This window comes from Geobacter sp. PheSNFMC, from assembly GCF_059620965.1.
The window spans coordinates 1-46,477 of the sequence record NZ_JCAMRN010000018.1; the positions used below are offsets into that span (position 1 = coordinate 1).

The 46,477-nt window shown below is 62.4% G+C and carries 37 protein-coding genes and 1 tRNA gene; 25 read left to right on the forward strand and 13 right to left on the reverse strand.

What is annotated here, in order from left to right; genetic code table 11:
• Positions 1–65 precede the first annotated feature (65 nt).
• The 3 genes from AC6CDK_RS05740 (at position 66) to AC6CDK_RS05750 (ending at position 5,565) form a co-directional block, all read left to right on the forward strand.
• Entirely contained in the window at positions 66–428 is a 363-nt protein-coding gene (locus tag AC6CDK_RS05740; protein ID WP_192905231.1) for a helix-turn-helix domain-containing protein, read from the forward strand.
• Positions 425–1,315 carry an IS3 family transposase gene (locus tag AC6CDK_RS05745; protein WP_045667514.1) on the forward strand — a complete coding sequence of 297 codons (891 nt, stop codon included), beginning with the start codon at positions 425–427 and terminating at the stop codon, positions 1,313–1,315. The genes AC6CDK_RS05740 and AC6CDK_RS05745 overlap by 4 nt, the downstream gene beginning before the upstream one ends.
• A 2,030-nt stretch (positions 1,316–3,345) precedes the next feature.
• Positions 3,346–5,565 carry an ATP-dependent helicase gene (locus AC6CDK_RS05750; protein ID WP_192905910.1) on the forward strand — a complete coding sequence of 740 codons (2,220 nt, stop codon included), beginning with the start codon at positions 3,346–3,348 and terminating at the stop codon, positions 5,563–5,565.
• Between the two features lie 248 nt (positions 5,566–5,813).
• Here AC6CDK_RS05750 and AC6CDK_RS05755 read toward each other — a convergent pair whose 3' ends face one another.
• The 4 genes from AC6CDK_RS05755 to AC6CDK_RS05770 form a co-directional block, all read right to left on the reverse strand.
• Complete coding sequence (locus AC6CDK_RS05755; RefSeq protein ID WP_010944021.1) at positions 5,814–6,044, reverse strand: hypothetical protein; 231 nt, start codon at positions 6,042–6,044, stop codon at positions 5,814–5,816.
• A 65-nt stretch (positions 6,045–6,109) separates the two neighbouring features.
• Positions 6,110–6,334 (reverse strand): hypothetical protein, encoded by a 225-nt coding sequence (locus AC6CDK_RS05760; RefSeq protein ID WP_010944020.1) that lies wholly within the window; start codon positions 6,332–6,334, stop codon positions 6,110–6,112.
• A 439-nt stretch (positions 6,335–6,773) separates the two neighbouring features.
• Positions 6,774–7,829, reverse strand: coding sequence for a threonine aldolase family protein (locus AC6CDK_RS05765; RefSeq protein WP_014552180.1), 1,056 nt, complete (start codon positions 7,827–7,829; stop codon positions 6,774–6,776).
• A gap of 43 nt (positions 7,830–7,872) precedes the next feature.
• Entirely contained in the window at positions 7,873–8,751 is an 879-nt protein-coding gene (locus AC6CDK_RS05770) for a DMT family transporter (protein WP_010944018.1), read from the reverse strand.
• Between the two features lie 193 nt (positions 8,752–8,944).
• On the opposite strand from AC6CDK_RS05770, the gene AC6CDK_RS05775 reads away from it, so the two are divergent.
• From AC6CDK_RS05775 to AC6CDK_RS05800, 6 genes are all read left to right on the forward strand, one after another.
• Positions 8,945–9,700, forward strand: coding sequence for a basic amino acid ABC transporter substrate-binding protein (locus AC6CDK_RS05775; protein ID WP_039647584.1), 756 nt, complete (start codon positions 8,945–8,947; stop codon positions 9,698–9,700).
• Complete coding sequence (locus AC6CDK_RS05780) at positions 9,701–10,492, forward strand: amino acid ABC transporter permease (protein ID WP_039647585.1); 792 nt, start codon at positions 9,701–9,703, stop codon at positions 10,490–10,492.
• A gap of 10 nt (positions 10,493–10,502) precedes the next feature.
• Positions 10,503–11,225 (forward strand): amino acid ABC transporter ATP-binding protein, encoded by a 723-nt coding sequence (locus AC6CDK_RS05785; protein WP_039648449.1) that lies wholly within the window; start codon positions 10,503–10,505, stop codon positions 11,223–11,225.
• A gap of 133 nt (positions 11,226–11,358) precedes the next feature.
• Positions 11,359–12,723: a hypothetical protein gene (locus tag AC6CDK_RS05790; protein ID WP_192905909.1), complete on the forward strand. Its 1,365-nt coding sequence runs from the start codon at positions 11,359–11,361 to the stop codon at positions 12,721–12,723.
• 78 nt (positions 12,724–12,801) lie between these two features.
• Positions 12,802–13,086 (forward strand): hypothetical protein, encoded by a 285-nt coding sequence (locus tag AC6CDK_RS05795; RefSeq protein WP_039647592.1) that lies wholly within the window; start codon positions 12,802–12,804, stop codon positions 13,084–13,086.
• 41 nt (positions 13,087–13,127) lie between these two features.
• Positions 13,128–14,315 (forward strand): ABC transporter substrate-binding protein, encoded by a 1,188-nt coding sequence (locus tag AC6CDK_RS05800; RefSeq protein WP_039647593.1) that lies wholly within the window; start codon positions 13,128–13,130, stop codon positions 14,313–14,315.
• 73 nt (positions 14,316–14,388) lie between these two features.
• Here the strand turns inward: AC6CDK_RS05800 and AC6CDK_RS05805 are convergent, their stop codons facing one another.
• Genes AC6CDK_RS05805 through AC6CDK_RS05815 form a run of 3 tightly spaced genes read right to left on the reverse strand, consistent with a single transcriptional unit; the run spans position 14,389 to position 20,531 of the window.
• Positions 14,389–17,463 carry an efflux RND transporter permease subunit gene (locus AC6CDK_RS05805; protein WP_192905908.1) on the reverse strand — a complete coding sequence of 1,025 codons (3,075 nt, stop codon included), beginning with the start codon at positions 17,461–17,463 and terminating at the stop codon, positions 14,389–14,391.
• A 12-nt stretch (positions 17,464–17,475) separates the two neighbouring features.
• Positions 17,476–19,230 (reverse strand): efflux RND transporter periplasmic adaptor subunit, encoded by a 1,755-nt coding sequence (locus AC6CDK_RS05810; RefSeq protein ID WP_066356670.1) that lies wholly within the window; start codon positions 19,228–19,230, stop codon positions 17,476–17,478.
• Positions 19,227–20,531 carry a TolC family protein gene (locus tag AC6CDK_RS05815; RefSeq protein WP_039647599.1) on the reverse strand — a complete coding sequence of 435 codons (1,305 nt, stop codon included), beginning with the start codon at positions 20,529–20,531 and terminating at the stop codon, positions 19,227–19,229. The genes AC6CDK_RS05810 and AC6CDK_RS05815 overlap by 4 nt, the downstream gene beginning before the upstream one ends.
• A 28-nt stretch (positions 20,532–20,559) precedes the next feature.
• Here AC6CDK_RS05815 and AC6CDK_RS05820 point away from each other — a divergent pair, with 28 nt between their 5' ends.
• Positions 20,560–21,012, forward strand: coding sequence for a hypothetical protein (locus AC6CDK_RS05820; protein WP_202593996.1), 453 nt, complete (start codon positions 20,560–20,562; stop codon positions 21,010–21,012).
• A gap of 83 nt (positions 21,013–21,095) precedes the next feature.
• Here AC6CDK_RS05820 and AC6CDK_RS05825 read toward each other — a convergent pair whose 3' ends face one another.
• Positions 21,096–21,812, reverse strand: a complete 717-nt coding sequence (locus AC6CDK_RS05825) for a FadR/GntR family transcriptional regulator (RefSeq protein ID WP_039647600.1) — start codon at positions 21,810–21,812, stop codon at positions 21,096–21,098.
• Positions 21,813–22,100: 288 nt separating this feature from the next.
• Between AC6CDK_RS05825 and pruA the strand changes: the two genes are divergently transcribed.
• The 6 genes from pruA (at position 22,101) to AC6CDK_RS05855 (ending at position 29,657) form a co-directional block, all read left to right on the forward strand.
• Positions 22,101–25,115 carry an L-glutamate gamma-semialdehyde dehydrogenase gene (gene pruA, locus AC6CDK_RS05830; RefSeq protein WP_039647601.1) on the forward strand — a complete coding sequence of 1,005 codons (3,015 nt, stop codon included), beginning with the start codon at positions 22,101–22,103 and terminating at the stop codon, positions 25,113–25,115.
• 292 nt (positions 25,116–25,407) lie between these two features.
• Positions 25,408–26,283: a branched-chain amino acid ABC transporter permease gene (locus AC6CDK_RS05835; RefSeq protein WP_039647602.1), complete on the forward strand. Its 876-nt coding sequence runs from the start codon at positions 25,408–25,410 to the stop codon at positions 26,281–26,283.
• A gap of 7 nt (positions 26,284–26,290) precedes the next feature.
• Entirely contained in the window at positions 26,291–27,214 is a 924-nt protein-coding gene (locus AC6CDK_RS05840) for a branched-chain amino acid ABC transporter permease (protein WP_039647604.1), read from the forward strand.
• An 18-nt stretch (positions 27,215–27,232) separates the two neighbouring features.
• Positions 27,233–28,003, forward strand: a complete 771-nt coding sequence (locus AC6CDK_RS05845; RefSeq protein ID WP_039647606.1) for an ABC transporter ATP-binding protein — start codon at positions 27,233–27,235, stop codon at positions 28,001–28,003.
• Positions 28,004–28,046: 43 nt separating this feature from the next.
• Entirely contained in the window at positions 28,047–28,751 is a 705-nt protein-coding gene (locus AC6CDK_RS05850) for an ABC transporter ATP-binding protein (RefSeq protein ID WP_039647608.1), read from the forward strand.
• Between the two features lie 9 nt (positions 28,752–28,760).
• A complete protein-coding gene (locus AC6CDK_RS05855; RefSeq protein ID WP_039647609.1) occupies positions 28,761–29,657 on the forward strand; it encodes a DMT family transporter in 897 nt (298 codons plus the stop codon).
• A gap of 134 nt (positions 29,658–29,791) precedes the next feature.
• Here the strand turns inward: AC6CDK_RS05855 and AC6CDK_RS05860 are convergent, their stop codons facing one another.
• Positions 29,792–30,757 carry a DMT family transporter gene (locus tag AC6CDK_RS05860; protein WP_039647611.1) on the reverse strand — a complete coding sequence of 322 codons (966 nt, stop codon included), beginning with the start codon at positions 30,755–30,757 and terminating at the stop codon, positions 29,792–29,794.
• A gap of 330 nt (positions 30,758–31,087) precedes the next feature.
• Positions 31,088–31,163, reverse strand: a tRNA-Asn gene (locus AC6CDK_RS05865).
• Between the two features lie 326 nt (positions 31,164–31,489).
• Between AC6CDK_RS05865 and AC6CDK_RS05870 the strand changes: the two genes are divergently transcribed.
• A complete protein-coding gene (locus AC6CDK_RS05870) occupies positions 31,490–32,587 on the forward strand; it encodes a hypothetical protein (RefSeq protein WP_192905906.1) in 1,098 nt (365 codons plus the stop codon).
• A 166-nt stretch (positions 32,588–32,753) separates the two neighbouring features.
• Here AC6CDK_RS05870 and AC6CDK_RS05875 read toward each other — a convergent pair whose 3' ends face one another.
• A complete protein-coding gene (locus AC6CDK_RS05875) occupies positions 32,754–34,610 on the reverse strand; it encodes a phosphoenolpyruvate carboxykinase (GTP) (protein WP_039647613.1) in 1,857 nt (618 codons plus the stop codon).
• Positions 34,611–34,986: 376 nt separating this feature from the next.
• Between AC6CDK_RS05875 and AC6CDK_RS05880 the strand changes: the two genes are divergently transcribed.
• From AC6CDK_RS05880 to AC6CDK_RS05915, 8 genes are all read left to right on the forward strand, one after another.
• Complete coding sequence (locus AC6CDK_RS05880) at positions 34,987–36,327, forward strand: alpha/beta hydrolase (RefSeq protein WP_192905905.1); 1,341 nt, start codon at positions 34,987–34,989, stop codon at positions 36,325–36,327.
• Between the two features lie 175 nt (positions 36,328–36,502).
• Positions 36,503–36,790, forward strand: a complete 288-nt coding sequence (gatC, locus tag AC6CDK_RS05885; RefSeq protein ID WP_039647617.1) for an Asp-tRNA(Asn)/Glu-tRNA(Gln) amidotransferase subunit GatC — start codon at positions 36,503–36,505, stop codon at positions 36,788–36,790.
• A complete protein-coding gene (locus AC6CDK_RS05890; protein WP_066356678.1) occupies positions 36,768–37,112 on the forward strand; it encodes a hypothetical protein in 345 nt (114 codons plus the stop codon). The genes gatC and AC6CDK_RS05890 overlap by 23 nt, the downstream gene beginning before the upstream one ends.
• Positions 37,113–37,157: 45 nt before the next feature.
• Positions 37,158–38,615, forward strand: a complete 1,458-nt coding sequence (gene gatA, locus AC6CDK_RS05895; RefSeq protein WP_039647621.1) for an Asp-tRNA(Asn)/Glu-tRNA(Gln) amidotransferase subunit GatA — start codon at positions 37,158–37,160, stop codon at positions 38,613–38,615.
• A 17-nt stretch (positions 38,616–38,632) separates the two neighbouring features.
• Positions 38,633–40,072, forward strand: a complete 1,440-nt coding sequence (gatB, locus tag AC6CDK_RS05900; RefSeq protein WP_039647623.1) for an Asp-tRNA(Asn)/Glu-tRNA(Gln) amidotransferase subunit GatB — start codon at positions 38,633–38,635, stop codon at positions 40,070–40,072.
• Positions 40,073–40,088: 16 nt separating this feature from the next.
• On the forward strand, positions 40,089–41,129 hold the full coding sequence (gene mtnA, locus AC6CDK_RS05905) for an S-methyl-5-thioribose-1-phosphate isomerase (protein ID WP_039647625.1): 1,041 nt from the start codon (positions 40,089–40,091) through the stop codon (positions 41,127–41,129).
• Positions 41,126–44,311, forward strand: coding sequence for a bifunctional [glutamate--ammonia ligase]-adenylyl-L-tyrosine phosphorylase/[glutamate--ammonia-ligase] adenylyltransferase (gene glnE / locus AC6CDK_RS05910; protein ID WP_192905904.1), 3,186 nt, complete (start codon positions 41,126–41,128; stop codon positions 44,309–44,311). Before mtnA ends, glnE begins: the two co-directional genes overlap by 4 nt.
• Before the next feature lie 4 nt (positions 44,312–44,315).
• Positions 44,316–44,969 (forward strand): endonuclease III domain-containing protein, encoded by a 654-nt coding sequence (locus AC6CDK_RS05915; RefSeq protein WP_318556185.1) that lies wholly within the window; start codon positions 44,316–44,318, stop codon positions 44,967–44,969.
• Here AC6CDK_RS05915 and AC6CDK_RS05920 read toward each other — a convergent pair.
• Both AC6CDK_RS05920 and AC6CDK_RS05925 read right to left on the reverse strand, forming a co-directional pair.
• Positions 44,955–45,881, reverse strand: a complete 927-nt coding sequence (locus tag AC6CDK_RS05920; protein WP_039647630.1) for a diguanylate cyclase — start codon at positions 45,879–45,881, stop codon at positions 44,955–44,957. The genes AC6CDK_RS05915 and AC6CDK_RS05920 overlap by 15 nt on opposite strands.
• A gap of 55 nt (positions 45,882–45,936) precedes the next feature.
• Positions 45,937–46,477, reverse strand: a 541-nt coding sequence (locus AC6CDK_RS05925; RefSeq protein WP_496639771.1) for an NUDIX hydrolase, incomplete at its 5' end; no start/stop codon positions are given.

A 46,477-nucleotide genomic window follows, 5' to 3' on the forward strand; every position in this document is an offset into this window, starting at 1 on the left:
TATGGCGGCCCCGGTTTTCTTGGACACGAAAATGAGGTAAATCTACGTGTTCAAGGAGGTCGTCAATGGAAAAGGATGGTAATCGTCCCGGTGCAGCGGAAGGAGAGCGTAGCTCGACTGGAGCGGCACCGGAAGTCAAACGTTGGAGCGCCAACCGCAAGAAGGAAGTTGTCCTGCGGTTGATGCGGGGTGAACCTGTCGATGTTCTTTCCCGCGAGTTGGGCATCGAGATCTATCGCCTGGAGCAATGGCACCAGAAGGCTCTCCAAGGGATTGAATCCGCCCTCAAGGCTCGTGAAGGCGATCCGCTCCTGGCCGAACTCGATGCCGCCTTCAAACGCATCGGCGAGATCACCATGGAGAATGAGCTTCTCCGAGAGAAAGCGAGACGTGCCCACCCTTTGGCCCCGAGGAGATCGAAAAAATGAGCGCTGCGATCTCCCCTACTACTGGTAAAGCCTACGGTGTGCAGCGCGTCTGTTGCGCCTGGGAAATGCCCCGCTCGTCGTTCTATGGTCGCGTCGCCAGGAAAGCAGTGCCGTTGACACTGCTGAAGCGTGGTCCGAAAACACCGCTCACTGACGATGAGGTGCTGGCCCTCATCCAGACCGATCTGGAAACGTCCTCCTTCATCGGCGAGGGGCACCGCAAGGTCTGGGGGCGCCTGCGGTTCGTCAAAGGGATCAAGGTCGGCCGCAAGCGGGTGTTGCGTCTCATGCGGGAGAACAACCTGCTTTCTCCTCACCGGGTTGTCCAGGGACAGCCCAAAAAGCACGACGGCAAGATCATCACAGCGGCTCCCAACGTCATGTGGGGCACCGATGGCACCAAGGTCTTCACCTCGGAAGAAGGCTGGTGCTGGCTGTTTACCGCCGTCGAGCACTGGAATGCCGAATGCGTCGGCTGGCATGTCACCAAGAATGGCGATCGGTTCGCCGCACTCCAGCCACTGTCTATGGCAATCAAGGCCCGTTTCGGCTCGGTCGGTGCCGCTGCTGCCAGAGGGCTGGTACTGCGGATGGATCACGGCACTCAGTATCTCTCGGAGCATTTCCAGAACCAGATCAAGTTCTGGGGAATCACCCCCAGCTTTGCGTTTGTTGCCGAACCCCAGACCAACGGGGTCACCGAACGGTTCAATAGGACTATCAAAGAGCAGGTCATCTATGGCCGCCATTACCGCACCATCGAAGAAGTTCGGGCGGCAGTTGCTGACTTCATGGGTCGTTACAACCAGAAGTGGCTGGTCGAAAAACTCGGGTTCAGAAGCCCACGACAGGCCTTCGAGGAGTATCAACTCCAGATGGCTGCGTGACTCTTATCTTGTGTCCAGGGTACCGGGAGCGCTACACCGGGCACCCTTCCTTGTCAGTGCCGAACAGGCAGTCATGCTCAATGCCGAACCCTTCAGGGAGTTCATACTCCCCATCCCAAAAGTCCATCAGATCCTCCTTGTTGTTGATCGGCGGGAAAGTTCGCCGAGTATATGAGTTGTCAGTGTTGGTGCTGTCCGCGTAACGGTACTTGATGGACTGGCTCTGGCACGCCGAGTCGTCTTCATGGGGCCTCCTATCTTTCCGTTAAGTAGTGTCAAGCTTTGAGCGCGATTCTGCCGCACCAGAAAGCGCATACTAAGTTTGTTCGTTATTCCCTTGAGGCCTATGAATGCCCATGGATTGGGCTTCTGTCGAGTTGACACCCAAACGTACTGGCGTCGATTCGGTAGGGCTAAAGCATGGGACCTGGATCAGCTGTGACATCGTTCATGGTGATTGGTACTGAGTGGGGTTCCGGGTACAGCCACTTAACACAAGGCGTTCGCTCATCCCGGTGCAATTCCCGGCAGCTTACCTGGGGTTCAGCGTCACAAGGCGGGGGCTTTGTCGGGTTGTGATGTCACCTGTTCCCGCTGGGAGAACGCCCCTGTTCCCGATTCTAACGAACGAACGTGTGCCCGACGCATAGCCCCTGGTCGCTTGAAGGGTCTTCCCGGCACATTCCCGGTATTCTGTGTCCTTAGGACTGGAGTTAAGGGATCGGATTCCTGTTCCCGCTTTCCCGATAATCCCAGCGTAACGTTGCCGTTTCGCACATCTCAGCGACGAAACGTAAACAAGGCGGAGGATGCAGGTGCAGGAGGTCCTTCAGCTGGGTTGCAGGATCAGAGTGGTAGGCAAGGTCAAGATTTTTGAGGCGTGAAGATGGAAAGAATCATGGGGAAGAGGAGTGTATCAGGGGGGGATGATTACCTGCTCACGGCCCGGCTACGGTCCATCTACGGGTCAAGTGGGGGGGCTGGAAAGTCTTCACAAAATGGATTACATTGATTTTATTTACGTTTTTCGCACAGCGCCCGGCTTGAAGCTCGGAAGCCGCAGATTTCCTCGGTTTTGCTCGATTTTCGTGTTTTCTAGGTGACAGCTCGGTTTTGGTTGCAAACCGCCTAAGTGTATGGTACAAGAAGGCTTATTGAGTTTTCGACGTAGGAACGTACAGTTACGGACGCGGGCCTACGAATCTGGGGGTCAGGAGTTCGAATCTCTTCGAGCGCGCCATTAAAACAAGGGGTTACGGTTTGCACCGTAGCCCCTTTGTCGTTGTATGTGAGACAGTATCGTGACTATAGGCTAACGTGTTGAAATTGCGCAGTCCCGGTAGCCGTTGAATTGCGGGAGGCATGACAAGGCGTGACAGTGCAGAGCCAGAGCCGACTGCCGCCCGCTCGATCTTACCAGAAGACTGGTTGGCTCCGTTGTAGAATTGATCAAAACTCGCCCGGAGCGACCCGATAAAGTGAAGCCGACTTTTGGCAACGTCGAGATAACGCAGAAGAAGGACCTTGGGAGATCGCCCTCAAACAGGAGAAGACATCACCAGCACGGCCCCGCGTTACACCAAGCCCGCTGCTACGGAAGGCTGTAACCAGGCAGGCTGCTATAGGGGGGGCCTGAAATGACCAGCCTCTTCCGTTGATCCCCAACAGGAGAGGCTTTTTGTTCAACTATTCCTACCCCGCTAGGTACAGTGAGTGAACTGACATCGCTGAGTCGGATATCCACCGGCACCTGACACAGAGATCAGGCTTAACGAATTATGCCATAAACAATTCTTGACTAAATTCAGGCAGGCCGCAACTATGGTATGCTTCAACCCAAAACGGCCGGCGAAAGCATTTACCGCAAAGGACTCAGAGGAAGACACGTTGAGCATTTCACCGGCAAGGTGACTGTCTGCCCGCGAAACTAGGTCCCGTGAATGGCCCGTAATTGAGAGGAATCTCCTCCCTAACCCGCAGTGTCCCCTGTGATTAACCCAACGTACCGGATGGTTGCAAAGGCTAACCCCATGGATCTTCTGAAAAATCTCAACCCGCCCCAGCGGGCCGCGGTTCTTCACGGCGAAGGACCGCTCCTGGTCCTGGCCGGTGCCGGTTCCGGCAAGACCAGGGTCATCGTCCACCGGATCGCTCACCTGATCCGCGAGCGGGGTGTCCCCGCCCGGCAGATTCTTGCCGTGACCTTCACCAACAAGGCCGCCGGCGAGATGCGCGAACGGGTGGAAAAGCTCGTGGGGGGTGAGGTTCCCCTGATCGCCACCTTTCACTCCACCTGCGCGCGGATCCTTCGCCGGGAGATTCACCACCTGGGCTACGATTCCTCTTTTGCCATCTATGATGACAAGGACTCCGGCAAGCTCCTCAAGGAAGTGATGGCCGGTCTCGGTCTCGACGAGAAGCGTTTCCCTGCGACCTCGCTTGCCTCGGCCATCGACGACTGCAAGAACCGGGGGCTTGCGCCGGAGGACCTGCCAGCCGACACCTTCACCGGCGAGGTGGTGGGCCGCGTCTACGCCGCCTACCAGGAGCGGTTGAAGAAGTGCAACGCCCTCGACTTCGGCGACCTCATCATGCTGACCGTCCGCCTCTTCGAGGAGCACCCCGTGGTGCTTGAGCGCTACCGGGACCAGTGGCGCTGGATCCTGGTGGACGAATACCAGGATACCAACCCGATCCAGTACCGGCTCGTGCGCCTATTGGCCGGTGAGCACCGCAACCTCTGCGTGGTGGGTGACGATGACCAATCCATCTATCGCTGGCGCGGGGCCGACATCCGTAACATCCTCGACTTCGAGAAGGACTTCCCCGGCGTCACCACCATCAAGCTCGAGCAGAACTACCGCTCCACCCGGAACATCCTTGCGGCGGCGGGAGCCGTGGTGGCACGCAACCGGGGTCGCAAGGCCAAGACCCTCTGGAGCGAGAACCCGCCGGGCGACCCTATCGTTTACCGCCGTCTGGCCGACGAGCGGGATGAGGCCCGCTTCGTCTGCCGTGAGATCGAGCGCTACGTACGCCGTGGCGGCGACCTCCGGGACGTGGCGGTCTTCTACCGCACCAATGCCCAGTCCCGGGTGGTGGAAGACGCTCTGGTGGCCGACGGCATCCCCTACCACATGGTGGGCGGCATGCGGTTCTATGAGCGTATGGAGGTAAAAGACGTCCTTGCCTATCTGCGGGTTCTGGCAAACCCGGCTGACGAGGTTTCGCTCAAGCGGATCATCAACGTTCCCGCTCGGGGGATCGGTCCCGGCACCGTGGACAAGATTTCCGAGCTGGCCGTCCGCCGGGGGATCACCATCCTCGACGCCCTGGGTGAGGCGGCCACGGGCGGACTCCTCTCCTCGGCACCCCGGGGTAAGGTGGCTGCCTTTGCAGCAGTCATGGAGAGGTTTTTCGCCCTGCGCGATCAACTCCCCCTGGCAGAACTCACCACCCGCATCATCGAAGAGTCAGGCTACGCGGACCGGCTTCGGCAGGAGCGGACCGACGAGGCCGCGGACCGGCTCGCCAACCTTCAGGAACTCGTGGCTGCCATGGAAGAGTTCGAGCGGACCAGCGATGAGCGGGGACTTGCTCCGTTCCTGGAACAGGTGGCCCTCGTCTCGGATCTGGAGCGTAGCGGCACGGGCCGCGAGTCGGCAACGCTTATGACCCTGCACGCGGCAAAGGGGCTCGAGTTTCCCATGGTTTTCATGATCGGCATGGAGGAGAAGCTCTTTCCCCATGTCCGCTCCCTGGACGACCCCGAGGCCATGGAGGAGGAGCGCCGGCTCTGCTACGTGGGGATGACCCGGGCACGGGAGCGGCTCTGCCTCACCAATGCCCGGCGCCGGCGGATCTTCGGCCAGGACCAGGTGAACATGCCCTCCCGCTTCATCGCCGACATCCCCCGGAACCTCCTGGACCTGGAGGATGAATGGCAGCAACCCGCCCTCGGCTCCGTCGCGCCCGACACCGCCGGGCGGGGGCGGGAGCCCGCGCGTCACAACCTGGCCTCCATCCTCGAAACCGAGATCGAGCCGGATTTCGCCGACGTGGAGATCGTCCCCGTCGAACCCGAAGAAAGCGGCGTCTGGCTCGGCATGAAGGTACGGCACGGAAAGTTCGGTGTCGGCACCATCCGGAAGATTGAAGGGCAGGGGGATGAGCAGAAGGTGATCGTCTGGTTCAACTCGGTGGGGCCGAAGAAGCTTCTGGTCCGCTTTGCCGGTCTGGAGAGGGTCTAGCATCCGGATTAGTTGATTTTTACTCGTAAATTTGGTTCTTCTGGCTGCCGCAGGTGTTGCCCCGTCTGGTTAGGACCCGCTCTGCCGGTCTTGCCCGAGCCCTGGCCGCGACCACACCACCCCGGACGTCCCTCCCGGGATCCCGGGCAAGCAAAAAGGCCGTCTCTCCTGCCGGAGGGGCGGCCTTTTCATTCAGTACTGTTCATGGTCATGTTTTCTCGTGAGTCCTCCTTTCTGCGGGGCTGTCCCTAGTTCTTCGCCTCCGCCTTGCGGCCTACGCTGTCGGCAACGCCTTTGGCCATTCCGATCATGGTAAGAACCGCGGGGGCCAGTTGTGCCACGATGATCAGTGCGCAGAAGCCGAGGAAGATCCATACCAGCACTCCACTATTGTCTTCCCGTGCCCCCGACGCCGCCAGGGCCGATGTTACGCTCCCAAGAACCATTGCCAGTGTGCTGGCTGCAACGTTCGCTTTCATGGCTGTCTCCTTTCCGTATCCCTCTACGGTACCGGCCCGGCGGGCCGCCCCTTCGTCGGTGTCTGTCAGTGTGTCGTGGCTCCTTCTTCCACCTTCGGCGAGAAAAGCCCCTTCAGCATTGATCCCATCAGCATGATGGCGGGAACGGTCTGGAAGGCGACAATGGCGGCTCCGAAAGCGAGGAAAAGAGGAGCGAGGAACCCGCCTTCGTCAATTGCGGCGCCACTGGCACCAAAGGCGGTGGTTGCGGTTGCGATCGTGGCGATAAGTGCGATGGCTGTGGTTTTCATGACTCCCTCCTCATTGTCCGCCGGTGGTGACCGGTTGGTTTTGTCTTTTATATAGCAGTGACCGTGCCACAGTGGAAAACAAGGTAAAAGAAACGTGTAACACGCAGAAATAAAAGGCTTTAATTTTTTGAGGAGAGAGCGTCGAGGCAGGAGTGGAGTCGCTATTGTATGGGGTGGGTATACAGAAAAAGAGGGGAGGGAGCGGGCGATTGAAAGGGGGGTGATTGTAACATGCTGAAAACGTTGAGATGCTGCGTGCGGCCGGGGTGCATTTAAATTACATACATCTCATGTATGAAGATTGGCGGCCTCAGCAGGCCGCCTCTGTCAGCCGGATGAAATACTACTGCGGAGCACATTTGCTCCGTCGCGTGGTGCTCAGCCCCCTGCTTATCTTACGGATATGCCTTGGGTGTTGCCTTATCTCCCGCCCTCTTTGTTACCTATTACAGCAACCTGCTATGTCAGTCGCCAGCAGGTCGATGTCCTGATCGCTCGTCTCCCAGGAGCACATGAAGCGCGCTCCGCCGGAGCCGATGAAGGTGTAGAAATGCCAACCAAGCCCATGGAGGGCGTCGACGACCCCCGGCGGGAGATCGGCAAAGACCGAGTTTGCCTGGCGGGGAAAGCGGATGCCGACGCCGGGAATATCGCGAAGCCGGGCTTCAAGTTTGGCTGCGCAGGCATTCGCATGGGCTGAGCGGGTCAACCAGGCACCGCTTTCCAGCATGCCGATCCAGGGAGCGGCCAGAAAGCGCATCTTCGAGGCAAGCTGTCCTGCCTGCTTGCAGCGGTAGTCGAACTCGCGGGCAAGCTCCCGGTTGAAAAACACGACTGCTTCACCTACGGCCATGCCGTTCTTGGTCCCGCCGAAACAGAGCACGTCGACCCCGGCCTTCCAGGTGATCTCGCTCGGGTGGACACCGAGGGCGGCAACGGCATTTGCAAAACGGGCCCCGTCCATGTGGACGCGTAGATCCAGGCGTCGAGCAAGATGGCCCAGCTCGCGCAGTTCATCCACCGAATAGAGGGTCCCCAATTCCGTTGCCTGGGTGATGCTGAGGACCTTGGGCTTGGGGTAATGAATGTCGAGGCGCCGTTTGACCGTGTGCTCAACTGCGTCCGGGTCGACCTTGCCGTGGGGGCCGGGAACCAGAAGTATTTTTGTGCCGTTGGAAAAAAATTCGGCGGCCCCGCATTCGTCGGTTTCGATATGGGATGTCTCGTGGCAGATGATGCTGTGGTACGACTGGCAGAGGGATGCCAGGGCCAGTGAGTTGGCCGCCGTGCCGTTGAAGACGAAGAACACCTCGCAGTCGGTTTCAAAGGTGTCGCGCAGCAGGCGGCACGCCCTCTCCGTCCAGGTGTCGTCGCCGTAGGAACAGGCATACCCACGGTTGGCCTCTTCCATGGCCTGCCATGCCTCGGGGCAGATTCCGGCGTAGTTGTCACTGGCAAACTGGTTGCGGCGCTCGGTGGTCGTGCAGTTGTTCATGTTCACGATGTCCTTTGGCAAAGAGTATGACGACGCATCCGGGTCAGGTCGCCGTTGACGCTTCAGGGGATTCGCCGCTGGGTGCAAGCTCCGAAATTACCATGCCCGCAAGAATGAGGAGCGCGCCCAGGTAGCCGAGGGTGCCGAGGCGTTCGTCGGCGGCCCAGAAGGCGTAGAGAGCCGCGAAGACGGGTTCCAGGCAAAAGATGAGGGCGGTGTGCGCCGGACTGAGGAAGCGCTGCATGGATGTCTGAACCAGAAAGGCGAACACCGTGGCAAAGACGGCGCAGATCAGCAGCGCCCAGAGAATTTCCGGGTGCCAGGCCATGGTCCGGTGGCCGCCGACCTCGGCAACAAGGAAGCTCAGGAGTGCCACTGTGCTCAACTGCATGGCAGTAAGCCACCACACATCGTTATCGCGGGCAAACTTCCCCGTGAGTATCAGGTGAAGGGAGACGCAGACGGCACAGATGGCGGCCAGCATGTCGCCGATGTTCAGGACAAACGCGCCGTTGGTGCAGAGGAGGAACAGACCGGGTACGGCCAGGGCCACCCCCCACTTGATCCCCTGCGAGACGGCCTGCCTGAAGAGAAGCGCACCCAGCATGGGAACGAGTACTACGCTGAGACCCGTGAGAAAGCCCGTGTTCGACGCGGTGGTGAACCGGAGTGCCATGGTCTGGAAGGCATAGGAGCCGAACAGGAACAGGCCGAGAAACAGGCCGTGGCGGACGGTCTGCATGGTGAGCGGCACGCGGCGGCAGGCGCAGAAGGGCACGAGGAGCACCACGGCCATGAGGAACCGCTGGGCCAGGAAGACAAAGACGTCAACCTGTGCCACGGCGTCCTTGACGATGGTAAAAGTGATCCCCCAGAAGAAGGTGGTGAGGAGTAGGGCTACAATGGCTTTTGCTTTATTCACGGCTCGTCTGGTTACGGAAAGGTGACAAATGGTTTGATATTTTTGAACATTTTGAAGGAAAAGTAAACAGAAATGGCGGTAACGTGCCGACAGTCCGGCAAAAAGCCATTGACATCAGGAGAAAATAATCATAAAAGTAGCCTCGTTTAGGCGCAGTAAACATTATTGAATGTCAGTAACCAAGGGAGGAATTATGAACCTCGTGCGTCGTACCCTGATGGTACTCACACTGGCCGCCTTGTGTCTGACGGCTGCAGTTCCCCGGCAGGCCGAGGCAGCGGGCCGTACGGTAACCGTTGCCACGGATGCCACCTGGCCGCCCATGGAAATGGTTGACGCCAACAAGAAGATTGTCGGCTTCGACATCGATTTCATGAACGCCATCGCCAAGGAAGCCGGTTTCGCCGTCCAGTTCAAGAACACTGCCTGGGACGGTATCTTCGCGGGGCTCGGCGCCGGCCGCTACGACGCCATCATCTCCTCCGTCACCATCACCGAGGAGCGGAAAAAGCAGTATGACTTCTCCGACCCCTACATCAACATCGGCCAGATTCTCGTGGTGCCCAAGGCTGAGAAGGGGATAAACCTGGCCGCCCTCAAGGGGAAGAAGGTCGGCGCCCAGATCGGCACCACCGGAGCCTTTGAAATCAAGAAAGTGCAGGGCGTCGAGCTCAAGAACTACGACGAGATCGGCCTGGCCTTCGAGGACATGGCCGCCGGCCGCATCGCCGGCGTGGTCTGCGACGAGCCCACCGCTGCCCACTATGCTCTCCAGAAGACCGAGTACAAGAACAAATTCAAGATCGTGGGCAAGTCCTTTACCGCCGAGTCCTATGGCATCGTAGTGAAGAGGGGCGACAAGGAACTGCTTGCCCTGATCAACAAGGGCATCAAGGCCGTCAAGGCCAAAAAGGTCGACGAGCAACTCCGGAAGAAGTGGCTCAGATAAATGATCGATCAGGACAGGGCACGGCCGGCTATCGTCGAGGTCGGTGACGGCGCGGCTATTCCGAGCAAAAGCGACATCGGGCTCTTCACTGCCTGGCGCATCGCCTTCATCGGCGCAATCGGCCTCCTGGCCTTTCTGGCCATCACGAAGCCGGACCCCTATCTCAACATCCTCAAGTTCGTTCCCGACGGTATCCTGGTCACCTTTCAGGTTACCGTCGGGGCCATTCTTCTGGCTCTGGTCATCGGTCTCGTGGCCGGCCTCGGGCGCATTTCCTCCAACCGGGTCATCAACGGCATCGCCTCCCTCTATGTGGAAATCATCCGCGGCATCCCGCTGCTGGTTCAACTCTTTTACATCTACTACGCCCTGGGTCGCTTCGTCCACGTCCCCGACATGGCGAGCGCCATCATCGCCATGGCGGTCTGTTACGGCGCCTACATGGGCGAGGTGATCAGGGCCGGCATCCAGTCGATTCCCAAGGGTCAGATGGAGGCGGCCCGCTCCCTTGGCATGACCAAGGGCCAGGCCATGCGCCACGTGATCCTTCCCCAGGCCGCCAAGGTCGTGCTTCCCCCCATCGGTAACGAATTCATCGCCCTGCTCAAGGATTCCTCGCTGGTGTCCATTCTGGCGGTTGCCGACATTCTGCGCCGGGGGCGGGAGTTCGCGTCGGAGAGCTTCACCTATTTCGAGACCTATACGGTCATTGCCCTCGTCTATCTGATCATTACCCTCTTCTTGTCAAAGCTCATCGGAATCATGGAGGAACGGATCAGTGCGGGAACCTGAACGGGGCGGCATGGTAGAAGTACGCGACGTAAGCAAGAACTTTGGCGGGCTCAAGGCCCTCGACCGGGTAACGTTCGACGTGAAGGAGGGAGAGAAGGTGGTCATCATCGGCCCGTCCGGGTCGGGCAAGAGCACCCTCCTTCGCTCTCTGAACAAGCTGGAACAGATCGATACGGGGCGGATCCTGGTGGACGGCATCGATCTCTACGGCCAGGGGACCGACATCAACAAGCTGCGGGAAGAAGTGGGCATGGTGTTCCAGTCCTTCAACCTGTTTCCCCACAAGACCGTCCTGGAGAACATCACCCTGGCCCAGTGCGTCGTGCGCCAGCGGAGCACGGCCGAGGCGGACGAGAAGGCCATTGGGCTTCTGCGCAAGGTGGGACTGGAGGAGAAAGCGGGCGCCTATCCGGCCAAGCTCTCCGGCGGCCAGCAGCAGCGGGTCGCCATTGCCCGTGCCCTGGCCATGGATCCGAAGCTCATGCTCTTTGACGAGCCCACCTCCGCCCTTGACCCCGAGATGATCGGCGAGGTGCTCGACGTCATGAAGAGCCTCGCCCGGGAGGGGATGACCATGGTGGTCGTCACCCACGAGATGGGATTCGCCCGGGAAGTTGCCGACCGGGTCATTTTCATGGACGCGGGAAGGATCGTGGAGGAAGGGACACCCGAGCACTTTTTCCGGAATCCGACCCACGAGCGGACCAGGCTGTTCCTGAGCCAGATACTCTGACTACTTCGACAGTCAGCGACAGCGGCGTCGCTTTCCTCACAAAGAAGGGAGGTGGTTGGACAATCGCTGGTCGCACGACGTGAAGCAGCACAACCCTACAATGTTGTTAATCATCGCAACGAAGGAGGAGTACATGGGTTTCAAGAAATCGCTCGTCGCAGTCACCGCAACGGCGGCTATTGCCGCCTCCGCCGTCCCGGCCCTGGCCCTGGAGAATGAATTCCACGGCATGTTCAGGCTGTTCGGGGCGGTGAGTAATTTCAATGGGTCGCTTAGCGGCCAAGGTTTTTTCAATCCATCTTTCCATGATGAGGGTGGAGTCCCCGTCCTGTCCGGTAAAGATGCCCCCACTGCCACCTATTTCGCACAACGGGCCCGCCTCATGTACATTGCCAAGGCCAATGACGATCTGAAGCTCGTGACGCACTTCGAGATCGACTCCCGTTGGGGCGACTCGGCGTACACCAGCGCCAGAAACCAGGGTGGCGCCATCGGGGCCGACACCGTCAACATCGAAACCAAGAGTGTCTACCTGGACTTCAACTGCCCCATTACCGGTGCCAATGTAAAGGTGGGCATGCAGCCCCACGACGACGCCTTCAAAGGGGTCCTCTTTGGCGCCGACATGGCAGGCCTCCTTGCCTCCCGCTCCTTTGGCAATCTCGATGCCTCGGCCGGTTTCTTCCGGTTCGACGATAAAGGGACGCTTCCCGGCAAGAGGGCCCGTGACATGGTGGCAGCCACCGCCAAGTACGCCGTTACCAAGGACATTAGAATCGGTGGCGCCTATTACTTTATCGACGACGACCGCAGCGGCGACTTTGGCTATGTGGACCAGCAGCAGGGTGATACAAACACCGTTCACAACGTCGGCGTCAATGCCGAGGCGAATCTCGGCCCGGTCACCCTTGACGGCTTTTTCCTCTACCAGTTCGGGTCCCTCCGGGCTCCGGCGTCCCGCCACGTCAGTGCCTTTGCCGGCAATGTGGGCGCCCGGGGCAACCTCGGCCCCGGAACCGCGCGGGCTGAGTTCCTCTACGTCTCCGGCGACAAGGGGGGGAGCAGCACCACCAATGCCTTCCAGAGCGTCGACGATGAGCACGGCTTCTACAACGGCAACATGCAGCTCCTGTTCCGTGATGCCTATGCCATGACCATCGATAATGCCGTGGTCTACACTTCCAATAACAGGGATCAGGGTGTCATCGCCGGCTTCGTCGGCTACGACCTTCCCATCACCTCCAAACTTTCCACCAGCGTCAATGCCGGGTTCGCCTCTGTCGCCAAGGAGAACGACAAGACCCTTAACAGCTCCAACGGTAAGTATCTGGGGACCGAACTGAACGCTTCCGTCGACTACAAGCTCTTTGACAACATGACTGCCAGCCTGCGGGGTGCCTATGTTGTCTTGGGCGACTACTACGACGGCGTTGCCGCCGGCGGTGAGACTCCCGACGATCCCTACATGGCATCGCTCATCCTGAACTACGCATTCTAAACACGGCCACGGCCGGGGCGAGTGACTGCCCCGGCCGCATTCGTCCGCCACCTTACCGATCGACAGGAGGTTTATCCCATGAAAAAGATGGCTGTTCTCATGCTGACCGCGTTCGCGTTCTCCGCCACCGTTCCGGCCTTTGCCGCAGAAATGTCCAAGGAAGAGAAGGACATGTGCCTCCTCGCCTCCAAAAACTGCGCCGGCGAGGTCGATAGCCTCCAGAAGAAGGTCAAGAAGCTCCAGGCCGAGATCAAGAAGGGGAAGAGGGTCTACACCGCCGAGGAGCTCAAGAAACTTGAGCAGAAGCTCAAGGAAGCCAATGAGATGGTCGACGTCCTGATGAAACAGGGCGGCGGCAAGTAATTCCCCCTGCTGCACCATTCATTCAACAGGAGGAGCATTCAATGAAATTCAGAAAAATTGCATCGCTGCTGACCGTTGCCGCAGTGGCCACCGCCCTTTCGATGGGCTTTGGCTGCAAGAAGAAGGAAGAAGCCCCGGCCGGCGCACCGGCCGCCGGCGACACCATCAAGATCGGCTTCCTTGGCGCTCTTACCGGCGACGTGGCCATGTTCGGCAAGCCGACACTCGACGGCATGAAGATGGCGGCCGAGGAGCTCAACGCTGCCGGCGGCATCCTCGGCAAGAAGATCGAGATCGTCGAGGCCGACAACCGCGGTGACAAGCAGGAAGGTGCGTCGGTCACCCAGAAGCTCATCAGCCGTGACGGCGTCGTTGCCATCGTGGGCGACCCCACCACCGGCATCACCAAGGTTGCGGCTCCCATCGCCCAGAAGGCCCAGGTGGTCCTCCTCTCCGCCGGCGCCACCGGCCCCGGCGTCGTGGAGAACGGCGACTTCATCTTCCGCAACACCCTGCTGGACAGCGTCGCCATCCCGGCCTGCATCGACTTCTTCGCCAAGGACCTGGGCTACAAGAAGGTGGCGATCATCACCTCCGACAACAACGATTACAGCGTGGGCCTCTCCCAGACCTTCCGCGATGCGGCCAAGAGCAGGGGGGTGGAGATCGTTGCCGACGAGAAGGTGAAGGACGGCGACAAGGATTTCAGCGCCCAGATCACCAACATCAAGGGCAAGAAGCCCGATGTTATCTTTTTCTCCGGCTACTACACCGAGGCCGCCCTCATCATGAAGGAAGCCCGCAAACAGGGGCTCAAGGCCAAAATGTTCGGTGGCGACGGCCTCTTCTCGCCGAAGCTGATCGAGTTGGGCGGCGATGCGGTCGAGGGCGCCATGGCCGCCCTGGGCTTCTCCCCCGAGCAGGCTTCTCCGGTGACCGCCAAGTTCGTCGAGGCGTACAAGAAGAAGTTCAGCGGCGCCGAGCCGGGTCTCTTCGACGCCCAGGGATATGACGGCGTCATGATGCTGGCCGATGCAATGAAGCGCGCCAACAGCGCCGACCCGAAGGTGTTCAAGACCGCCCTCGGCCAGACCAAGAACTATGAAGGAGTCTCGGGGACCATTACCATCCGCGATAACCGCGAGCCGATCAAGTCACCGCTGGCCCTTCTGGAAGTAAAGGGCGGCAAATTCGCCCTGAAGGCCAAGGTCCCGGTCAAGATGGACTAAGAGCCGACTGTTTTTCACGATGTGAAAAAGCCCCACGGGATAACTCCCGTGGGGCTTTTGTTGTTCAATCATCCTAGAGCTGACGTCCGAACCGCCGGTAGAGCGACGGCAGGACCACCATGTTCAGCACCGTGGAGCTCAGCAATCCGCCGAGGATGACAATGGCCAGGGGTGAGAGGATCTCGTTCCCCGGTTTGTGGGCAGCCACGGCAAAGGGGACGAGCGCCAGCCCGGCGGCCAGGGCCGTCATGACCACCGGCCGGAGCCGTTCCCGGGAGCCCCGGTCAACCGCCTCTGCCAGGTGCTGTCCCTCCTCCATCAGGTGACGGTAGTGGGATACCAGGAGAATCCCGTTGCGGACCGCAATGCCGAACAGGGTGATGAAGCCGACAAGGGTCGAGACGTTGATGACCCCGCCGGTAATGAAGACCGCCACGATGCCGCCGATGAACGCGAGCGGCAGGTTGACCATGACGATCCCCACGTCGCGGAATGAGCGGAACTCCAGGTAGAGGACCAGTCCGATAAAGAGGAACGACACCAGGGAGAGGAGCCCGATCATCCGGGTCGCCTCGGCTTCGCTCTCGAACTGGCCGCCGTATTCGATAAAGTACCCTTCCGGAAGCTTCACGCCCGCCTCGATCCGCCCCCGAGCCTCCTCGAAGACGCTCCTCAGGTCGCGTCCGGACACATTGGCCTGGACCACGATCTTGCGCTGGACGTTTTCCCGGCTGATGGCGTTGGGCCCCTTGGCACTGGTTACCTGGGCCACGGCGGCAAGGGGAACCTTCACCCCGTCCGGGGCGTCCACCAGAATGCCGGCCACGGCGCTTCCCGTCGCCCGCGCCTCATCGGGGAAGCGGACCATGACCTCGTAGGTCCGGTCCTTCTCCAGGGTCCTGGTCACCACGGTGCCGGCGGTGGCGGTCTCCACCGCTTCGGCAACGGCTGACACGGAGAGATTGTACCGGGCCATGGCTTCACGGTCGGGGATCACCCGCAGTTGCGGCACGTCAACCTGCTGCTCCACCGACAGATCCTCAAGCCCCGGTACCCCGGCGATGGTCCGCTGGATATCCTGGGCGATGCTCCTGAGCCTGAAGAGTTCCGGCCCGTAGATTTTAATGGCGATATTGGCGGCGGTGCCCGACATCATGTGATCGATCCGGTGGCTGATGGGCTGGCCGAAGGAGACAATCGTGCCGGGAATCCCACCGGTCAGGTGGCGCAACTCGCCGATGACCTCTTCCAGCGTGCGCCCTTTCAGGTCCAGTTGGGCCTCGATCTCCGAGGCGTTGGGGGGCTTGCCGTGCTCGTCCAGGTCTCCCCGGCCGGTGCGGCGGGCCGTGAGGGTCACGTTGGGGTGTCCCTTCACCAGCGTTTCCACCCGGGCGGCGATGTCCACCGACTGCTCCAGGGACGTGCCAGGGGGAGTGGCAAGCGTGATGGTGAGCGACCCTTCGTTGAAGGGGGGCAGGAATGAGCGGCCAGCCATGGCCAGGGGGATGAGGGAGAGGATGAAGGCCGCTGCCGCGAGCCCCATGACCAGGTTCTGCCGGGTGAGCGCAAGGTTGAGGACCGGCCCGTAGGCGTTTTGGAGCCAGGTGAAGACCCGGCCCTCGTCATGACGATCGAGAAAGCGCGCCCGGGGAAGGAGGTAGGAGCAGAGGGCCGGGGTGACGGTGAGGGCCACCAGGAGCGAGGCGCCGATGGAAACCATGTAGGAGATCCCCAGGGGCTTCAGGAGCCGGCCCTCCACGCCGGAGAGAAAGAAGAGGGGGAGGAATACCAGGACAATGATGAGGGTGGCGTTGACGATGGATGAGCGAATCTCCCTGGAGGCATCGAAGATCACCTTGCCGGCGGGTTCCCGCCGGGCCTCGGGCTTGGCGCTGTTCTCCCGCAGCCGTCGGTAGACGTTCTCCACGTCGATGATGGCATCGTCCACGATGACGCCGATGGCGATGGCCATTCCCCCCAGGGTCATGGTGTTGATGGAGATGTCGAAGAGCCGCAGGGTGAAGATGGCGAAGATGAGCGACAGGGGCATGGCCACGATGGAGATGAAGGTGGTGCGCATGCTTCCCAGGAAGAGGAAGATGATGGCCACCACCAGCACCGCCCCCTCCACCAGGACCTTGCGGATGTTGTCCATGGCCCGCTGGATGAAGTCGGACTGGCGGAAGATGTCGCCCCGCAGCTCCATGCCGGCGGGGAGCCCTTTGCGGATCTCGGTCAGCTTGCCGTCGAGCAGGGCCGTGAGGGTCAGGGTGTTGGTCTCCGGGTGCTTGGCCACGGAGATGAGAATCCCCGGCTTGGTATCGACGCTGGCATCTCCCACCTTCAGGGCCGAGCCCACGGCCACGCGGGCAACATCCCGCACAAGGACCGGGATGCCGTTCCGGGCCGAGACAACTACCCGCCCCAGGTCGTCGGCGGTCTGGTAGCGTCCCACGCCGCGGATCAGGTAGTCCTGGCCGCCGCTCTTCATGATGCCGGCGGCAAAGTTCTCGTTGTTCCCCCGGACCGCTTCCAGAACCTCGCCCACCGAAACCCCGAATGAGGCGAGCCCAAGCGGGTCCAGTTCCACCTGGTACTGCCGCTTTTCGCCTCCCAGGACCACCACCTGGGAGACGCCGGGAACAGCCAGAAGCCGGCGCCGGACAACGAAATCGGCCGCCTCCTTCAGTTCCATGGGGGTGTGGCGGTCGCTGGTGAGGCCGATGTACATCACCTCCCCCATGATGGAGGAGATGGGGGTGAGGGTCGGCATCACCCCGGCCGGGAGCGATGCGGTCAGCCCCTGCATTTTTTCGTTCACCACCTGGCGGGCCCGGTAGATGTCGGTGCCCCAGGTGAATTCCACCCAGACGGTGGAGAGGCCGGCAACCGTGTAGGAGCGGACCCGGCGTACCCCGGTGGCACCGTTCACGGCGCTTTCGACCGGCATGGTCACCAGGGTTTCCAGCTCCTCGGGGGCCATGCCCTGGGCCTCGGTCATGATGGTGACGGTCGGAGCCGTCAGGTCGGGCAGGACATCCACCGGCATCCTGAGGGCCACCACGGTCCCCACCACCAGGATGAGGGCCGACAGGACCACCACGATGAGGCGGTTTTCTATGGATAAGCGGATTATGCGATCAAGCATGGCGGCGCCCCCTTAGTGGCCGTGGCCGGCGTGGGGGTCGGCGGTGGCCCCGCCCTGGGAAGCGAGCTTCACGTAGTAGCCCCCCTTCACCACCAGCCGGTCGTGCTCGTCGAGCCCCGATACGATCTGGACCATCCCCCGGTCTTCGGTTCCGATCTGCACCTCCCGGCGGTCAAAGGTGATCCCCGATATCTGGACGAAGGCGAACCAGCGACCTTCGTCCTCGAAGAGGGCCTCTTTAGGCACGGCCAGGACACCTTTGGCCGTGCCGGTCCGGATGGTGACCCGGGCGAACATCCCAGGCTTGAGGTTGCCGCTGCGATTCTCCACGGTAAAGATCACCGGGAGGGTTCGGGTCTGGGGATCCACCACCGTCCCGTCGGAGACGAGGCCGCTGGTGTGGAATTCTCCCGGGAGTCCCGTCACGGTGAAGACAGTTCCGGCGGCAGCGGGGCGTCCGACCTTGCCCAGGTCCGTTGCCGGCAGGTTCACCCGGAGCCAGAGCCGGCCGGTATCCACGATGCGGACCAGGGTCTGGCCGGGGGCTACCCCGCTGCCGTTCACGGCAGAGATCTCCACCACGGTGCCCGAGACCGGCGCGCGCACGGTGATCCGTCCGCCGCTCCCGCCCTGGACGCTCTTCATGGCAGCCTCAAGGGGGGCTGCGACGGCGCTGGCCGCCTCCAGGGCCGCCTCTGCCTCCTCCAGCCGCTTGCGGGCGGCTATCTTCCCCTGCACCAGCCGCTTGGCCCGGTCGTACTCGGCCTGGGCCAGGGTGAGGCGGCTCACGGCCTGGGCGTGGTCGGCTGCCAATTGGGTCATGCCGCCGCCAAGGCTTGCCGGAGGATCGATCACCGCGATCACCTCGCCCTTTGCCACCCGCTTGCCGGGGAAGGGGAGGGGGCGGGTCGGGGAGACGACCCCTGCCAGGGGAGCGGCCACCACTGCCTCGGCCGTGGCCACCGGGACCAGTTCGCCGACCGCCGCGAGACCGCTGGCCATATCCATCCGCCTCGGCTCGGCCACGCCAAAGGCCACGGCCCACTGCTGCTCCTTGGTCAGGGTGATGGCGCCGACAGCTCCCGATGCGGCGTGTGCGTGGGCTGTGCCGGTTTCGCCGTGCGCCTGCTCTCCTCCATGGTCGCCATGCTCGTCGTGGCTGTCATGCTCTGCATGTTCATCATGGACGTCATGGTCAGCATGGGCGGGCGCTTTTCCTCCGCCCTGCTTCGCCTCCGCGGCGTGATCCCCGTGGCCGTCGCGGTCGTGGGGAGTTCCCTCCTTCCGGTCGCTCGCGGCCGTCTCCTTGTGCCCGTCCTCGCCGTGGTCATGTCCTTCCCCGACCCGGAGAGAGGGGAGTTCGATCTGTTCCCCCCGGGAGCCGCCGATCACCACCGTCACCCGGTAGGCGCCTTTGGCGGGGAAGGTTGCTTCGGCCCGGTAGAGTCCCGGCTTGGTCCCTGTGGCGGCTACTGTGAGGGGGGCTCCCGCGGGCGGGGTTATGACCAGGTGCACCTCCGGTGACGCCAGGGGCTGCCAGTCGGCCGTGCGGGTCAGATAGATGAGGAGCGTCGCCCCCTTGCCCGGTTCAAGCTCGGGATGCTCCAGGAAAACCTCGGTCCGGTCCGACCAGGCGGTCACCTGCACCGGCCCGTGGCCGGCCTCGTTGCCGGCTTCCCGGGTGCCGCTTCCCTTGCTGCAGGCGGCCAGCAGCGTCAGGGCCAGCAGCATCAGGATTCCGTATGTTATCGTGCGTATCACGCTCACTGGGTACCTCCTGTTGTCAGTTCGTCCAGGGATGCGCCCAGGGCCGCCTCCAGGCGGGCACGGGCCGTCTGCCGGGCATGGACGGCCGCCAGGTATGCCCCGTGGACCTCCACGTACTTTTTTTGTTCCTCGATGACCGCGAGGATGCCTGCCTCCCCCAGCCCGTAGGCCTCCTGGACCAGGGCGAGGTTCTCCTTGAGCCGTGGAAGGATATCCTTCGCGTAGAGGCAGAGCACTTCCTCCGCTGCGGCCATCCGGGCATGCTCCGCCTCCACATCCCGTTCCAGCGCGGTGCGGGCTGCGCCGAACCGGGCCTCGGCTCCTCCCCGGCGGGCACCGGCCTCGCGGATGCCGGCCTGGTTGCGGTCAAAGAGAGGGAGCGGCAGGGAGAGCCTTACCCCCATGATGGTGTCGCGGGTTTTTTCCTCGCCGGTGCCGATGGCATCGGTGCTCCGCTCATGGGCCACGAAGAGTCCCACCGTCAGGTTCGGTACCCCCTCGGACCGGGCAAGACTCACCTCTGCCTCTCCCTTGGCCTGCTCGGCGGCCAGGGCCTTGAGGTCGGGGCGGTGTTCCCGGGCCCTGGTCACCAGGCCGGCGACACCGGCGGTAAAGGGTTTTTCGTCGGGCGGCGCGACAACGGCCGCTTCATGGCCGGGCTCAAGGCCCATGAGGGTTGAGAGGCGGGAACGGACCGGCACGATCTCCCGTTCCGCTGCCACCCGCTCGCTGTCGCTGCGCGCCGCCTCGACCCGGGCCAGGTTGACTTCAAGTTCGGGAATGTCGCCCGCGGCGAAACGCTCCCGCGTCAGGGCCAGCAGGCGGCTGCCCAGTTCCGCGGCCTGCTTTGCCAGATCAAGCCGTTGCTGGGCCAGCAGAAGATCGGCATACGCCGTTTTCACTTCCAGGGCAGTGAGGCGCTCCCGATCCGCCAGCCACCACCGGACTGCCTCGACTTCCCGCTCAGCGGCTGCCAGCCGTTTGGTCCGCTTGCCACCGAGCAGCACTTCCTGGGAAATCGCCAGTTCCATGCTGCTTTCGTTGCTGCTGCCGGTGAGGGCGCCGGTGGCCCCTTCCAGCTCCAGGACCGGATTGGGATAAAGCCCGGCCCGGACAGTGCCGGCTTGGGCGGCCTCATGCCCGCTCCGGGCCGCCTTGAGCTCGCCGTTGTGGGCAAGGGCGTGCTCTACGGCCTCGGTAAGGGTGAAGGTTCTTGTTTCGGCAAGGGCATTGCCCGCCGACGCACCGGTGACGGCAAGAAGCAGCAGGACCGCCACCGGCAGGGAAACTGCTCGACTCACGGCAGTACCTCCTCGTGGTGTATCTGAAATGGATAGTCTGCGAGATATGATGGACGGCCCGGAACCGCCGCCGGCGGAGCGTACGTCTCCCGCTACGGCCGGTCGGTTGGTGTCGTCACGGGGTCAGGCGGGATTCTGCAGGGGGTACGAACTTGGACAGATAGACGTCGGGGGGAGGGACGCGGCGTTCGGAAAAAGAAAGGACGTGGATGGACGGGGCATAGCTCAGGCACAGCTCGTCGCCGGCAAGGGGCGCTTGGCAGGGGCAGGAAAGGCAGTTCAGGCAGTGACCTCCGTTGCCGTGCCCGTCATCGGGGCAGCACGGGGCCTCACCGCCGGCATGGGATGCTACGGTGTCCGCCGCGGCAGGGGCGGGGTGGTGGTCCGCGCCAAGACAGATGGCCCCCCCCAGCGTGATGGACGTCATCAGCAGGAGGAGAAGCAGGGCGAGACCTTTTCTCTGGAGCGGGAAACCCATTAAGAACTCTTTCCTCATATAACTGTGGCTAGAACTATAGAAAAATGGAGGGACAACTGTCAACAGCCCTGTGCGAAGTCCCGCCATCAGGAGATGTGGCGCTCCTCCATCCGCATGTTGAAGCGCCGCACATGCTCCCTGGCCAACTCTTCGGCCCGCTTCCCGTCCCGGGCGGCAACGGCCGTAAACAGGGCCTCCAGGTCCTGGTAGTTCTGGCGCAGCACCGTTTCCTCCATGGGGAGGTAGCGCTCGTAGTAGGTGTGGATGTTGTGGTAGACGGTTTCGAGCACCGTGATGAAGAGGGGGTTGTCGGTCATCTCGGCCAGGGTCAGGTGAAACTCCTCGTCGGTCCGGACGAAGGAGTCCCAGTGGGGTTCCCCCTGCTCAAGGTACTTGCCGGCCGTGTTCAGCAGGTCTCTCAGCCGGCCTGTCTGCTCGGGAGTCGCCCGGTTGGCGGCCAGGGCGGCCACGATTCCCTCGACCCCCTCGCGGAATTCGGCCAGCTTCGCCAGAGGCACCTTCTGGTAGCGGATGAGCAGCGCCAGGCTCTCGCTCACCTGCTCGGTGGATACCCCCTTGATCACCGATCCCCCGGCCACGCCGGTCCGGATCTCGATGAGCCCCTTCTGCTCCAGGACGCGGAGTGCCTCCCGGAGGGTGCCCCTGCTTACATTGAACTCTTCCTGGAGTTTCCGCTCCGCCGGGAGCTGGTCCCCCTCCTTGAGCCTCCCCTCCACGATCGCTTCCTGTATCTGATCCACCACATCCTGAAAGATCCGGTTTTGTTTGGCCTTGCGAAACATCTGGGTTGCTCCTTCCGTTGCATCGTAGCAATGCAGGATTACAATGGTTGTACCCATGCCGGCCAGTCGAACAGCCGGCGCGGTCTGCGTCGCCGGCCCAGCTTTCCCGGCATGTTCAGACTGCCAGTTATAGCACCCTGTCATGCTTTTTCAAAGAATAGCATAGCGTGGAGGATAATACTAATGGTTTAACCATTGACACGAAGATGATGGCAGTGGTACTGTTTGATGCAGGTAACTCGACACCATGGGCTATCCGCCTCATATGAACCAACCAAGGAGCGAGCCATGCTAAACAGTGAGTTGAACACGAAGATCGTCAACCGCGGCAGGGAGTTTTTCGGCAGCATTTCCGGCGAGAAGCCCTCCCTTTTCAACAAAGGGGCCTGGATGGGCAAGGCCATGGACTGGAGCATGCAGAACGAGCAGTTCAAGATCCAGATGTTCCGGTTCGTGGACGTGTTTCCCTCGCTGACCACCAGCAAGCTCCTGACGGAGCACATCCGGGAATATTTCGGCAATGAGCAGGAAATGCCCGCGTTCATGTCCACGGGGGCCAAGGTGGCGGGGATGCTCGGGTCCTTCGGCGGGGCCGTGCTGAACAAGGTGCTCACCTCCAATATCGAGGAGATGGCCCGCCAGTTCATCGTGGGCGAGACCACCAAGGAGGCGGTGAAGAACCTGGAGAAACTCCGCAAGGACGGTTTTGCCGCCGTGGTGGACGTGCTCGGCGAGGCGACCCTTTCCGAAGAGGAAGCCGAAGTTTACACGAACACCTACCTGGAGTTGCTTGACGCCCTGAAGAAAGAGCAGGGGAGCTGGAAAGGCCTGCCCGGCAGAGGGGGCGATCCCAACCTGGACTGGGGGCATGCCCCCAAGGTGAACATTGCGGTGAAGCCCACGGCCCTCTTCTGCCTGGCCAATCCCCAGGACTTCGAGGGCTCGGTGGTGGCCATCCTTGACCGGATGCGCCGCATCTTCAAGAAGGTAATGGAGCTGAACGGCTTCCTCTGCATCGATATGGAATCCTACCGCCACAAGGAGATCATCCTGGAGGTCTTCCGGCGCCTGAAACTGGAGTACCGCGACTATCCCCACCTGGGAATCGTGCTCCAGGCTTACCTGAAGGATAACGACAAGGACCTGGATGACCTCCTGGCCTGGGCGAAGGAGCACAAGGTCCAGATATCCGTCCGTCTCGTGAAGGGTGCCTACTGGGACTACGAAACGGTCAAGGCGAAGCAGAACGATTGGGAAGTCCCGGTCTGGACCATCAAGGCGGAGAGCGACGCGGCCTACGAGCGCCAGGCGCGGAAGATCCTGGAAAACCACCAGATCTGCCACTTTGCCTGCGCCTCCCACAATATTCGGACCATATCGGCGGTCATGGAGATGGCGCGGGAACTGAACGTGCCGGAGGATCGTTACGAATTCCAGGTTCTCTACGGCATGGCCGAACCGGTGCGCAAGGGGATCCTGAAGGTGGCGGGGCGCATCCGCCTCTATGCCCCCTACGGCAACATGGTTCCGGGGATGGGGTACCTGGTGCGCCGGCTCCTGGAGAACACCGCCAACGAGTCGTTCCTGCGCCAGAGCTTTGCCGAGGACGCCCAGATCGAGCGTCTGCTGGAAGACCCGGCCGTCACGGTCGAGCGGGAACGGGCCGCCCGCGCCGCAAAGCCGAAAAAGGAGCGGAAGGGCCCCGGCGGGCTCACCCCGTTCAACAACGAGGCCATGGTGGACTTTACCCGGGCCGACCACCGGGCTGCTTTCCCGAGTTCAATCGCCCAGGTGCGGACCCGGTTGGGCAAGACCTATCCCCTGTTCATCAACGGGAAAGAGGTCCGGACCAACGACTTCATCCCCACCGTGAACCCCAACAAGCCCTCCGAGGTCCTGGGCCAGATCTGCCAGGCCGGCACCACGGAGGTGGGCGCCGCCATCGCCGCCGCCAAGGCAGCCTTCCCGGCATGGCGCGATACCGATCCCCGGACCAGGGCCGAATATCTGCTTAAAGCGGCCCAAGCAGCCCGTAAGCGGCTCTTCGAGCTCTCGGCCTGGCAGGTCCTGGAGATCGGCAAGCAGTGGGATCAGGCCTATGCCGACGTGACCGAGGCCATCGACTTCCTGGAATACTATGCCCGTGAGATGATCCGGCTGGGCCAGCCCCAGCGGGTGGGCCACGCCCCGGGCGAGCTGAACCATTACTTCTACGAGCCCAAAGGGGTAGCCGCGGTCATCGCCCCCTGGAACTTCCCCCTGGCCATCAGCATGGGCATGGCGTCGGCAGCCATCGTCACCGGCAACTGCGTGGTCTTCAAGCCGTCGGGGATCACCTCGATCATCGGCTGGCACCTGGTGGAACTGTTCCGCGAGGCGGGCCTCCCCGAAGGGGTCTTCAACTTCACGCCGGGCCGCGGCTCGGTCATGGGCGACTACCTGGTGGATCACCCGGACATCAGCCTGATCGCCTTCACCGGCTCCATGGAGACCGGCCTGCGGATCATCGAGCGCGCCGCCAAGGTCTATCCGGGCCAGGCCAACGTGAAGAAGATCATCTCCGAGATGGGGGGCAAGAACGCCATCATCATCGACGACGACGCCGACCTGGACGAGGCGGTGCCCCATGTCCTCTACTCGGCCTTCGGCTTCCAGGGGCAGAAGTGCTCCGCCTGCTCCCGGGTCATCGTGCTGGACGCGGTCTACGACAAATTCATCGAGCGGCTCGTGTCCATGGCCAAGGCCACCAGGGTGGGCCCCTCCGAGGACCCGGCCAACTACATGGGTGCCGTGGCCGACGACAAGGCCATGAAGAGCATCAAGGAATACGCGGAGATCGGCAAGCGCGAGGGGCATGTTCTCTACGAGAGCCCGGTGCCAACGGGTGAGGGGTATTATGTCCCCATGACCATCATTGGCGGCATCAAGCCTGAGCACCGCATCGCCCAGGAGGAAATCTTCGGGCCGGTCCTGGCGGTCATGCGGGCCAAGGACTTCGACCAGGCCATCGAATGGGCCAACTCCACCCAGTTCGCCCTCACCGGCGGTATCTTCAGCCGCAGCCCCGAGCACCTGGCCAAGGCCCGCCGGGAGTTCCGGGTGGGGAACCTCTACATCAACCGGAACAACACCGGCGCCCTGGTGGAGCGGCAGCCCTTCGGCGGCGCCCGCATGTCCGGGGTCGGCACCAAGGCCGGCGGTCCCGACTACCTCCTCCACTTCATGGACCCGCGGGTGGTCACCGAGAACACCATGCGGCGCGGTTTCGCTCCCATCGAGGAGGACGACGACTGGGTCGACTAGCAGGCGATGTAACAACCCGTGCGGGCCGGTCTGTGTTGCTGCCGCTCGCACGGAAGCTCAGCGTGCCAGCGGGGGCGGGAGAAGTCCCGTCCCCGTTTTTGTGAAACCATACTAACTTTTCAGAATATCAACAAAAACCCCATCGAAAAGCTTGCACAATCTTTAGTCACTGTGGTATACAGGTCGAACCTGTCGACGGTTTTGCCGTTCAAGGGAATCCCCCGCACTCGCAGTTCGTTGCACCAATCCCAATAACACGTCATAGCCACACCCCGGCGCAGAGAGGAACCGCATGCTCCTGCAGCAGCTCATCAACGGGATCGCCCTCGGCAGCACCTATGCGCTCATCGCCCTGGGCTACACCATGGTCTACGGCATCATCGCCCTCATCAACTTCGCCCATGGAGAAATATTCATGGCGGGCGCATTCGTGGGTCTGCTCATGGTCGCCCTGTTCAAGATGAACATCTTCGTGGCCATGATCCTTGCCATGGTAACCTGCATGGTCATGGGGGTGGTCATCGAGTTGATCGCCTACCGCCCCCTCAGGAAGTCGTCGCGGCTGTCGGCGCTCATCTCGGCCATCGGCGTCTCCATCTTCCTCTCGACACTGGCGCTCATGATCTTCGGCGCCGATGCCAAGGGCTTTCCCGACACCGCCTTTCCGGTCCACCAGGTGAAGATCCTGGGCGCCGAGATCTCGACCCTCCAGCTCCTCATCATCGGCGTTTCGGCCATTCTCATGCTCGGCCTCGAGTTCATCGTCCAGAAGACCAAGATCGGCAAGGCCATGCGCGCCACCTCCGAGGATTACAGCACAGCGGCCCTCATGGGGATCAACGTGAACCGCGTGATCTCCTTCACCTTCGCCCTCGGCTCATCCCTGGCGGCTGCCGGCGGGGTGCTGGTGGGGCTCCTGTTCAACGCGGTCAGCTTCAACATGGGGCTCATGGCAGGGCTCAAGGCCTTCTCGGCCGCGGTTCTCGGCGGGATCGGCTCCATCCCCGGCGCCATGCTCGGGGGGATGCTCCTGGGCGTGGCAGAGGTCATGGGGGTTGCGGCCGGGTACTCGTCCTACCGCGATGCCATCGCTTTTGCAATACTCGTCCTGGTTCTCCTGGTAAAGCCGACGGGCCTGCTGGGGCAGAAAATTCAGAAAAAGGTGTAACGAGCGTATGGGAGAGTCCCTGCAGAGCATCCTCAACCTGGTTGACCCGTATACCCTCCAGATCCTGGTGAACATCGGGATCGCCATCGTCCTGGCCCTGGGGCTCAACGTCATTACCGGCATCACCGGACAGCTCTCGCTGGGGCACGCGGCGTTCATGAGCATCGGAGCCTTCACCAGTGCCGTGATAACCCTGCGCACGGGGCTTCCCTTCAGCGCCAACCTCCTTCTCTCCGGACTGGCAACAGCCTTTGTCGGCGCTGCCATCGGCTATCCCATCCTCCGGCTCACCGGCGACTATCTGGCCATCTGCACCCTCGGTTTTGCCGAGATCGTCAAGGTTGTCTTTCTCAACCTCGACATCACCAACAAGGCCCTGGGATTGTCGGTTCCACCGGCCCGATCGCCGATCCCGATGCCGATCATTGTCTGGGTGGTGGCTATCCTTGCAATCATTTTCGTCAGCTTCATGAAAGAGTCGCGCTTCGGCCGGGCCCTTAAGGCGATCCGCGACGACGAGATCGCCGCCGAGGCCATGGGCATCAACATCGCCCGCTACAAGGTCCAGTCCTTTGCCGTCGGTTCCTTCCTGGCCGGGGTGGGGGGATGCCTGTACGCCCATTTTCTCAGTTACATCAACCCGTCTGATTTCGGCTTCCTCAAGTCGGTCGACATCCTGAGCATGGTCGTGCTCGGGGGGCTCGGCAGCATCGCCGGCACCGTGTTCGGGGCATCCATCCTGGCGGCGGCACCGGAGTTCCTCCGCTTCATGTCCCAGTACCGGATGCTCGTCTACGGCGGATTGCTCGTCTTTCTCATGGTCTTCCGTCCCAACGGCCTGCTCGGCGGGATCAACTTCACCGACCTGGTGCTGCGGGCCATCGGCCGCAAGCCTGCCACGGCGGAAGTCAACGAACGGCATAGAAAATAAACGGATTGGCGAGGTTCCATGTCGCTTCTGAAACTCGATAACGTGACCATCCGCTTCGGCGGGCTGGTGGCCGTCGACAGCGTCAACCTGACGGTGGAGCAGGGAGAGATCCTGGCACTCATCGGTCCCAACGGTGCCGGCAAGAGCACCCTGTTCAACCTCATTACCGGTATCTATTCGCCGACAGCGGGGAGCATCTCTTTCAAGGGTGCTACCATCAGCGGCCAGAAGACCCACCGGATCGCCGCCGCCGGCATTGGCCGCACCTTTCAGAACATCCGGCTGTTCCCCGGACTGTCGGTTCTGGAGAACGTCCTGATCGGCTCCCACACCCGCGGGAAATGGGATCTGGCCGGTTCCATCCTGAAGCTGGCGCCCTGGGTGCGGCGCGAAGAGGGGGAGCTTGTCGAATGGGCCATTGAATGCCTCAAACAGGTCGATCTGGCGCATCGGGCCTATGAACCGTCCACGAGCCTTCCCTATGGCGAGCAGCGCCGCCTGGAGATTGCCCGTGCCCTGGCGATAAAGCCCGACCTGATCCTGCTGGACGAGCCGGCCGCCGGCATGAACCCCCAGGAAAAGCAGGTCCTGCTGGAGATGGTGCGGAAGATCCGCGCCGCAGGCATCACGGTCTTCCTTGTGGAGCACGACATGAAGTTCGTCATGGGGCTGTCCGACCGGATCGCCGTGCTCGATTACGGGGTCAAGATCGCCGAGGGAAAACCTGAAGCGGTCCGGGCCAACCCGCAGGTCATCGAGGCGTACCTCGGCAAGGCGGCCGTCCACTAGCCCCGCCGCGCCTGAAGCACACTAACCGCGACAAGGATGGCGTATGCTCGTCGTTGAAAACCTTTCCGTCAACTATGGGGCCATCAAGGCCCTCGTTAATGTTTCCTGCCGGGTCGACCAGGGTGAGATCGTTGCCCTCATCGGCGCCAACGGCGCTGGCAAGACTACCATTCTGAACACCATCTCCAGTGTCGTGCCGGCGGCTGCCGGCCGGGTCCTGTTCGAGGGTGAAGACATCACCAGAACCGCCCCCCACGAGATCGTCAAGAAGGGGGTGTGCCAGGTACCCGAGGGGCGCCGCGTCTTCGCCAAGATGAGTGTGCTGGAAAACCTGGAGATGGGTGCCTACATCCGGTCCGACAAGAAGGGCATCGCCCAGGAGATGGAGCGGATATTTCACCTTTTCCCCCGCTTGGCCGAGCGGAAGAAGCAGCTCGCCAAGACCCTTTCCGGCGGGGAGCAGCAGATGCTCGCCATGGGGCGGGCCCTCATGTCCCGGCCCCGGCTCCTGCTCCTGGACGAACCCTCCATGGGGCTCGCGCCGATGCTTGTGGAAAAGATCTTCGAGATCATCGGCGAGATCAACGGGACCGGCACCACCATCATGCTCGTGGAGCAGAACGCCCACATGGCCCTTTCCATCGCCCACCGCGCCTATGTGCTGGAGACCGGCCACATCGTCCTCGAAGGGCCGGCCGGGGAACTGGCGGAAAACCCCGAGGTGAGAAAGGCATACCTGGGAGAATAGGGCTTTCGTGTGACAACGGCACCCCACAGCAAACCGATCGTAAACCCCTACCTGGCAGTCCTGGTGGGGGTTTTTGCCGTTTCGTTCTCCGCGCTCTTCGTGCGGCTCTCCACGGCTCCTCCCCTCATCATCGCCACCTACCGGCTCCTGTTTACCTTCCTGCTGCTGGCGCCGGCCACGGCAGCTTCCCGCTTCAGCGGAGCGCGCTCCATGTCGCGCCGGGAGATCGCTCTCGCGGCGGCCAGCGGCCTGTTTCTCGCCCTCCATTTCGTCACCTGGTTCACCTCGCTCTTCTACACCAGCGTGGCCAGTTCGGTGGTCATCGTCACCATGCAGCCGGTTTTCGTGGTGATCGGCGCGTGGCTCTTCTTCCGCGAGAAAGTCCCCCGGCTGGCCCTGCTGGGAGGAGTGGTGGCACTGTGCGGCAGCATCGTCATCGGCGCAGGTGACTTTCAACTGGGGATGCGCGCCTTTGTGGGAGATCTTCTCGCACTGGCCGCCGCGATCTTTGTCTCGGGCTATCTCCTCATCGGCAGGAAGCTCCGGGGGAGCGTAGAGCTGTCGGGCTATACCTTTGTCACCTATGGCGCCTCCGCCCTTGTTCTCGTCGCCACCAGTCTTCTTACCCGCACGCCGTTCCATCCCTATCCGGCCCTTGACTGGCTGCTGTTTTTCGCCCTTGCAGCAGTCTGCACCGTGCTCGGGCACACGGTCTTCAACTGGGTCCTGCGTTACGTGCAGGCATCGGTGGTGTCCGTGAGCATCCTTGGCGAGCCCATCGGCGCCATCGTCTGGGCCTCCCTGTTCCTCGGCGAAACTCCCACGCCCCGGCAGCTTGCCGGCGGCTTCCTGATCTTTGCGGGGCTCTACATCTTCACGCGGGTTTCGGCCCGGCACAAGGGGTGACGCCGCCTGCAGCCGGCGACATCGCGTATCCCGGAAGCATCCATGAAGCTGGCCGGTTTTCTGTGCGCCGCTGCGAGCATCCTGTTTTCTCCCTCTCTGCCGGGAGGCCGACGGCCAGGGAGAGGCGGGCAGTCCTACGACGGCTCCGGTTCCCGGGCCTGTTTCTGAACAGGGGAACCACCGCCGTTTCCCAGTTGCCTCAGCCAGCCATGGCCGGAGACGAGAACGATGCCGGTAAGGACGAGCAGCGCGCCGGCGAGAAACCCGCGCTCCAGCGGTTCGTTCAGGAGCCAGGCCCCCAGCGCAACCCCGAAGAGCGGGGTCATGAACGAGAGAACCCCGAGCCGCGACGCGACGTAGTGGCGCAGCAGCCAGAACCAGACCAGGAAACTGGCGAATGATACGATCAGGGCCTGGAAGATGAGGCACGCCCAGCCGAGGCGGGTGGGGTTGAAATATGTCTGGCCAAGGCCTGCCGCGGCCGGCAACAGCAGGATGAAGGCCCCCAGGAGCTGGAACAGGAGCGTCTGGGTCGCAGAGCAGGCGGACAGGCGCGAGGTGCGGATCACGACCGTTGTCATGCCCCAGGCCATTCCTGCGGCAAGCCCCAGGAAGTCTCCCCAGATGATGCCCGCCACCGACAGTGCGGCCGTGTGGCCGCCCCGGCCGCAAAAGCTCACCACGATGCCGCCGAACGCCAACGCGATCCCGAACCACTGGACCGGTTTCAGCCGTTCGGAATTAAGTTTCAGGTGGAGCCCAATGGCGGCGAATACGGGTGCGGTGTACAGGAAAATCACCATGTGGGACGCCGTCGTATGCCGCAGGCCCTCTCCGACCAGCAGATATTCCAGGGCGAACAGGAACCCGACCGCGAGCCCGGGCCGCCACATCCCCCCTGCCAGCGACAACCGCTCCCCCCGGACAGCCATCATGATGCCGACCAGCAGCGCCGATATTCCGGAACGGATGGCTATCTGCAGCAGGGGCGCTATTTCGGCGGCCGTCGCCTTCAACGCTACCTGCTGAAGCCCCCAGGTCAGACCGAGAATGATCATCAGGCTGACGGCCAACCCGTCCAGTGCTTTGCGTGAGTCCATGCAGTTCCTCTTGGTAGTGAATCCGGCACAGGAGTATATCCTTTGGCTGAAGCTATGAATATAGTGAAATTGTGACAACTGCTGGCATGTACCTGCCACTGGCCATTCGAAACAGCGGCGGAATGCCGAAAGGGCGGGAGAGGGGAGACGGATCGACTCCGTCGAGAAGGCGCGTTGTTGCGCTGGCCTGCCCCGCCGTGGAGGCGGTGCCGGGCGAAGGGCAATACAGAGGACGTCAAGGCGGCCGACAGCCTGCCGCGGAGGAGTTTCTCTTCATAAACGCAAAAGAAAATGGCCGATCATCTCGTTGATGATCGGCCATGGTTAGTATGGCTCCCCAACCCGGACTCGAACCAGGGACATGGTGGTTAACAGCCACCCGCTCTACCGACTGAGCTATTGGGGAATGTATGGGCCCCGTGACCGTGTGTTCACGAGTTCTTTTCACCTCTTCACGTCGGGCTCGAAGATGAAAAGCGAAGGCTTTTGTACCATACGCCCGACGAGGATGTCAATAAAAATGACATGCTCACTTTTCAGGGGGCAGTTCCACATGGGTGCGGGGATGGGACGGCCTCGGCATGTCTGGCCGGGCAAGCGGCAGCAATTAGGACATGGGCTTCGATAATTCCATTCCCAACCAGTCATCAATAGTGGTATATAGATGCATAGTTTGTGAGCCACAGAAGCCACCTTCTGTGGCTTTTATTTGCTACGTCCATGGAGCTTTGCGTGAAATTTTCTGATTCGTTCGTCCCTTTCCGCGGTTTTTCCCCCCAGGTGTGCTGTGTCGCTATGGCCGTTCTTCTCGGGCTTGCAGGCTGCGCAGATACTGACAAGTCGGTGCCCCAGACGTCTTCCCCGAAGGAAGCCGCCATTAAGACCGAAACTTACAGCAGTGCCGTCCCTCCTGCTCCTGCGCCGGCGTTCGCCCCGGCGAGCAGTGCCCGGCCTACGACGCCCGCCGTCAAGTATGCGGCCGGCGAAGATCCCGATTACGCACGACAGTGCGGGTGGCCGGTACTCTGTCCGCCGACCCCGCCCGGCGCCATCCTGCCGTCAAAGCGGATTGTGGCCTACTACGGCAACCCGCTCTCCAAGCGAATGGGGGCCCTGGGGGCCTATCCCAAGGATGAGATGCTCCAGCGGCTCAAGTCCGAGGTGGCGGCATGGCAGAAAGCGGATCCGTCGCTGCCGGTGCAGCCGGCTCTCCACCTGATCGCCGTCGTGGCGCAAGGGGAGCCGGGCAAGGACGGCAAATACCGGATGGTCATGCCGGATGCTATCGTCAACCAGGTGTACGGTTGGGCGAGGGAGGCAAATGCCATTCTGTTCATCGACATCCAGACCGGCCACGACGACATCCGGGCGGTCCTGCCGCGTTTCGAGTGGATTTTGAAGAATCCGGACGTTCACCTGGGAATCGACCCGGAATTCAACCTGATCTCCAGCAGGGCCAAGCCCGGCAAGAAGATCGGAACTTATGACGCGGCCGATATCAACTATGTGTCCGGCTATCTCAAAGACTTGGTTACCAGGTACAATCTGCCTCCCAAGATTCTGACGGTCCATCGGTTCACGCGCAACGGGGTTACCAACTCCAAGAAGATCGTCCTGCGCCCCGAGGTGCAGATCGTGATGCACATGGACGGGTGGGGGGCTCCCTGGCTCAAGCGCGATTCCTACAAGGATTACATCGTTGCCGAGCCGGTCCAGTACACCGGCTTCAAGCTGTTCTATCACAACGACACCAAGAAGGGGCATCCCCTGCTCACCCCCCGGGAGGTGCTCAGGCTGCACCCGAAGCCGATCTACATTCAGTACCAGTAGTACTCGCATCTTGTGGGCGGAAAGCGTGCGTGCAGGGGGGATTCTCTCTCGCATCAGCCGTTCAGCCGCCGTCGCTGGCCGACTGTAGGCGGCAAGACGAAAAAAGGAGGAGCCGGATGATCCCGGCTCCTCCTTTTGGTATGCACCTGAGTGCGGCGCGGTGCCGCTACTCGTTCCATCCTTCCGGATGAACGTCGCCGATCTGTTCCCAGTGCTCGGGCGAGCGCCAGAGGCTGGAGAGGATCAGCTCGCGCATGTGGAGGAACTCCTTGGGGAGGCGGTCGAAGAGCTTGACGAACAGTTCTTCGTGGGAGATAAGCTCGTTCTGCCAGACGGCGCGGTCCACGGAGGTCAGCTCGTTGAACTTTTCCCGGGTCATATCCAGCCCGTCCCAGTCCATGTCCTCGTAGCGGGGCATCCAGCCCAAGGGCGATTCGACGGCGCCGGCTTTGCCCTGGACCCTCTCGACAATCCACTTGAGGACCCGCATGTTGTCGCCGTAGCCGGGCCAGATGAACTTGCCGTTGGCGTCCTTGCGGAACCAGTTGACGCTGAAGATCCGGGGCGGCTTGGCGATGGAGCGGCCAAACTGCAGCCAGTGGCCGAAGTAGTCGGCCATATGGTAGCCGCAGAACGGCAGCATGGCAAAGGGATCGCGGCGAACGTTTCCGATGGCGCCCACGGCAGCGGCGGTGGTTTCAGAGCCGAGCGTCGCGGCCAGGTAGACGCCGTTGCTCCAGTTGAAGGCCTGATAGACCAGCGGTACGGTGTCCTTGCGGCGCCCGCCGAAGATGAAGGCACTCATGGGCACCCCTTTGGGGTTCTCCCAGTCCGGGTCGATGGAGGGGCACTGACTGGCCGGCGAGGTGAAGCGGGCATTGGGGTGCGCTGCCGGCCGACCGCAGCCGGGTGTCCAGGGGTTCCCCTGCCAGTCGGTGAGCTGGGAGGGGGGCTCGTCGGTCATTCCCTCCCACCAGACATCGCCGTCGGGGGTGAGGGCCACGTTGGTAAAGATGGTGTTGGCGGCGCAGGAGGCCATGGCGTTGGGGTTGGTCTTGGCGTTGGTGCCGGGGGCCACGCCGAAGTAACCGTACTCGGGGTTGATGGCGTACACTTGGCCGTCGGGGCCCGGCTTGATCCAGGCGATGTCGTCGCCGATGGTGGTTACCTTCCACCCCTTATCCTGCAGCGGTTTGGGCGGAATCAGCATGGCAAAGTTGGTCTTGCCGCAGGCGCTGGGGAAGGCCGCTCCCACGTAAGTCTTTTCACCGGTGGGGGACTCGACCCCCAGAATCAGCATGTGCTCGGCCAGCCATCCCTCGTCCTTGCCCTGCTTGGAGGCGATCCGCAGGGCGAGGCACTTCTTGCCGAGAAGGGCGTTGCCGCCGTAGCCGCTGCCAAAGGACCAGATGGAGCGCTCCTCCGGGAAATGGACGATGTACTTTTCCTTGTTGCAGGGCCAGGGGACATCCTGCTGGCCAGGCTCCAGGGGGGCGCCCACCGAGTGGAGGCACGGCACGAACTCGCCCTGTTCGCCGAGGATGTCCAGGACCTTTTTACCCATTCTGGTCATGATCTGCATGTTGACCACCACATAGGGGGAGTCGGATATCTCGACGCCGATCTTGGCGATGGGGGAGCCGAGGGGGCCCATGCTGAAGGGGATCACGTACATGGTCCGGCCACGCATGCACCCCTTGAAGAGTTTGTGCAGGTTATCCTTCATCTCCTTCGGATTCACCCAGTTGTTCGTGGGGCCTGCGTCCTGTTTTGAGAGACTGCAGATAAACGTGCGGTCCTCGACCCGTGCCACGTCGATGGGATCGGACCACGCCAGGTAGCTGTTGGGACGCTTTTCCGGGTTAAGCTTCCTGAAGGTGCCGTTTTGCACCAGCAGTTCGCAGAGCTCGTCGTACTCCTCCTGGGAGCCGTCGCACCAGTGGATGCGGTCCGGTTCGCAGAGGGCAGCCACCTCTTCGACCCACCTCAGAAGCCGTTCGTTGTTCGGAAGTTCATAACTCATTCCTCTTCCCTCCCTGTGTAAATGTGTACTTAGTCCCACGAACGCCTTTGTTCGTTATTCGTGAATAAACCAACGAGAACGGCGTCCTTCCCCGCCCGGAAGCGGCAGGTAAGCTCCAATTTTACTGGTAGCGAAAAAACCATACGTTATTATTGGCAGAATAAAATAACAGTTTAGAGCAAAAATGTAACCCCTTAATATCCATAATTACCATTTTTGTCATCGCCGTTGGCCAGGGACATCGCTCAATGTCCTTATCCACGGGCGCTTCGGACGTTTGGGCGGGACGTTGTCCCACTATTGACACCCGCTAATTCCCTGGTTAAGTAGAAAGGAAAACCCTGTGGCCGCATGGGGGCATGGGGGGGAGGGTGCCGTGAAACGATTCAGGCGCATCATTTGTGGAATGCTGGCATCTGCCGTCCTCCTGACCGGGTGCGGGTCGGGCCCGGATTCGTCGGCGCCCCAGCAGGGCAGCGCCGTGACCCTTGATCCGCTGGTTCTGCTTGCCGACATCAGTTCCAGCCTCCAGGGGCCCCTTGTCAGGTCTCTCGGCGGATGGGAGTGGGTCCGCTTCGTTTCTTCCTTTGGCACGGCATTGACCGCACGGAAATATGAGCTGGTTCTGCAAAAGGTCAGCTACGCTTCGATCGGTGCCGACGGCCAACCCCGCACGCTGAGCGGTCTGCTGATACTGCCGCGCTCCGGTAGTGTCAGGCCGTCTGTCCCTATTCTGCTGTACCAGCATGGCACCGAACCCTATCGTCCCTATTCCCCCTCCCGCTACCTGGAGAACCGTCTCCGGCCCATCGATTACCCTGAGGTCATGGTGGCAGCGGCCATAGCCTCCACCGGTTACGCCGTTGCCATGGCCGATTATGAGGGGCTTGGGGACAGCACAGGCACTCAGCCATACGTCCATGGCGCGTCGCTCGCCCGCCAGGTCGTCGACATGCTGCGGGCGAGCCGTTCCATCATTGCCGCCAGTGCATCTCCGTGCACCTGGAATGGCCAACTCTTTCTCATGGGGTATTCCGAGGGGGGATACGCCACCATGGTGGCAACGCGCGAACTCCAGGTGAACCACGCGGCTGAATTCACCGTCACCGCCTCGGCTCCCCTTGCCGGCCCCCACGATCTGTCCGGTGTCATGCGCGGGGTCATGCTGTCGGACTCCCCGTCCAAGGCCCCCTATTTCCTCCCCTTTGTACTTAATTCATATAACTATGTCTACGGTGGGCGGACGACACTGTTCAGCCCCGACTCGACCCTGTTGCCTGCCTACGCCGGCGTGCTCCCTCCGCTGTTCGACGGGAATACCCCTGCGGACAGGATCAGCGAGGCGATGGGAATGTCTTTCAGCCCGCCGCAACTCATCTTGCCCAAGAGTACGCTCACGGACTCGTTCATTGGCCAGTTGGCGCTCGACACGAGCCCGGCGGTGGCCTTCCTGAGGGAAAACGACTCTTATCGCGGATGGGTTCCGTCCGTGCCGATACGCATGGTTCACCACGGCGATGACGAGCTGGTCCCCTTCGCCAACTCACAGGTTGCGTTCGCGGCCTTCAGCACGGCCGGCGCCAAGCGGTGGGTAGCGCTCGCGAGGGAAACGCTCGCCATTCCCGTCACAGCCGACCCCGTCATGACGACCCACGTCTCCGCCGCCTTCCCGATTCTATTCAATGGCTGGTCGTGGTTGGATACCTTCAAGCGGTAAGTTCATGCCACCCTGTCCGCGGTCGGCCGCCCGGCCGCGGACAGGGTGGCGCACGCGGCAGGCTGACCTGTGCCCCCGGGGAGTGCCCGTCGCCCCTCTCTGCCTTGTCATTTCCCCCCATTCGTGCTACAAAATACCGCTCACCCCCCATGTTTTTCCCCAAGGGAGACCACCCATGAAAATCACGCGATCCGATGTCGAGCATGTGGCAACGCTTGCCCGTCTCGAACTTGCCGAGGACGAGAAGGACAGATTCACCGGCCAGCTCGACGCCATTCTCGCCTACGTGGAAAAGCTCAATGAGCTGAACACCGACGGCATCGTCCCCACATCCCATGCCGTTCCGGTCGAAAACGCCTTCCGGGAGGATGAGGTCCGTCCTTCCATCGGCGTGGAAAACGCGCTGGCCAACGCGCCCGACAGGGTGGAGGGTTTCTTCCGTGTGCCCCGAGTCATCGAATAAGAATCCCACGAGTGAAGAGCTGGAGGTCGCCATCGAAGAGGTGCGGCGCCGTTTTGCCGAACTTCCCGACGGAACCTGCAAGAAGCGGATTTTCTACAATCGCCTGAAGAACCTGGGCCGCTTCGATGCCGAGCCGGTCGACTACCAGAATCCGGAGGAGGTCGCGCTGCCGCGCGAGATCGAGGTGGGCTTCGCCGTCTGCCATCCCGAGTGCGGCAACCAGGCGCTCCTTGTGGTGGAGGGCGGCCCCCAGGCCTGCGACTGTTGCGGCGCCACCATGTACCCCATTGAAGTGGCCCCGTACCGGCTGAAGAAGAAATGACCCGGCCCGGCCACTGCCAGGCCCACTGACTGGAGACAGAGCGACATGGAGCTGTTTGAGCTGACCCTGTACGAACTGCATGAGAAATTGGCGAAACGGGAGGTTTCCTCCGTGGAGGCGACCCGGGCGCTGCTCGCCCGCATCGAGGCCACCGACTCCCGGGTGAACGCCTATATTACCGTTACTCCCGACGAGGCCCTCGCGGCCGCCGAAGCGGCGGACCGGCGCATTGCCGCCGGCGCCATGACCCCCCTCACCGGCGTCCCGGTTGCACTCAAGGACATCTTCGTCACCCGCGGGATTCGCACCACCTGCGGCTCGAAGATCCTCGGGAAGTTCATCCCCCCCTATGACGGAACGGTCGTGGCGAAGCTCCGGGAGGCGGGGGCGGTCATTGTGGGCAAACTCAACCAGGACGAGTTCGCCATGGGCTCCTCCGGTGAATCCAGCGCCTTCGGCGCCACCAACAACCCCTGGAACCTGGCGTGCACCCCCGGCGGTTCGTCCAGCGGCTCGGCCGCGGCCATCGCGGCCCGCTCGGCCACGGCCACGCTCGGCACCGACACCGGCGGCTCCATCCGGCAGCCCGCCTCCCACTGCGGCTGCGTGGGGCTGCGCCCCACCTACGGCCGGGTCTCCCGCTACGGGGTCATCGCCTATGCCTCGTCCCTGGACCAGGTGGGGCCCGTGACCCGCGACGTGACCGACTGCGCCCTTATGCTGGGGGCCGTGGCCGGTCACGACCCCCTCGACTCCACCAGCATCGATCTGCCGGTGCCCGATTACGCCGCAGCCCTCACCGGCCGGGTGAAGGGGCTCAGGCTGGGCCTGCCGAAGGAGTACTATCGCGAGGGGCTCGACCCGGACGTGAAGCGGGCACTGGATGCCGCCATCGAAACCTACCGGGGGCTCGGCGCCGAGTTCGTGGAGGTTTCGCTCCCTCACACCGACTATGCCGTGGCCACCTACTACCTCATCGCCACCGCCGAGGCCAGCTCCAACCTGGCCCGCTACGACGGGGTTCGCTTCGGGCACCGGGCGGACGGGGCCGCGAACCTGATCGACATGTTCCGCCGCAGCCGCGCCGAGGGATTCGGCGCCGAGGTGAAGCGCCGGATCATGATCGGCACCTACGCCCTTTCCTCGGGATATTACGACGCCTACTACCTGAAGGCCCAGAAAGTCCGTACCCTGATCATGCAGGACTTCATGAAGGCCTTCGAGCAGGTGGACGCCCTGCTCACGCCGGTGGCTCCGACACCGGCCTTCAAGATCGGCGAAAAGGTGGATGATCCGCTCCAGATGTACCTGTCGGATATCTTCACCATCCCCGTGAACCTTGCCGGCACCTGCGCCATCTCCGTGCCGGCCGGCATGAGCGCCGCCGGTCTTCCCATCGGCCTGCAGCTCATCGGCCGGCCCTTTGGGGAGGAAACCATCCTGCGTGCCGCCCACGCCTTCGAGCAGGCAACGGAATGGCACCGGCGCACAGCCCAACTCTAAGCTCCACGGAGATTTCGATGAACTACCAGGCCGTCATCGGTTTAGAAGTCCACGTCCAACTGAAGACCGACACCAAGATCTTCTGCGGATGCTCCACGAAGTTCGGCGCCGCCCCCAACTCCCAGACCTGCCCGGTCTGCCTCGGCATGCCGGGGGTGCTGCCGGTGCTCAACAAGAAAGTGGTGGAGTTCGCCATCAGGGCCGGCCTCGCCACCAACTGCCGGATCGCGCCCCGCTCGGTCTTTGCCCGGAAGAACTATTTCTACCCGGACCTGCCCAAGGGCTACCAGATCAGCCAGTACGAACTTCCCATCTGCCAGAACGGACATCTGGACATCGAGGTGGACGGCCAGGTCAAGCGGATCGGCATCACCCGCATCCACATGGAGGAGGATGCCGGCAAGCTGGTGCACGCCGACATCCCCGGCCTGGGGAGCGGGTCCGGCGTGGACCTGAACCGTGCCTGCACGCCGCTGCTGGAAATCGTCTCGGAACCGGACATCCGCAGCGCCGACGAGGCGGTGGCCTATCTCAGGAAGCTCCACCAGATCGTGGTCTATCTGGGCATCTGCGACGGCAACATGGAGGAGGGGAGCTTCCGCTGCGACGCCAACGTGTCGGTCATGCCCGTGGGGTCCACGACCTTCGGCACCCGTACCGAGACCAAGAACGTCAACTCGTTCCGCTTCGTGAAGCAGGCCATCGAGCACGAGATCGAGCGGCAGATCGAGCTGATCGAGGAGGGAGGGAAGGTGGTGCAGGAGACCCGCCTCTTCGATCCGAATACCGGTGAAACACGCTCCATGCGCGGCAAGGAGGAGGCCCACGACTACCGCTACTTCCCCGACCCCGACCTGGTGCCGCTGGTCATCTCCAACGACTGGGTCGAGGACGCGCGGCTTTCCCTTCCGGAACTCCCCGATGCGCGGCGGAGCCGCTACCGCTCCGAGCTGGGGCTTTCCGACTATGACGCAGAGGTCCTCACCGCCACCCGGGAGATGGCCGAGTACTTCGAGGCCTGCCTTGCCGCGGGCGCCCCGGCCAAGGGGGCGGCCAACTGGGTCATGGGCGAGGTGACCCGCGCCCTGAACGAGGCGGGCACGGGCATCGCCGAATGCCCGGTTACGCCGGCCCGTCTCACGGCCCTGCTGCAACTGATCGAGAAGGGCACCATCTCCGGCAAGATCGCCAAGACCGTCTTCGACGAGATGTGGCAAAGCGACAAGGCACCTGAGGCCATCGTGGAGGAGAAGGGGCTCGTCCAGGTCTCCGACACCGGCGAAATCGAGAAGATCATCGACGAGATCATGGCCGCCAACATGGGCCAGGTGGAGGAGTTCCGCGGCGGCAAGGAGAAGGTCTTCGGCTTCTTCGTGGGCCAGGTGATGCGGGCCTCCAAAGGCAAGGCCAACCCGGCGGTGGTGAACGAACTGCTGATGAAGAAGCTGAAAGGCTAAACACGACGAGGTTCCCATGTCCTTCAGAACCATAGAGTGGCGCGACGACAAGGTTGTCATGATCGACCAGACCCGCCTGCCCGGCGAGGAGGTCTACTGCGAGTACGCCGACTACAAGAGCGTGGCCGAGGCGATCCGGGGGATGGTCATCCGGGGGGCTCCGGCCATCGGAGTGGCGGCGGCCATGGGAGTGGCCCTGGGCGCCCGGGAGATCATCGCCGACACCTATGAATCGTTTTTCCGGCAGATGGAGAATGTCTGCGAGGTCATGGCCCGCACCCGCCCCACGGCGGTGAACCTCTTCTGGGCCATCGAGCGGATGAAGCGGGTGGCCAGTGAACATCACGACAGGCCCCTGGACGAGTTGCGCGAGATCCTCAAGGCTGAGGCGATCCGGATCGAGCAGGAAGACCTTGAGCTCTGCAAGGCCATTGGTCGGCACGGGTCGGCGCTGATTCCCGAGGGGGCCACGGTCCTGACCCACTGCAATGCCGGCGGGCTCGCCACGGCGGGCTACGGCACGGCCCTCGGGGTCATCAGAGCGGCCCACGAGGCAGGGAAAAAGATCCAGGTGTTCGCCGACGAGACTCGCCCGTGGCTCCAGGGGGCGCGGCTTACCGCCTGGGAGCTCATGAAGGACGGCATTCCGGTGACCCTCATCTCCGACAACATGGCCGGCTTCTTCATGAAGCGGGGCGAGATCACCTGCTGCGTCGTGGGGGCCGACCGGATCGCCGCCAACGGCGACACGGCCAACAAGATCGGCACTTACAGCGTGGCAGTCCTGGCCAGGGAGAACAACATCCCCTTCTACGTGGCGGCACCCACCACCACCCTCGATCTCTCTCTGGAGAACGGGGACCAGATCCCCATCGAGGAGCGCCACTCCCGTGAGGTGACCCATCTGAACGGATTCCCGGTGGCACCCGAGGGAATCCGGGTACGCAACCCGGCGTTCGATGTGACGCCCGCCCGCTACATATCCGCCATCATCACCGAGCAGGGGGTGGTGAGCGGTGATTACGCCACCGGCCTTCGGGGCCTCGTGGCGCCATGAGCCGCAGTAGCGAGTTCGTTCGACGAATCGAAGAGGCCCTGGCCGCCGCTGGGGACAGCGGCGGCGATCAACCCCTAACGGAGTTGCTGGAAAAGGAGGGGTTCGTCTACCCGGCCCGTTCGGCCGCCAACCTGCGCCTGCTCCAGGGAACGCTGCCCGATCGGATGGTGGCTGAGCTGGCCGCCGCCTCCCTTGCAGCTCCCCTGCCCGACATGGCCCTGAATGGCCTCGAACGGGTCGGGGGCGTGGCAGACCGGCAGGAACTCATCGACGTCTGCAGCCGCAAGGAGCGCCGTGCGCAGTTGCTCGTGCTGTGCGGTTCGTCCCCCTTCCTCGTCAACATCCTCTGCCGCGATCCCGCCTTCTTCCACCAGTTGTTCGTCACCAGAGCCATCGATATCAGGCGCAGTGAGCAGGAGATGCTGGCGACGCTCCGCTCCCAGGCCAAGGGGGTCGACCATGCCGACCTCTTTCCGGTCCTGCGTCGGTTCAAGTTTCAGGAGGTTCTCCGCATCGCCGCCCGGGACCTGAACGGTCTCGCTTCCCTGGAGGAGGTGACGGCCGAGCTTTCCGCCCTGGCGGCGGCTACTCTCCAGGTGGCCTGCGATGCCGCGCGGCGCAAGCTCGTAAAGGATCACGGCCACCCCCTCATGGTGACCGCCGACGGCTCCCGGGAGGCGGAGTTCACGGTCATGGGGATGGGCAAGTTCGGCGGCCGCGAGCTCAACTTTTCCTCGGATATCGATCTGATCTATTTTTACTCCTCGGATAAGGGCGAAACCGAGGGGATCGACGACGGCCGGGGGGGCAAGCGGGGCAAGATATCCCTCCACTCCTTTTTTGTGAAGATGGGAGAGATGGTCACCAAGGCCATCTCCCAGGTGACGGCCGACGGGTTCGTGTTCCGGGTGGACATGGGGCTGCGCCCCGAGGGGAAGAGCGGCGATCTGGCCTGCTCCCTCCACTCGGCCGCCACATACTACGAGTACTGGGGCCAGTCCTGGGAGCGGGCGGCCATGCTGAAGGCGCGCCCAGTGGCGGGCTCCATCGAGCTGGGGAACCAGGTGCTCCGGGCCATCGAGCCGTTTGTCCATCGCAAATACCTTGATTACAACCTGATCGAGGACATGATGGTCATGAAGAAGAAGATCGACGCCTCCATCGCCCGGCAGCAGGAGAGCGAGTGCAACATCAAGCTGGGCCGCGGCGGAATCCGTGAGATCGAATTCTTCATCCAGGCTCTGCAACTGGTGTATGCCGGCAAGAATCCCCATCTGCGCGAGCGCAATTCCCTCAAGGCCCTGGCCTCGCTGAGGGATGCCAGGCTCATCGGCGAGGACGATGCGGGAGCGCTCACCGAGGCCTACCGCTTCCTCCGGACCGTTGAGCACCGCATTCAGGTGGTCCAGGAGCGGCAGACCCACTCCCTGCCGAAAAAGGACGATGAAATGCTCGCCCTTGCCCGGCGCTGCGGCTTTCTCCGCAAGAACGGCCTGGAAAAGTTCCGGGAGACCCTTGAGCATCACCGGAGCCGGGTGTCGGCCGTTTACGGCGGTCTGTTCCTCTCCCGTGACGAGCGCCTGAGGGAAGAGGTCCGGCCCGAAACCTACAGTTTTTTCGATCGCGCCGCCGATCCCGACTTGGTCAAGGATATGCTGGCGGAGCGGGGCTTCAGGAACGTGGATACTGCCTACGAAAACCTGCTGCTCCTGCGCGACGGTCCGCCGCGGGCCCACCTGACCGAACGGGGCCGGCGGCTGCTGGAGAAAATTTCCCCGCTCCTGCTCCAGGAGATCTTCGGCTCGCCCGACCCGGACCTGACCCTCAACAACCTGGAGCGCTTCCTGGGAGCGGTGGGCTCCCGCTCGTCCGTCTATGCCCTTCTGGCCGAAAACAGGGAAACCATCAAGCTCCTGATTTCCCTGTTCGGGACATCCGAATTCCTGTCCAAGATATTTATCGGCCATCCCGAACTTCTGGACAGCCTCGTGTCCCGGGCCGGCGCCACCTACATGAAGAGCCGAAGCGTCATGGAGGCCGAATTGCAGGGGATGCTCGACGCGGCAGACGATTACGAGGAACGCCTCGACATCCTCCGCCGTTACCGCCACGAGGAGTTTCTCCGGATCGGCATGAACGACATCTACGGCAAGTTGGGACAGTCGGAGCTCACCTTCCAGTTGACCGGGCTGGCCGAGGTCTGTCTCGCCGCGGCCTGCCGCATGGCCAAGAAGGAACTCGCCCGGTTCGGTCGGCCCATGTACCGGGATGCCGACGGCGATCTGCGCCAGGCCCATTTCGCCGTGGTGGCCATGGGCAAGATGGGGGGCAACGAGCTCAACTACCACTCGGACCTGGATATCATCTACATCTACGACCAGCAGGGGACGACCGAAGGAGGGGAGCGCCAGGTATCCAACCACGAGTATTTCGCCAAGCTGGGCCAGAAGATCATCTCCATCCTCACCACCCAGACCAGGGAAGGGTACGTCTACAAGCTCGACACGCGGCTGCGGCCGTCGGGCAATGCGGGGCCCCTGGTCACCTCCATTGGTTCGTTCCGGGAATACCACCGCACCGAGGCCCAGATCTGGGAGCGCCAGGCCCTGACCAAGGCACGGGTGGTCTTTGCCGATGAGCGGCTGCGGAAAGAGATCGAGGAGGTCGTCCAGAGCACGGTGTACGGTAGCGGGGCCGGCGAAGAGGAGCGCAAGGAGATCCACCGGCTGCGGACTCGCATGGAAGTAGAGCTGGCCAGGGAGAAGGCGGGAAGCTTCAACATCAAGACCGGCCGGGGCGGGATCGTCGACATCGAGTTTCTGGTCCAGTACCTCCAACTGCGCGAGGGACATGCCCACCCGGAAATCCGCAGCACCAATACGCTCCTGGCGCTCAAGGCCATGCACCTGTTCGGCATCCTCGCCGAGGACGACATCGTCACCCTCCAGGCGGGCTACAAGTTCCTCCGTCGCCTGGAAAACCGGCTGCGGCTCATCCACGACTACTCCATCAACGATCTGGGAGGAGACCAGAACTATCTTGACGCACTGGCCCGCCGTCTGGGGTATGACCCGAAGCTGCGGCACCCGGGCAACGCTCTCATGAAGGAGTATGAAGAGGTTACCGAGGCGGTCCGGCAGGTGTACGAGCGGATTCTCGGCGACATCCGCGGGTGGGCCTGAGGGGGTGCGCGACCGGCTCATGGCGGTCTACGACCAGCTCTTCGCGGCCTACGGACCCCGCCACTGGTGGCCCGCCGACACCCCCTTCGAGGTCTGCGTCGGTGCGATCCTGACCCAGAATACCAACTGGGGCAACGTGGAAAAGGCCATTGCCCGGCTCAAGGCAGCAGGGCTCCTCTCCCCGGAAGGGCTGCGCGATGTACCTGTGGCCGCACTGGCGGAGACGATCCGGCCGGCCGGTTACTATAACGTCAAAAGCGTGCGGCTCAAGGATTTTGTCGGTTTTCTCTTCGAACGCTTCGAACGCTTCGACGGGAAGCTGGAGCGGATGTTCGCGGGGGAGTGGCGGGAGCTTCGACGGGAACTGCTCGGGGTGCGGGGGATCGGTCGGGAAACCGCCGACTCGATCCTGCTCTATGCGGGAGAAAAGCCCACCTTCGTGGTTGATGCCTATACGAAACGTCTTTTTTCCGCCCTGGGTCTCGTGGAGCCGACGGCCGACTATGAGTCCGTCCGTGCGCTCTTCATGGGCAACCTTCCCGACGATACGGCGCTGTTCAACGAATATCACGCCCTCGTCGTGGAGCACTGCAAGCGGCACTGCACCACCCGCCCCCGTTGCGGCGGGTGCGGGCTCCACCTGCTATGTCGAGCCTGACATGAGCTCCACCCGGTTGCGACCGTTCTGCTTGGCCCGGTAGAGGGCCTCGTCGGCCTGCCTGAAGAGGGAGTCGGTCCCCTCCACGCGGGGCGACGGATAGGTGGACACGCCAAGACTGATGGTGATGACCTGCCCGTGGAGGCTGCCGTCGAAGACATGGTCCTGCACCTCCAGCCGGAGCCGTTCGGCAATGGCCTGGGCCTCCTGCAAAGGGGTTTCCGGCAGCAGCAGGACAAACTCTTCGCCCCCGTAGCGGGCAGCCACATCGTAGCTGCGAAGCCGTTGGCAGACTATCCCGGCAAGGGTCACCAGGACCTTGTCCCCCTCCTGATGACCATAGGTGTCGTTGATCTTCTTGAAATAGTCGATATCAAGAATAACCAGGGAAAGGGCGCCACCCTTGCGGGAGGCCCGCTGGAACTCCTTGTCCACCATTTCCATCAGATGGCGACGGTTATGCAAGTGGGTGAGGGGATCGGTGATTGATAGTTTGCGCAGCAATTCGTTGGAACGCTTCAACTCGTCCTGGAGCCCCTTCACTTTCAACTGGACCCGGACCCGGGCAACCAGCTCTCCCGAGTCGAAGGGCTTGGTGACGTAGTCGGATGCCCCCTGCTCAAGCCCGCGGATTTTCGTGTCCCGGTCTTCCCGGCTGGTCAGCAGGATGATCGGAAGATCCTGGAGCTCACCCCGGGACCGGGTCATGGAAAGGAAGCGGAACCCGTCCATCCTCGGCATTTCCAGGTCGCAGAGCACCAGGTCCACCTTGTTGTTGAGGAGGATCTTGAACCCTTCGAGGCCGTCCCGGGCTTCCAGGTAGGTCTCGAACAGCCGGGCTTCCTTGAGGGTGCGCACTATTTCCTCGCGCAGGACTTCCGAATCGTCGATTACGAGGGCTGTCATCGCCATGGTTTCATGCTTCTCCGCGCGGATGGAGAATCCGTGGGATCGTCCCGCCCCGGTCTCATGACCGGGGGAATACCGTGTTGAGAAACTGCGAGAGTATGGCGGCCGTGAGCCCCCATATTTCGTCGTCCAGGTACCGGTAGAAGTGGACGGGATGGGTCCGTCCCCGCCACGTCCAGTCTTCGGTTCTGAAGACTTCGGGCAGCAGCAGGTGCTTCAGCGGTACGACAATGATCCGTTCGATCTCGTCGGGGTTCACGGTCAGGGAGCGATCCCCCCGGATGATTCCCACGCAGGGGGTCACCAGGTAGTCGTGGATGGAATAGAAATCATCCAGTGTGCCGAGGATGTCCACGTCGCCGGGCGGAACGCCCACCTCTTCCCAGGTTTCCCGCAGGGCCGTATCGCAGGGCGAGGCATCATCGGGATGGCGCACCCCGCCGGGAAACGAGATTTCTCCCCGATGGTGGTTCAGATGTTCCGTCCGCTTGGTGAAAAGGACCCGGACCTCGCCGTCCCTCTCGAAGAGGGGAAGCAGCACCGCGGCCGGGACCGGTCCCGGCGCCATCGGCACCCTTGTCCGCCCGGCCAGGGTCGTG

Excerpts from the sequence above, each read along its gene's own strand:
- AC6CDK_RS05740 (WP_192905231.1), top strand. The coding sequence starts at position 66 with ATGGAAAAGGATGGTAATCGTCCCGGTGCAGCGGAAGGAGAGCGTAGC.
- AC6CDK_RS05745 (WP_045667514.1), top strand. The coding sequence starts at position 425 with ATGAGCGCTGCGATCTCCCCTACTACTGGTAAAGCCTACGGTGTGCAG.
- AC6CDK_RS05750 (WP_192905910.1), top strand. The coding sequence starts at position 3,346 with ATGGATCTTCTGAAAAATCTCAACCCGCCCCAGCGGGCCGCGGTTCTT.
- AC6CDK_RS05755 (WP_010944021.1), bottom strand. The coding sequence starts at position 6,044 with ATGAAAGCGAACGTTGCAGCCAGCACACTGGCAATGGTTCTTGGGAGC.
- AC6CDK_RS05760 (WP_010944020.1), bottom strand. The coding sequence starts at position 6,334 with ATGAAAACCACAGCCATCGCACTTATCGCCACGATCGCAACCGCAACC.
- AC6CDK_RS05765 (WP_014552180.1), bottom strand. The coding sequence starts at position 7,829 with ATGAACAACTGCACGACCACCGAGCGCCGCAACCAGTTTGCCAGTGAC.
- AC6CDK_RS05775 (WP_039647584.1), top strand. The coding sequence starts at position 8,945 with ATGAACCTCGTGCGTCGTACCCTGATGGTACTCACACTGGCCGCCTTG.
- AC6CDK_RS05780 (WP_039647585.1), top strand. The coding sequence starts at position 9,701 with ATGATCGATCAGGACAGGGCACGGCCGGCTATCGTCGAGGTCGGTGAC.
- AC6CDK_RS05785 (WP_039648449.1), top strand. The coding sequence starts at position 10,503 with ATGGTAGAAGTACGCGACGTAAGCAAGAACTTTGGCGGGCTCAAGGCC.
- AC6CDK_RS05790 (WP_192905909.1), top strand. The coding sequence starts at position 11,359 with ATGGGTTTCAAGAAATCGCTCGTCGCAGTCACCGCAACGGCGGCTATT.
- AC6CDK_RS05795 (WP_039647592.1), top strand. The coding sequence starts at position 12,802 with ATGAAAAAGATGGCTGTTCTCATGCTGACCGCGTTCGCGTTCTCCGCC.
- AC6CDK_RS05800 (WP_039647593.1), top strand. The coding sequence starts at position 13,128 with ATGAAATTCAGAAAAATTGCATCGCTGCTGACCGTTGCCGCAGTGGCC.
- AC6CDK_RS05805 (WP_192905908.1), bottom strand. The coding sequence starts at position 17,463 with ATGCTTGATCGCATAATCCGCTTATCCATAGAAAACCGCCTCATCGTG.
- AC6CDK_RS05820 (WP_202593996.1), top strand. The coding sequence starts at position 20,560 with ATGGATAGTCTGCGAGATATGATGGACGGCCCGGAACCGCCGCCGGCG.
- AC6CDK_RS05825 (WP_039647600.1), bottom strand. The coding sequence starts at position 21,812 with ATGTTTCGCAAGGCCAAACAAAACCGGATCTTTCAGGATGTGGTGGAT.
- pruA (WP_039647601.1), top strand. The coding sequence starts at position 22,101 with ATGCTAAACAGTGAGTTGAACACGAAGATCGTCAACCGCGGCAGGGAG.
- AC6CDK_RS05835 (WP_039647602.1), top strand. The coding sequence starts at position 25,408 with ATGCTCCTGCAGCAGCTCATCAACGGGATCGCCCTCGGCAGCACCTAT.
- AC6CDK_RS05840 (WP_039647604.1), top strand. The coding sequence starts at position 26,291 with ATGGGAGAGTCCCTGCAGAGCATCCTCAACCTGGTTGACCCGTATACC.
- AC6CDK_RS05845 (WP_039647606.1), top strand. The coding sequence starts at position 27,233 with ATGTCGCTTCTGAAACTCGATAACGTGACCATCCGCTTCGGCGGGCTG.
- AC6CDK_RS05850 (WP_039647608.1), top strand. The coding sequence starts at position 28,047 with ATGCTCGTCGTTGAAAACCTTTCCGTCAACTATGGGGCCATCAAGGCC.
- AC6CDK_RS05860 (WP_039647611.1), bottom strand. The coding sequence starts at position 30,757 with ATGGACTCACGCAAAGCACTGGACGGGTTGGCCGTCAGCCTGATGATC.
- AC6CDK_RS05875 (WP_039647613.1), bottom strand. The coding sequence starts at position 34,610 with ATGAGTTATGAACTTCCGAACAACGAACGGCTTCTGAGGTGGGTCGAA.
- gatC (WP_039647617.1), top strand. The coding sequence starts at position 36,503 with ATGAAAATCACGCGATCCGATGTCGAGCATGTGGCAACGCTTGCCCGT.
- gatA (WP_039647621.1), top strand. The coding sequence starts at position 37,158 with ATGGAGCTGTTTGAGCTGACCCTGTACGAACTGCATGAGAAATTGGCG.
- gatB (WP_039647623.1), top strand. The coding sequence starts at position 38,633 with ATGAACTACCAGGCCGTCATCGGTTTAGAAGTCCACGTCCAACTGAAG.
- mtnA (WP_039647625.1), top strand. The coding sequence starts at position 40,089 with ATGTCCTTCAGAACCATAGAGTGGCGCGACGACAAGGTTGTCATGATC.
- glnE (WP_192905904.1), top strand. The coding sequence starts at position 41,126 with ATGAGCCGCAGTAGCGAGTTCGTTCGACGAATCGAAGAGGCCCTGGCC.
- AC6CDK_RS05920 (WP_039647630.1), bottom strand. The coding sequence starts at position 45,881 with ATGGCGATGACAGCCCTCGTAATCGACGATTCGGAAGTCCTGCGCGAG.